Source organism: Amycolatopsis sp. GM8 (assembly GCF_021653975.1).
In the GTDB taxonomy this organism is placed as follows: domain Bacteria; phylum Actinomycetota; class Actinomycetes; order Mycobacteriales; family Pseudonocardiaceae; genus Amycolatopsis_E.
Genome location: NZ_JAJKFK010000013.1, coordinates 56226 through 112781 on the forward strand (window position 1 = coordinate 56226; position 56556 = coordinate 112781).

The 56556-nt window shown below is 69.9% G+C and carries 54 protein-coding genes (2 of these 54 running past the window's edge); 30 read left to right on the top strand and 24 right to left on the bottom strand.

What is annotated here, in order from left to right; translation table 11 throughout:
• The 7 genes from LOZ83_RS37935 to LOZ83_RS37965 all read right to left on the bottom strand — a co-directional run.
• On the bottom strand, nt 1-268 hold the 5' end (the start) of the coding sequence (locus LOZ83_RS37935; RefSeq protein ID WP_236796747.1) for a serine/threonine-protein kinase. Its footprint begins 701 nt before the window's first position; the window shows 268 of its 969 coding nt (coding positions 1-268); it begins with the start codon at nt 266-268; the stop codon falls past the left edge of the window.
• Nucleotides 269-332: 64 nt separating this feature from the next.
• On the bottom strand, nt 333-1817 hold the full coding sequence (locus tag LOZ83_RS37940; protein ID WP_236796748.1) for a serine/threonine-protein kinase: 1485 nt from the start codon (nt 1815-1817) through the stop codon (nt 333-335).
• A gap of 183 nt (nt 1818-2000) precedes the next feature.
• Nucleotides 2001-2843 (bottom strand): hypothetical protein, encoded by an 843-nt coding sequence (locus LOZ83_RS37945; protein ID WP_236796749.1) that lies wholly within the window; start codon nt 2841-2843, stop codon nt 2001-2003.
• A 172-nt stretch (nt 2844-3015) separates the two neighbouring features.
• Nucleotides 3016-4209, bottom strand: coding sequence for a hypothetical protein (locus LOZ83_RS37950; protein WP_236796750.1), 1194 nt, complete (start codon nt 4207-4209; stop codon nt 3016-3018).
• Nucleotides 4210-4478: 269 nt separating this feature from the next.
• The gene (locus LOZ83_RS37955; RefSeq protein WP_236796751.1) at nt 4479-4784 is read right to left on the bottom strand and encodes a hypothetical protein; all 306 of its coding nucleotides are present in this window, start codon (nt 4782-4784) and stop codon (nt 4479-4481) included.
• A gap of 57 nt (nt 4785-4841) precedes the next feature.
• Complete coding sequence (locus tag LOZ83_RS37960; RefSeq protein ID WP_308190399.1) at nt 4842-5147, bottom strand: chorismate mutase; 306 nt, start codon at nt 5145-5147, stop codon at nt 4842-4844.
• 165 nt (nt 5148-5312) lie between these two features.
• Nucleotides 5313-5696 carry a DUF1707 domain-containing protein gene (locus tag LOZ83_RS37965; protein ID WP_236796752.1) on the bottom strand — a complete coding sequence of 128 codons (384 nt, stop codon included), beginning with the start codon at nt 5694-5696 and terminating at the stop codon, nt 5313-5315.
• Between the two features lie 110 nt (nt 5697-5806).
• Here LOZ83_RS37965 and pcrA point away from each other — a divergent pair, with 110 nt between their 5' ends.
• Complete coding sequence (gene pcrA / locus LOZ83_RS37970) at nt 5807-8173, top strand: DNA helicase PcrA (RefSeq protein ID WP_236796753.1); 2367 nt, start codon at nt 5807-5809, stop codon at nt 8171-8173.
• A 216-nt stretch (nt 8174-8389) separates the two neighbouring features.
• On the opposite strand, the gene LOZ83_RS37975 is transcribed toward pcrA, so the two are convergent.
• Nucleotides 8390-9073 (bottom strand): M23 family metallopeptidase, encoded by a 684-nt coding sequence (locus tag LOZ83_RS37975; RefSeq protein ID WP_236796839.1) that lies wholly within the window; start codon nt 9071-9073, stop codon nt 8390-8392.
• Between the two features lie 473 nt (nt 9074-9546).
• Between LOZ83_RS37975 and LOZ83_RS37980 the strand changes: the two genes are divergently transcribed.
• The 7 genes from LOZ83_RS37980 to purH all read left to right on the top strand — a co-directional run bounded on the left by LOZ83_RS37980 (nt 9547) and on the right by purH (nt 18144).
• Complete coding sequence (locus tag LOZ83_RS37980; RefSeq protein ID WP_236796754.1) at nt 9547-11298, top strand: hypothetical protein; 1752 nt, start codon at nt 9547-9549, stop codon at nt 11296-11298.
• A 142-nt stretch (nt 11299-11440) separates the two neighbouring features.
• Nucleotides 11441-12610 carry an ADP-forming succinate--CoA ligase subunit beta gene (gene sucC, locus LOZ83_RS37985; RefSeq protein WP_236796755.1) on the top strand — a complete coding sequence of 390 codons (1170 nt, stop codon included), beginning with the start codon at nt 11441-11443 and terminating at the stop codon, nt 12608-12610.
• A 3-nt stretch (nt 12611-12613) separates the two neighbouring features.
• Nucleotides 12614-13504 carry a succinate--CoA ligase subunit alpha gene (sucD, locus tag LOZ83_RS37990; protein WP_236796756.1) on the top strand — a complete coding sequence of 297 codons (891 nt, stop codon included), beginning with the start codon at nt 12614-12616 and terminating at the stop codon, nt 13502-13504.
• A 202-nt stretch (nt 13505-13706) separates the two neighbouring features.
• Nucleotides 13707-14390 carry a DUF5336 domain-containing protein gene (locus LOZ83_RS37995; RefSeq protein ID WP_236796757.1) on the top strand — a complete coding sequence of 228 codons (684 nt, stop codon included), beginning with the start codon at nt 13707-13709 and terminating at the stop codon, nt 14388-14390.
• A gap of 153 nt (nt 14391-14543) precedes the next feature.
• On the top strand, nt 14544-15926 hold the full coding sequence (locus LOZ83_RS38000) for a DUF6350 family protein (protein WP_236796758.1): 1383 nt from the start codon (nt 14544-14546) through the stop codon (nt 15924-15926).
• Between the two features lie 50 nt (nt 15927-15976).
• The gene (gene purN / locus LOZ83_RS38005; RefSeq protein ID WP_236796840.1) at nt 15977-16594 is read left to right on the top strand and encodes a phosphoribosylglycinamide formyltransferase; all 618 of its coding nucleotides are present in this window, start codon (nt 15977-15979) and stop codon (nt 16592-16594) included.
• Complete coding sequence (gene purH / locus LOZ83_RS38010; protein WP_236796759.1) at nt 16558-18144, top strand: bifunctional phosphoribosylaminoimidazolecarboxamide formyltransferase/IMP cyclohydrolase; 1587 nt, start codon at nt 16558-16560, stop codon at nt 18142-18144. Before purN ends, purH begins: the two co-directional genes overlap by 37 nt.
• Here purH and LOZ83_RS38015 read toward each other — a convergent pair.
• Complete coding sequence (locus LOZ83_RS38015; protein WP_236796760.1) at nt 18134-19138, bottom strand: aldo/keto reductase; 1005 nt, start codon at nt 19136-19138, stop codon at nt 18134-18136. The genes purH and LOZ83_RS38015 overlap by 11 nt on opposite strands.
• A 92-nt stretch (nt 19139-19230) precedes the next feature.
• Between LOZ83_RS38015 and LOZ83_RS38020 the strand changes: the two genes are divergently transcribed.
• From LOZ83_RS38020 to LOZ83_RS38040, 5 genes are all read left to right on the top strand, one after another.
• Nucleotides 19231-19800 carry a TetR/AcrR family transcriptional regulator gene (locus tag LOZ83_RS38020; protein ID WP_236796761.1) on the top strand — a complete coding sequence of 190 codons (570 nt, stop codon included), beginning with the start codon at nt 19231-19233 and terminating at the stop codon, nt 19798-19800.
• Nucleotides 19801-20036: 236 nt separating this feature from the next.
• Complete coding sequence (locus LOZ83_RS38025) at nt 20037-20984, top strand: acetylserotonin O-methyltransferase (RefSeq protein WP_236796841.1); 948 nt, start codon at nt 20037-20039, stop codon at nt 20982-20984.
• 310 nt (nt 20985-21294) lie between these two features.
• Nucleotides 21295-22227: a hypothetical protein gene (locus tag LOZ83_RS38030; protein WP_236796762.1), complete on the top strand. Its 933-nt coding sequence runs from the start codon at nt 21295-21297 to the stop codon at nt 22225-22227.
• A complete protein-coding gene (locus tag LOZ83_RS38035) occupies nt 22224-23783 on the top strand; it encodes a DNA polymerase Y family protein (RefSeq protein WP_236796763.1) in 1560 nt (519 codons plus the stop codon). Before LOZ83_RS38030 ends, LOZ83_RS38035 begins: the two co-directional genes overlap by 4 nt.
• A 114-nt stretch (nt 23784-23897) precedes the next feature.
• Nucleotides 23898-27254, top strand: coding sequence for an error-prone DNA polymerase (locus LOZ83_RS38040; RefSeq protein ID WP_236796764.1), 3357 nt, complete (start codon nt 23898-23900; stop codon nt 27252-27254).
• 2 nt (nt 27255-27256) lie between these two features.
• On the opposite strand, the gene LOZ83_RS38045 is transcribed toward LOZ83_RS38040, so the two are convergent.
• A complete protein-coding gene (locus tag LOZ83_RS38045; RefSeq protein WP_236796765.1) occupies nt 27257-27940 on the bottom strand; it encodes a methyltransferase in 684 nt (227 codons plus the stop codon).
• 26 nt (nt 27941-27966) lie between these two features.
• Between LOZ83_RS38045 and LOZ83_RS38050 the strand changes: the two genes are divergently transcribed.
• Nucleotides 27967-28560, top strand: a complete 594-nt coding sequence (locus LOZ83_RS38050; RefSeq protein ID WP_236796766.1) for a pentapeptide repeat-containing protein — start codon at nt 27967-27969, stop codon at nt 28558-28560.
• A 49-nt stretch (nt 28561-28609) separates the two neighbouring features.
• On the opposite strand, the gene LOZ83_RS38055 is transcribed toward LOZ83_RS38050, so the two are convergent.
• Nucleotides 28610-30922, bottom strand: coding sequence for a TNT domain-containing protein (locus tag LOZ83_RS38055; protein ID WP_236796767.1), 2313 nt, complete (start codon nt 30920-30922; stop codon nt 28610-28612).
• A gap of 138 nt (nt 30923-31060) precedes the next feature.
• Here LOZ83_RS38055 and LOZ83_RS38060 point away from each other — a divergent pair, with 138 nt between their 5' ends.
• Both LOZ83_RS38060 and LOZ83_RS38065 read left to right on the top strand, forming a co-directional pair.
• Nucleotides 31061-31918, top strand: coding sequence for a bifunctional methylenetetrahydrofolate dehydrogenase/methenyltetrahydrofolate cyclohydrolase (locus tag LOZ83_RS38060; RefSeq protein ID WP_236796768.1), 858 nt, complete (start codon nt 31061-31063; stop codon nt 31916-31918).
• Complete coding sequence (locus LOZ83_RS38065) at nt 31878-32198, top strand: DUF3017 domain-containing protein (RefSeq protein WP_236796769.1); 321 nt, start codon at nt 31878-31880, stop codon at nt 32196-32198. Before LOZ83_RS38060 ends, LOZ83_RS38065 begins: the two co-directional genes overlap by 41 nt.
• A 1-nt stretch (nt 32199) precedes the next feature.
• On the opposite strand, the gene LOZ83_RS38070 is transcribed toward LOZ83_RS38065, so the two are convergent.
• The 5 genes from LOZ83_RS38070 to LOZ83_RS38090 form a co-directional block, all read right to left on the bottom strand.
• Entirely contained in the window at nt 32200-33372 is a 1173-nt protein-coding gene (locus LOZ83_RS38070; protein WP_236796770.1) for an MFS transporter, read from the bottom strand.
• A 490-nt stretch (nt 33373-33862) separates the two neighbouring features.
• Entirely contained in the window at nt 33863-34051 is a 189-nt protein-coding gene (locus tag LOZ83_RS38075; protein ID WP_236796771.1) for a DUF1918 domain-containing protein, read from the bottom strand.
• 124 nt (nt 34052-34175) lie between these two features.
• Nucleotides 34176-34751: an HhH-GPD-type base excision DNA repair protein gene (locus tag LOZ83_RS38080; RefSeq protein ID WP_236796772.1), complete on the bottom strand. Its 576-nt coding sequence runs from the start codon at nt 34749-34751 to the stop codon at nt 34176-34178.
• Nucleotides 34752-34795: 44 nt separating this feature from the next.
• Complete coding sequence (locus tag LOZ83_RS38085) at nt 34796-35164, bottom strand: YciI family protein (RefSeq protein ID WP_236796773.1); 369 nt, start codon at nt 35162-35164, stop codon at nt 34796-34798.
• Between the two features lie 87 nt (nt 35165-35251).
• Complete coding sequence (locus LOZ83_RS38090) at nt 35252-36091, bottom strand: TIGR03560 family F420-dependent LLM class oxidoreductase (protein WP_236796774.1); 840 nt, start codon at nt 36089-36091, stop codon at nt 35252-35254.
• A gap of 169 nt (nt 36092-36260) precedes the next feature.
• Between LOZ83_RS38090 and LOZ83_RS38095 the strand changes: the two genes are divergently transcribed.
• From LOZ83_RS38095 to LOZ83_RS38105, 3 genes are all read left to right on the top strand, one after another.
• Complete coding sequence (locus LOZ83_RS38095; RefSeq protein ID WP_236796775.1) at nt 36261-37484, top strand: NADP-dependent isocitrate dehydrogenase; 1224 nt, start codon at nt 36261-36263, stop codon at nt 37482-37484.
• A 180-nt stretch (nt 37485-37664) separates the two neighbouring features.
• Nucleotides 37665-37988 (top strand): SH3 domain-containing protein, encoded by a 324-nt coding sequence (locus LOZ83_RS38100; RefSeq protein ID WP_236796776.1) that lies wholly within the window; start codon nt 37665-37667, stop codon nt 37986-37988.
• Nucleotides 37989-38091: 103 nt separating this feature from the next.
• The gene (locus tag LOZ83_RS38105; protein ID WP_236796842.1) at nt 38092-38895 is read left to right on the top strand and encodes an exodeoxyribonuclease III; all 804 of its coding nucleotides are present in this window, start codon (nt 38092-38094) and stop codon (nt 38893-38895) included.
• On the opposite strand, the gene LOZ83_RS38110 is transcribed toward LOZ83_RS38105, so the two are convergent.
• The 4 genes from LOZ83_RS38110 to LOZ83_RS38125 are packed head-to-tail and all read right to left on the bottom strand — an operon-like array spanning nt 38886 to nt 41112.
• Nucleotides 38886-39341 carry a DUF4291 domain-containing protein gene (locus tag LOZ83_RS38110; protein ID WP_236796777.1) on the bottom strand — a complete coding sequence of 152 codons (456 nt, stop codon included), beginning with the start codon at nt 39339-39341 and terminating at the stop codon, nt 38886-38888. The two genes, LOZ83_RS38105 and LOZ83_RS38110, sit on opposite strands and share 10 nt — an antisense overlap.
• A 27-nt stretch (nt 39342-39368) precedes the next feature.
• Complete coding sequence (locus LOZ83_RS38115) at nt 39369-39833, bottom strand: NUDIX domain-containing protein (protein WP_236796778.1); 465 nt, start codon at nt 39831-39833, stop codon at nt 39369-39371.
• The gene (locus LOZ83_RS38120; RefSeq protein WP_236796779.1) at nt 39830-40522 is read right to left on the bottom strand and encodes an SRPBCC domain-containing protein; all 693 of its coding nucleotides are present in this window, start codon (nt 40520-40522) and stop codon (nt 39830-39832) included. Before LOZ83_RS38120 ends, LOZ83_RS38115 begins: the two co-directional genes overlap by 4 nt.
• Before the next feature lie 2 nt (nt 40523-40524).
• Nucleotides 40525-41112, bottom strand: coding sequence for a helix-turn-helix domain-containing protein (locus LOZ83_RS38125; protein ID WP_236796780.1), 588 nt, complete (start codon nt 41110-41112; stop codon nt 40525-40527).
• 227 nt (nt 41113-41339) lie between these two features.
• Here LOZ83_RS38125 and LOZ83_RS38130 point away from each other — a divergent pair, with 227 nt between their 5' ends.
• Nucleotides 41340-41651, top strand: coding sequence for a hypothetical protein (locus LOZ83_RS38130; RefSeq protein ID WP_236796781.1), 312 nt, complete (start codon nt 41340-41342; stop codon nt 41649-41651).
• Here the strand turns inward: LOZ83_RS38130 and LOZ83_RS38135 are convergent.
• On the bottom strand, nt 41623-42642 hold the full coding sequence (locus LOZ83_RS38135; protein WP_236796782.1) for a TDT family transporter: 1020 nt from the start codon (nt 42640-42642) through the stop codon (nt 41623-41625). The genes LOZ83_RS38130 and LOZ83_RS38135 overlap by 29 nt on opposite strands.
• 70 nt (nt 42643-42712) lie before the next feature.
• Here LOZ83_RS38135 and LOZ83_RS38140 point away from each other — a divergent pair, with 70 nt between their 5' ends.
• From LOZ83_RS38140 to yhjD, 8 genes are all read left to right on the top strand, one after another.
• Nucleotides 42713-43612 (top strand): LysR family transcriptional regulator, encoded by a 900-nt coding sequence (locus tag LOZ83_RS38140; RefSeq protein WP_236796783.1) that lies wholly within the window; start codon nt 42713-42715, stop codon nt 43610-43612.
• Between the two features lie 13 nt (nt 43613-43625).
• Nucleotides 43626-44657, top strand: a complete 1032-nt coding sequence (trpS, locus tag LOZ83_RS38145; RefSeq protein WP_236796784.1) for a tryptophan--tRNA ligase — start codon at nt 43626-43628, stop codon at nt 44655-44657.
• Between the two features lie 127 nt (nt 44658-44784).
• The gene (locus LOZ83_RS38150; protein WP_236796785.1) at nt 44785-46086 is read left to right on the top strand and encodes an efflux RND transporter periplasmic adaptor subunit; all 1302 of its coding nucleotides are present in this window, start codon (nt 44785-44787) and stop codon (nt 46084-46086) included.
• A 2-nt stretch (nt 46087-46088) separates the two neighbouring features.
• Complete coding sequence (locus LOZ83_RS38155; RefSeq protein ID WP_236796786.1) at nt 46089-46775, top strand: ABC transporter ATP-binding protein; 687 nt, start codon at nt 46089-46091, stop codon at nt 46773-46775.
• Nucleotides 46776-46845: 70 nt separating this feature from the next.
• Nucleotides 46846-48081, top strand: coding sequence for an ABC transporter permease (locus LOZ83_RS38160; protein ID WP_236796787.1), 1236 nt, complete (start codon nt 46846-46848; stop codon nt 48079-48081).
• Nucleotides 48082-48092: 11 nt separating this feature from the next.
• On the top strand, nt 48093-49064 hold the full coding sequence (locus LOZ83_RS38165; protein ID WP_236796788.1) for a DUF5666 domain-containing protein: 972 nt from the start codon (nt 48093-48095) through the stop codon (nt 49062-49064).
• Complete coding sequence (locus LOZ83_RS38170; protein WP_236796789.1) at nt 49057-50817, top strand: HlyD family efflux transporter periplasmic adaptor subunit; 1761 nt, start codon at nt 49057-49059, stop codon at nt 50815-50817. The genes LOZ83_RS38165 and LOZ83_RS38170 overlap by 8 nt, the downstream gene beginning before the upstream one ends.
• 52 nt (nt 50818-50869) lie before the next feature.
• Nucleotides 50870-51874 carry an inner membrane protein YhjD gene (yhjD, locus tag LOZ83_RS38175; RefSeq protein ID WP_236796790.1) on the top strand — a complete coding sequence of 335 codons (1005 nt, stop codon included), beginning with the start codon at nt 50870-50872 and terminating at the stop codon, nt 51872-51874.
• Nucleotide 51875: 1 nt separating this feature from the next.
• On the opposite strand, the gene LOZ83_RS38180 is transcribed toward yhjD, so the two are convergent.
• Nucleotides 51876-53066 (bottom strand): D-alanyl-D-alanine carboxypeptidase family protein, encoded by a 1191-nt coding sequence (locus LOZ83_RS38180; protein WP_236796791.1) that lies wholly within the window; start codon nt 53064-53066, stop codon nt 51876-51878.
• 72 nt (nt 53067-53138) lie between these two features.
• Here LOZ83_RS38180 and LOZ83_RS38185 point away from each other — a divergent pair, with 72 nt between their 5' ends.
• Both LOZ83_RS38185 and LOZ83_RS38190 read left to right on the top strand, forming a co-directional pair.
• A complete protein-coding gene (locus LOZ83_RS38185; RefSeq protein ID WP_236796792.1) occupies nt 53139-53393 on the top strand; it encodes an SCO4848 family membrane protein in 255 nt (84 codons plus the stop codon).
• An 87-nt stretch (nt 53394-53480) separates the two neighbouring features.
• On the top strand, nt 53481-54731 hold the full coding sequence (locus tag LOZ83_RS38190; RefSeq protein ID WP_236796793.1) for a glycoside hydrolase family 16 protein: 1251 nt from the start codon (nt 53481-53483) through the stop codon (nt 54729-54731).
• Between the two features lie 62 nt (nt 54732-54793).
• On the opposite strand, the gene LOZ83_RS38195 is transcribed toward LOZ83_RS38190, so the two are convergent.
• Nucleotides 54794-55570 (bottom strand): succinate dehydrogenase iron-sulfur subunit, encoded by a 777-nt coding sequence (locus LOZ83_RS38195; protein ID WP_236796794.1) that lies wholly within the window; start codon nt 55568-55570, stop codon nt 54794-54796.
• Nucleotides 55570-56556, bottom strand: the 3' portion of a protein-coding gene (sdhA, locus tag LOZ83_RS38200; RefSeq protein ID WP_236796795.1) for a succinate dehydrogenase flavoprotein subunit. Its footprint extends 801 nt past the window's final position; only the last 987 of its 1788 coding nucleotides appear in the window; the start codon falls outside the window, past its right edge; the stop codon is at nt 55570-55572. The genes LOZ83_RS38195 and sdhA overlap by 1 nt, the downstream gene beginning before the upstream one ends.

Genomic DNA, 56556 nt, shown 5'->3' on the forward strand with positions numbered 1-56556 from the left:
ACGCGTCGGACCCGTCACGCACGGCGTCGTAGACGGTGATCGCGCTGTTGTGCAGGACGCGGGTCGCGGCGCGGCCCTCCTGGAGCGCGGCGTTGATCAGGTGCTCGGTCCGCGCGGGGTCGAGCCCGGGCTGCACGTACATCCGCTTCCCGGCGACCGTGCGATGCAGCAGCGTGTCGTATCCCAGCCACACGATCCCGGCCCGGCCACGGCCGATCGGCTGGTCCAACCGGTACCGGCCGCCGACCACTGCGCCCTCAGTACCCAAAGCAACCTCTCGTCGCGACGACGGTCAACACTTACCGCCTAGCCTACTTATCCAGCCTGAGAACTCACGGAGCCGTGGACGACGAACTCGTCGGCGTGCTGGAGGACGTCGAACTGGGCGGCGCCGAACTCGACGAGGACCGCCTGGAGCTGCTCGTCGGTTCCTCCGAGCTCTGCTGCTCCTCCGAGCTGGTCCGCCGCGACGCGCTGGAGCTCCGGGTCACCCGCGTCGAGCTGGACGGAGTGCCGGTCAGCGTCGGGCTGTCCGTTGTCACGACCGGGGAACTGCTCGTCGCGGGCGGCGGCACGATCGGCTGCTGGTTGTCCGTGATGTTGCTGCCGCCCGGGTTCGAGCCGCCGAACAGCCAGATCCCGAGCGCGACCAGCCCGACCACGACGACGCCACCGATGATGGCGGGCACCTTCCACTTGCCGGGCCGCTCGTCGGCGTCCGCGTCGGTGACCGGGGTGTCCCCGTCGCCGTACTCCGAGTACCCGGCGGGGACGGCACGGGTGCGGCCGTCGTAGTCGTCGGTCGGGTACGCGGCCGTGGTGCCGTCGTAATTGTCGTAGTCGTCGTCGTAGTCGTCGTAAAAGTCGTTCGCCCGGTTGTTGCCGAGGTTGCCGCTGAACGCGCGGGTCGCGCCCGCACCCAGCGCGGCGGCGCCCAGCGCCCCGGCGGGGGAGGCGAGCTGCGTCGCGTCGGAAGACCCGCCCAGCGGGGTCTCGCCGCGGGCGACCGCGGACAGCAGCTCCTCCGCCTCCTCGGCGGTCGGCCGGTGGTCGACCTCGGGATGCAGCAGTACCGCGAGCACGCTGGCCAGCGGCCCGGACTGCCGGGGCGGGTTGATCTGGCCGGCGGCCACCGCGTGCAGCAGGCTCAGCGTGTTCTCGCTGAGCCCGAACGGCGGCTGGCCTTCACACGCCGCGTACAGCGTGGAGCCGAGCGAGAAGACGTCCGCCTCGGGGCCGGGGTCGCCACCGATCGCCACTTCGGGCGCGAGGTAGGCGGGGGTGCCGGCGATCATGCCGGTCTTGGTGACCGTGACGTCGTCCTTGGCGCGGGAGATGCCGAAGTCGGTGATCTTCACCAGGCCGTTGTCGCCGAGCAGGATGTTGCCGGGCTTGATGTCGCGGTGCACGATGCCGACCGCGTGCGCCTCCTTGAGCGCGGCCGCGATCTGCGCGCCGATCCGCGCCACGTCCTGGGGCGGCAGCGTCTTGCGCTCGCGCAGCATCTCGGCGAGGCTCGACGACTGCAGGTACTCCATCACCAGGCACGGCTGGCCGTTGTCGTCGGTGACGACGTCGAACACCGTGATCGCGTTGGGATGGTGCAGCCGGGCCGCGATCCGGCCCTCTCGCATGGTGCGCAGCTTGGCGTCCTCGGCCTCGTGCGCGTCGAGACCGGGCTGGAGCAGCAGCTCCTTGATCGCGACGGTGCGCGCGAGTACCTCGTCGTGCGCCTGCCAGACCGCGCCCATGGCACCGGTGCCGATTCGCCGCACCACTCGGTACCGGCCGGCGACCAGGCGACCCTCGTCGCTCACGCGACCTCCTTCGAGGCTCTAGCAGGGCGCGACACAATGCCGCACGCCCGGAGCGTATGCACATATCGCGGCCCGTAGGGCCAGTTCTACCGAGTCCAGCTCGTCACAGGCTAGGGCGCTCACTCTGCGCACATACACTCGGCACGCTTTGGGGCGCTTCGAGGTTGCCTGGTATGGCGGGGGCTACAACTGCTCGGCGGACAACAGGACGGCCCGTGAGATGGCCGTGCCTTTGTCCTCCGTCAGGCTGAGTACCTGGGTGACCCGGAGCCGGACGCCGTCGTGCTGGAGCATCGTGACCACCGCGCGCACCGTGCCGTCCGGCTGCACCTGGACGTCGTCCACGTCGACGTCGCTCATCGAGCTCCACGCGCGGACCAGGTCGCCGGGTTCGTCGCCGGCCAGGTCGGGGGTGAGCATGGCCAGCGCGTCCTCCGGGTGCGACGACACCATGCGCTGGTAGAACTGCTTGACCACGGCCACTTTCTGGGCGTCGGTGATCTCCGTCGTGGTGGCTGTGCTGGTGGTCTCGGGTGCCGAGGCGGTTTCGCCGGCGATGGGCTGCGTCTGCGCGACCGGCACCTGGGAGGTCGTCACGGCGCTGGGCGCCGATGCCCGCGGGTGGCTGTTCTTCGGGGGGAGCCCGACGGAGTCGGGCAGGAAGCCGCCGAGCGCGGCCGCGCCGGTGACCTGCGGGGCGGCGGGGTTCGGGTCGCGGGTCTCCGCGGGCCGCTGCCGGGTCAGCATCGAGGACGCCACCACGGCGCCGACCAGCAGCGACGCGGCGGTGGTCAGGCCGGCGAGCCTCGCCACCTTGGACACCTTGCTCTCCGGCTCGCGGGCGGGCGCGGCGACATGCTTCACCCGTGTCCGGGGTGGCGGCAGGAACCTGCGCTCGCTCGCGGCTTCGGTCGGGTAAGCGTCTTCGACCAGCGTCAAGTCGATCTCCTGTGCCGACAGGAGATCCTCGACGGTAAGGGCGTCCGGCGCCTGCCGGGAGCGCCGCCGATCGTGCTCGACTCTCATGACCTCTGTTCCGGGTGATCCACGTTCGTATGCTCGTTAATCAGCGAACCGTGGTCCGGCGTTACCGGCCACCCTCGATCGGTGGGGGGCCGCCACGGCACGACGAACGGCAGCCCGCGTCACTCGGCTGGAGCAGCGTAGCCGTGAGTTTGTGGTCAAAAGCGGCAGGTCGTCAGGAGCCGTCGCTGGCGATCTTGCCCTGCTGGAAGGTGAGGGTCCGCTGCTCGGTGGACTGGGCGCCGTTCTTGCGGACCATGTTGACGGTGCAGACCGTCTTGCCGTCGTACTGGTGCACCTGGACGTGCTCGACCTCGAAGTAGGCCACGTCGGCGTACTTCTGCTCGATGCCCTGGGTGCCCTCCTGCTGCAGCTCACCGGTGGTCATCGCGTACGCGGTCTGCGGGTTCTGGGTGACCGAGTCCAGGTAGGCCTGCGAATCCTGGGCCAGCGTCTGCGGATCGCCCTGCGAGGCCTGGAACCGCCACGGGTCCGCGGAGTACGACGCCGGGGTGGGCGGCGGCTTCCGCGGAACGGGCGTCGTCGTGGGCGCCGACCAGCTGCTGCTCGCGTCGTCGTCCGTGGTCGGGAAGGTCGTGCTGCCCGCGATGCTGTCCGCGGGGGTGTCGCCGGTGGGCGAACGGTAGGCGTCCGCGCTGGTCCGGCGGGTGGGATCGGCCGGCGTGCTGGATCCGGCAGAACTGGTGGTGCGCCGGTCCTTGGTGATCGAGTCGCTGGAGCCGCCGGCCGGGCCGGGCACGATGCGTTCGCCCTCGATGGTGGGCAGTCCACCGCCCAGCCCGGGGATCCACGCGTCGCCGGCCTGGTCCGGCGTGGGCTTGCCGACCAGCGCGGACCCGGCGAACAGCAGTGCGACGACGACCCCGCCGGAGGAGGCGGTGGCGAACCAGGCGGCCTTGCGCCAGCTGCGGGGCGGGGTGACCGACGCGGGCACGCTGCCGAGGTCGAACGAGCTCAGGCCCGTCTCCGGCGGCGCGGTGTACACCCGGACGTCGTCGTTCTCCTCCGGGGTGGCGGGCGGGGTGAGTGTGACCTTGGTGCGGCGGGGTTTCGCGCGCGGCGCGGGCTCCGGCGGCGGCAACGGCAACTCGCCGTGCGCTGCGGGAAAGTCCAGGAAGTCGCCGCGCGCGGCCGGGATGACCGGCCGCGCCGGGGCACCCTCTTCGAAGATCTGGGAGATGAGCGGAAGCGAACCGTGGCTGGGTGGGTCCACCGGTCCTGGTGCGAAGGAGGTGTGGCGCCCGCCGGCCGCGCGGGGCGGCACGCTGGGGGTCCAGGTGCCCGCACCACGCCGGTGCCGGCCTGTCGTCGGAGGAAGCTGCTGGGTCGTCTCGGCTCCGCCTGTCATGCTCGGTGGACGCCTCCTCCGGAGCCGGGTGACGCCATGAGGAGGGCGGTTAAGCCGAACGGAGCAACATGCACGTGTGAAGATGCACGCTCGTCTGCACGCGCACGGCGAGATGCCGAGCGAGCACGGTCAAGCGTGCGAAGGTCCATCCCTCAAGGGTAAAAGGCTTCGCTGGCAACGGGAGGGCGGGTTGCCAAGTTCACCCTGTAGGGGACAAGCCGCGATTGAGACTGCGACTTGCAGTGTGTAACCGCGCTGGATCGCGGTACTCAGCCTCCGCTGCGGTACTTCGCCTGGGTTGACTGCAGCGCCTTGAGCGCCACCGCTCCGCTACCCGCGGCGACGATGATGGCGAGGATGTCCATTCCGGTTCCCCCGGCGGTGAACAACCAGGCCAGCAACGAGGCCGCGGTGGTGCCGCCGGCGATCGCCCACCTGCTACGGACATACTGCGCGACCGGGGCACCCCCGGCGCGCTTGTTCGCCGCGTTGTTGAGCAACGCGAGATACCCGACATGGCCGAGCGCGGCGAGCACACTGGCTATCGCGACCACGACCGCGATGAAATTAATCATGTCTCCAGTGTGCCCGTCCGCCGCGTGCCCTGGGTCGGGGAAACACCCTGAAATTCGTTAACGCCCGAGCCGCCCGCGCCCCAGGTTGAGCAGCGCCATCGCGAGCTGCCTGCCGTCGGGACCGAGGTCGCGGTAGCGGGCGAGCACGTCCATCTCGCGGTTGTAGACGATCCGGGTGCCGCCGGCCGCCATCCGCGCGCGGCCGATCGTCTGGGACACCTCCACCCGGCGTTTGACCAGGCGGAGGATTTCCGCGTCCAGCCAGTCGATTTCCTTGCGCAGCTCGGTGATCTCCTCGGCCGAGGCGATCGGCTCCGCGGAGGAGACGCGGCCTTCTTCGGTTTCTGCGTTCTGTGTGTTCACTGGGACCTCCGGTCGGTTCGGACCCCCACTCGATCCCAGAGCCGACGAAAGCCCCGGGTCCGTGGACTCCGGGGCTTGGCGGTGATTGCGGTCGGACACTACGCGATCACGGGAGCCGGAGTCCGGGTCCCGTAAAAAAATCGGTACATGTCGTGCCGCATGGGGTCAGTATTGCACAACCGCCCGCCTGCGCCGCAGGCCCGCGTGCACCACCAGGCTCATGGTGAGCCAGAAAATCGGTGCGACGGGCCAGAAGAACGGCACGCCCGACGTCGCCCAGGCGACGATCAGCAGTGCCGAGAAGAACACCACGGCGGCGGCGTGCACCCGCAGCGGTGGCGGGAAACCCGGCCGCCGCGCCACGGGTTCGGCGGGCAGGTCGGCGACGAAGCCGGCCAGCTCGTCGACGTAGGTGGCGGCATAAACCTCACCCAGGCGCTGTTCTGTTTCAGCGAGGGTGAGACGGCCTTCGGAACTGGCTTTCTGGATACGGGTGGCGATCCGCTCGCGTTCGGCGTCCGAAGCGCGGATCCGGCTCGGTGTGGTCATAGTCCCGATGCTCCGCGCGGAACCGCCGCCCGGCATCGGTCCCGGGGCGACATTCCCGGCTACGTCCGGTGCGGTAGTCCGTCAGACCCCCCGAGTAGCGTGGATTCCCGATGAGCACCCTCTTTGATCTCCCTGCCGACAACAAGGCGTCCGCCCCCACCGGTCGCCATGCCGACCTGCTCGCGGACCTCAACCCGGCCCAGCGCGAAGCGGTGACCCACGCCGGTGTGCCGCTGCTCGTCGTCGCGGGCGCCGGCTCCGGCAAGACACGGGTGCTGACCAGGCGGATCGCCTGGCTGCTCGCCGAACGCGGCGCCCAGCCGGGGCAGATCATGGCGATCACGTTCACCAACAAGGCCGCGGCCGAGATGCGGGACCGGGTCAGCGAACTGGTGGGCCGGCGCGCCAACGCGATGTGGGTCTCGACGTTCCACTCGATGTGTGTGCGGCTGCTGCGCCGTGAGGCCAAAACCCTTGGCATGTCGTCGAACTTCTCGATCTACGACTCCGACGACACCCGCCGCCTCATCACGCTGGTGGCGCGGGATCTCGACATCGACCCCAAGCGCTACCCGGCGCGCACGCTCGCGGTGCACATCTCGAACCTGAAGAACGAGCTGATCGACGCCGAGACCGCGAAAGAGAAGGCCACCAACGACCTGGAGCGCCGGGTCGCCGAGGTGTACGTCGAGTACCAGCGGCGGTTGTCGCTGGCCAACGCGATGGACTTCGACGATCTGATCATGCGCACGGTCGAGCTGCTGCAGACCTTCCCGGACGTGGCCGAGCACTACCGGCGCCGCTTCCGGCACGTGCTGGTCGACGAGTACCAGGACACCAACCACGCGCAGTACACGCTGGTCCGCGAGCTGGTAGGAACTACGGTCACCGAATCCGATGTGGAGCCGGCGGAGCTGTGCGTGGTGGGTGACGCGGACCAGTCGATCTACGCGTTCCGCGGCGCGACGATCCGCAACATCGAGGAGTTCGAGCGGGACTTCCCGAACGCCCGCACCATCATGCTGGAGCAGAACTACCGCTCCACGCAGACGATCCTGTCCGCCGCGAACGCGGTCATCTCGCGCAACCCGAACCGGCGCGACAAGCGGCTGTGGACCGATTCCGGCGACGGCGAGCGGATCGGCGGGTACGTCGCGGACAACGAGCACGACGAGGCGGCCTTCGTGGCCGGCGAGATCGACGCGTTGTCGGACAAGGGCGAGGCCAAGTACTCGGACGTCGCGGTGTTCTACCGCACGAACAACCAGTCGCGGGTGTTCGAGGAGATCTTCATCCGGCTCGGCCTGCCGTACCGGGTGGTCGGCGGCGTCCGCTTCTACGAGCGGCGCGAAGTCCGGGACATGCTCGCGTACCTGCGGGTCATCGCCAACGCCGAGGACACGGTGAGCCTGCGCCGGATCCTGAACGTGCCCAAGCGCGGTATCGGGGACCGGGCCGAGGCGGTCATCGCGACGCATGCCGAGCGCGAGCGGATCTCGTTCTACGCGGCCCTGCGCGAGGCCGTCGACGGCAAGGTGACGCTGCTGAACCCGCGCTCTGCCAGGGCGATCACCGGTTTCATGGAGCTGCTGGACGGCCTGCGGGAACTGGCCGACGACGGCGTCGAGGTGGCGGACATCCTCGAGGCGGTGCTGGATCGCACCGGCTACCGCGCCGAGTTGGAGGAGTCCGACGACCCGCAGGACGCGTCGCGTGTCGAGAACCTGACGGAGCTCGTGACCGTAGCGCGGGAGTTCACCGAGGCGGCGGCCGAGCTGCCGCCGTCCGACGACGTCGACGCGGGCGCGCCCGAACCCGGGTCGCTGCCGGCGTTCCTGGAGCGGGTGTCCCTGGTGGCCGACGCCGACTCGATCCCGTCCCCGGAGGGCGAGGACGAGGAAGAGGACGCCGGCGTGGTCACGCTGATGACCGTGCACACGGCGAAGGGCCTGGAGTATCCGGTGGTGTTCTGTACCGGCTGGGAGGACGGCGTGTTCCCGCACATGCGGGCGCTCGGCGAGCCGGCGGAACTGGCCGAGGAGCGGCGCCTGGCGTATGTGGCGATCACCAGGGCGAGGGAGCGGCTGTACCTGTCGCGGGCGCTCGTCCGTTCGGCGTGGGGCCAGCCGATGACGAACCCGGCCTCACGGTTCTTCGACGAGATCCCGGCGGACCTGATCGACTGGCGCCGCGAGGAGCCGGTCGCGTCGTCGGGCTCCCCGCGCGCGGCGACCACCTGGGGCCGGCGCTCGTTCGGCGAGTCGCGTTCGCCGCGGCCCGCGCCGGCCAAGGGCTGGCAGAACACGGCGGCGATGAAGCTCGACGTGGGGGACCGGGTCAGCCACGACAAGTACGGCCTGGGCACGGTGGTCGAAGCGCAGGGCGAAGGCCCGCGGGCCACCGCGACGATCGACTTTGGCGCCACCGGCAAGGTGAAGCTGATGCTGATCGGCAGCGTGCCGATGGTGAAGCTGTAGCGACCGCGCGAAACGGCTGGTTTCACCCGACCGGGGCGATCGTTCGGGTCGAGTCGCGGCCGCGCCCCCGAAATTGTCGGACCCCTCCGCTATACCTGATCTCGAACACGAGTTCGAGCAGAGTGGAGGGGTCCTGTCATGTGGAACGTCGAAAAGTCCCGGGTACGACGCTGGTTCGCCGGTCTGGCGCGTGCGATGGCCGGCTGGCGAGATCGGCTAGAGAGACACGCCCCGCGCGGCCAGCCACGGGCGCGGGTCGATCTTCTTCGTGCCGTTGAGCCAGACCTCGAAGTGCAGGTGCGGCCCGGTCGCCTGGCCGCGGTCGCCGATCTCGGCGATCTTCTGCCCGCACTTGACCTTCTGGCCTTCGTGCACCGAGAAGGTGTTCATGTGCCCGTAGACCTGGATGGTCCCGTCGGCGAGCTGGATCCGCACCCACAAGCCGAATCCGCTGGCCGGGCCGGCGTCGATCACGGTGCCGTCGGAGGCCGCGTAGATCGGCGTGCCGATCGAGTTCGCGATGTCGATGCCGAAGTGGGTCACGCCCCACCGGGCGCCGAAGCCGGAGGTGAACGTCCCGCGCGCGGGCAGGCAGGTCTTCGGGCGGGCGGCCTCGTCGGCGGCGGCCTTCGCGGCCGCGGCGGCGCGCGCTTCGCGGTCCTGAGTTACCTGCAGGCTGGCGTTGAGCTTCTGCACCTCGGCGGACGCGTCGGTGTAGTGCACGGCCGGCACCAACTCGGGAGCGCCGGCGGGGGCGTCGCCGCCGAGGGCGAACGACGCGCTGGCGTCCGTGGCGTTGGCCAGTGGGGTCACGCCGTCGGAGTCGCTGTGGCCAAAGGACTGCAGGGTCTGCCCGGCCGCTGCGGCGGCGAAAGCGCCGGCCGCGACGGCGGCGACCACCACACGGCCACGCAGCGCCGAAGACGGCGCCTGGAGTCGGTGTCCACCCCGGACACGGACGGCCGCACCGTCAAGCGCGTCCTCGAAATCCGGGGAAGGGCCTTCGCCGCCGGGGGAGCGGTATCGAGCCAAGTCAGGACCTTCCGTCACTCGCGGGAGTCAGATCGCGGATCCGGGCGGGGGACCCGTGAGCCAACCTCGGGGGTGGTTGGCTCGATGTCCGCTTCGTGACCTGACCGTAATGGGGACCGGGGGACAGTAACGAAGGGAGGTCCATTTGGGCAAGACGCCACCGTTGTCTGGGCTGAACGTGTGAGCGGCGCGAGCCCGCTAGCAGCGACGATGACCGAACGTCGAACCAGGATTACACCATTGGTGTGATGTGGATTACGTTCATGTCGGAAATAGATCGACGACCGGCCGATCTGACTCGGTCACTGAACCGAGCCGGACCTTGCTAGCGTTCCGTGACAATGACCCGGACTCGCTGGACTGTCGCCGACCGGCTCACCCGAACCGGTCCGCGCTCGCCGGAAGACCTCGACGAGCCGTCGGCCACGACGCTGCTCGCCGCCCTCGCCCTCGGTGCTCTCGCGGCCTTGCTCCTCGTGCTGGGGGCCGTGATACCCGTGGTCACCGGTGCGGTCCGGGGGTATCCGAGCGCGCCCCTGCTGATCGTGCTCGCGGTGGCTCCCATCGCGCTGGCGGGTGCGTTCGCGCTGCGTGGCCGGCAGGCCGCCGCGGTGGGGGTGCTGGCCGGGGTCGCCGCGCTGGCCCCGGGGCGGGCCCTGCTCGACCTGGAGTTCCTGGCCGATCCGTCGGCGGCTTCGCGGCCCGAGTTGTACCGGCCCGTCGAGTTCGCGCTGCCCGGGCCGGGTGCAGGTCTGTGGCTGTTGCTGGCTGGGCACGTGGTGACGGTCGCCGCCGGGGTCGTCGCCGTGCGCGGCATCGGGCCGAGGCCCGAGCCGGGTTCGGCCGGGCGGGGGCTGCTGCCGATCGGGCTGGTCGCCGCCGGGGTCGCCGCCATCGGCGTGATGATGGCGCCGTTCTCGGGTGACGACGCGTTCCTGCCGGTGGGCAGTGCCTTCGAACGGCCGGCGCTGGTGCTGACCGGATGCCTGCTGCTGGCGTTCGCGCTGCCGGTCGCCGCCGGGCTCGCGATCAGTTCCCGTGCCGGGCTGGGCATGGGCGGGCTGCTGGGGCTCGGCATCGCCGCGGCGACGGTCGCGTTGCCCGAACTGGTGTCGGGCCTCGCCGTGACCGGGATCGGCCTGTCCGCCGGACCGATCGTGGTGCTGGTGGGGGCGCTGGGGTTCGTCGTCGTCGCTTTCCTGCCGAGTGAAGGCAAGCGTGCCGAGGTGCCGGACGACGAAGCCGGTGAGGTGAGCCTGCCCGGTTCGCCTGGGCTGCGGATGACCACGGGTGCGCTCGCCCTGGTGACCATGGTCGCGGCGATCCTGGGCACGTTCACCAGCCAGGTCATCGTGGCCGGGGGACTGCCCGGGCCGGACAGTCCGTCGCGGTGGCTGCTGCTGGTCGCCGGGCTGCTCGTCGGCGTCCTGGGCGTGGCGATGTTCGTTCCCGGCCTCGCACCGACGGTGCGTCCCGTGCTGTCGGTGGTCTGGGCGGGCGTGCCGCTCGCCGCGACCGCCGTGCTCACCCTCGCGATCACGGCCACGGAACTGGGCGCCGGGCTCTCGCCGGGGCCGGGCGTGCTGTGGACGGCGGTCGCGGTCGCCGGGGCGGTCGCGACGGCGTGTTTCTCGGTGATCGCGGGCATGGTCGAGCGCGACGACAGTGAAGACGTCGGTGACCTGCCGGGGCCGGGGATGATCACGCCCCTGGTCGCCGGTGGCATCCTCGCCATCGGCGGGTTCGGCACGCCGTCGATCCTCGCGCCGGACTACGTCGAGCCCGCGCTGTGGTCGAACTTCGGCACGCCGTCGTGGGGGCTGCTGCTGGCACTCGTCGTCGTGCTCGGCGCCTGCTTCCTCGCGCCGAGAAGCCGGCCCGCCCGCGCGACAGCGCTCCTCGCGGGCGCCACGTGCCTGGCCGCGCTGCGGGTGCTCGCGCTGCCGCTGACCGGAAACCAGATCGCCGGGGCGCACGCCGGTGCCGGGTGGTGGCTGGCGCTCGGCTGTGTCGTGGCCCTCGCGATCGCGACCGTCCTGGCGCCGCGTGGGCCGATTCACACGGCGAAAACACCCTCTGGATCCATACGGTGACCGAGTTCACCGGATGCGGCGCCCCGCGCTTCTCCGCAGGTCGCTAGGGTCGTCACGTCCGGCAGCATGGTTTGCATCATGCACGCCTCTGGGCTCTCCCCGCGCGGGTCACAGCGGCGTGTGTCGTCAGGAGACTGGAGTAGTGGACCTCTACGAATACCAGGCGAAGGATCTTTTCGCCGCTCATGGTGTGCCGGTGTTGCCCGGCGCTGTTGCGAGTTCCCCGGAAGAGGCGTTGGCCGCCGCCGAGCAGATCGGTGGGCAGGTTGTCGTCAAGGCCCAGGTGAAGGTTGGTGGTCGGGGTAAGGCTGGTGGTGTGAAGCTGGCGAAGGATCCGGTCGAGGCCAGGGAGAAGGCGGAAGCCATCCTGGGTTTGGATATCAAGGGTCATGTCACGCATCGGGTGTTGGTGACGGAGGCCTCGGATATCGCGGAGGAGTACTACTTCTCCTTCTTGCTGGACCGCACGAACCGCACGTTCCTGGCGATGGCGTCGGCTGAGGGTGGGATGGAGATCGAGCAGCTCGCCGTCGAGCGCCCGGATGCGTTGGCCCGGATTCCGGTGGACGCGATCGCCGGGGTCGACAAGGCCAAGGCCCTGGAGATCTTGACTGCGGGGAAGTTCCCGGAGGTGATCCTGGAGCAGGCCGCGGATGCGGTGGTGAAGTTGTGGGAGACCTTCGTCGCCGAAGACGCCACCTTGGTGGAGGTCAACCCCCTGGTGCGTGACCCGCAGGACCACATTGTGGCCTTGGATGGCAAGGTCACCCTGGATGAGAACGCCTCCTTCCGCCACCCTCAGCATGAGGAACTCGTGGACAAGGACGCGGAGGATCCGCTGGAGGCGAAGGCGAAGTCGAAGAATCTCAACTACGTCAAGCTCGATGGTGAGGTCGGCATCATCGGTAACGGCGCCGGCCTGGTCATGTCCACCCTGGATGTCGTGGCGTATGCCGGGGAGAACCACGGCGGGGTGAAGCCCGCGAACTTCCTCGACATCGGCGGTGGTGCCTCCGCCGAGGTGATGGCCGCCGGCCTGGACGTGATTTTGAACGACCCGGCGGTCAAGTCGGTGTTCGTGAACGTGTTCGGGGGGATCACCGCGTGTGACGCGGTCGCCAACGGCATCGTCGAAGCGCTGAAGATCCTGGGTGATGAGGCCTCCAAACCCCTCGTCGTCCGCCTCGACGGCAACAATGTCGAGGAAGGCCGCCGGATCTTGGATGAGGCGAATCACCCGTTGGTGACGCAGGTGGACACGATGGATAACGCGGCGGACAAGGCCGCCGAGCTCGCGGCGGCAGGAGCCTGAACCATGTCGATCTTCCTGAATGCAGACTCCAAGATCATTGTGCAGGGCATTACCGGGTCCGAGGGCACCAAACACGCGACCAAGATGCTCGCCGCCGGTTCGACCATTGTGGGTGGGGTGAACGCCCGCAAGGCCGGGCAGAAGGTCACTATCGGGGGGAAGGACCTCACCGTGTTCGGCACGGTGGAGGAGGCCATCAAGGACACCGGCGCCGACGTCAGTGTGATTTTTGTGCCGCCGAAGTTCGCGAAAGACGCGGTGATCGAGGCCATCGACGCGGAAATCCCGCTCGCGGTGGTGATCACCGAAGGCATCCCGGTGCACGACTCCGCCTACTTCTGGGCGCACGCCGTCGCCACCGGGAACAAGACGCGGATCATCGGCCCGAACTGCCCCGGCGTGATCTCCCCCGGCAAGTCCAACGCCGGCATCATCCCGGCGAACATCACCGGGCCGGGCAAAATCGGGCTCGTGTCGAAGTCGGGGACTCTCACGTATCAGATGATGTATGAGTTGCGGGATATCGGGTTCTCGACCGCGGTCGGGATCGGGGGTGACCCGATCATCGGCACCACCCACATCGACGCCCTGCAAGCCTTCCAGGCCGACCCCGACACCGAGGTCATCGTCATGATCGGCGAAATCGGCGGCGACGCCGAAGAACGCGCCGCCGCCTACATCCAAGCCAACGTCACCAAACCCGTCGTCGGCTACGTCGCCGGATTCACCGCACCCGAAGGCAAAACCATGGGCCACGCCGGCGCCATCGTCTCCGGCTCCGCCGGCACCGCCCAAGCCAAAAAAGAAGCCCTCGAAGCCGCTGGGGTCAAGGTCGGCAAGACGCCGTCCGAAACCGCCGCACTGGCCCGGGAGCTGTACGAGAAGTTGCACTGACCCACGGTTGTGTGCGAAAAACGGCCGGGCACCCGACAGGGTGCCCGGCCGTTGCACTACGTAAGGCGGGCAAAACGCCCGCGCTTCACAGGAAACTCAGCGCAACCGTTTGCAGTTGTCGTACGTCGGATAGCCGAAGGGGTGGCCAGGCTTCCGGCGCGCGGCTACCGACCTTTTCGGGCAACACGACAGGAGAACACGGATGACCTTCCCCACCGGTGGGCCCGGCTACCCCCAGCAGGGTGGCGGCGCACAACCCAACCCCCAGGCGCCGGCGTCCGGCGCCATCCCGCGCCCGCCGCAGCACGGCGGACCGAACCTGTCGTCCCTCAACCTGCCGACGGTGCTCACCCTGGTCATCGCGGTACTCGGCATCGTCAACTACTTCATCGGCTTCTCCGAGGAAGCGTCGGGCTCCGACCAGGCGCTGCTGTTCCTGCTGGTCGGCGGCCTGCTCGCGGGCCTGTCGCTGCTGCCACGCGGGCCGCGGGTCCGGCCGTTCGCGGTGCTGTTCAGCGTGCTCGGCGGGCTCTACGCGATCCTGTCGGTCGTGCGCGTGCCCTCGAACTCCGACACGCCCGGCATCATGACGGTCATCCTGATCCTGGGCATCCTGCAGCTGCTCGTCGCGGTCGCGGCGCTGCTGTTCGAGTACAACGTGCTGAAGCTGCCCACCCCGCGCCCGGCGTACCCGCCCTACGGCCAGCCCGGCCCGTACGGCCAGCCGCAGCAGGGCCCGGAGAAGCAGGGGCCGCAGGGCACCCAGTACGTGGCGCCGCAGTCGACGGTCTACGCCCCGCAGCACGGCCAGTTCTACCAGCCGCAGCACGAGGCCGGCCCCCAGCAGCCGGGCACCCCGCCGGGCGGGTCCGGCCAGCTGGGCTGACACGATCGAAGGCGAAGGGCACCACCCTCGGTGGCGGTGCCCTTCGCCGCTGTCTGGACACATACCTCCTCCGGGTGAGCTGTGCGCGGGCCCACGCGACGATGGCGGCGTGCCTCACCCGGTCAGAGCAGCGCGAATGCGAGGGTGCGAGGTATGCAGCTGCTCACCCCACGTTCCGTAGGAGAGAACGAGGTGAACGAGCTGCGCGAAACGGGTGAGTTGGGCGCGACGGCGCGGACGAAGATCGTCCTCGCGGCCGCGTTCGGGCCGTTGATCGCCGGCTACGCACTCGTCGCCGCGCTGTTCGCGCTGGTCACCGCTCTCGCCTCGATCTCACACTTCTCCGTCCCCGGTGTGCTGCGCGCCGCCGGGCCGGGCCTGCTCGCGGCTTACCAGGTACCGATCACGATCACCGGCAGCAGCCTGGGTGTGCTGCCGCTGCTCGGTACCGCCGTCGTCGGCGCGCTGGTCGCCGGGTCGGCCTCGCACGCCGCGGCCCGGCTGCACTACCGCGAACCCGGGCAGGCGGTGAACGTGGTCGCGCCCATCGCCGCCGCGCACGCGCTCGCCGGGATCGCCATCGCGCTCAGCCTCGACTCGGCGCGGGTCGGCGCCGAGCCACTCCCCGCGTTCCTGGTGCCCGGGTTCGTCGCCGGTCTGTGCGCGACCGCGGGGCTCGCCAACCGGTGCGGCATCATCGCGGCCGCCCGCGAGTACCTGGACCCCGTCGCACTGCGCGGGTTGCGGGCCGGGGCGCTCGGCATGGCCGGGCTGTTCGCTGTCGGGGCGCTCGTGTTCACGGTCGGCCTCGCCGTCTCCGTCGGCACCGCCGGGACGCTGTTCGGCACCAACGCACCCGGTTTCGGCAGTGGTGTCGGCATGCTGCTGCTGTCCATCGGTTACCTGCCCAACGCCGTCGTCGGCACCCTGTCGTTCGTCGCGGGACCGGGGTTCTCGCTCGGCTCGGTGTCGCTGACGCCGTTCAGCTATCGCGGCGGCAACGTGCCAGGCCTGCCGTTGCTCGCCGGGCTGCCCGAACACGCCGCGCACTGGTGGCCCGTGCTGATGCTGCTGCCCGCCGCCGTCGGCGTGCTCGTCGGCTGGTCGCTGCGCGACAGCGACGAGGACCCGCGGGCCAGGCTTCGCACGGTGGGGATCGCCGGTGCGCTGGTCGGGTTCGGCTGCGTCCTGCTCGGCACGCTCGCCGGCGGCAGGCTCGGCAGCGGTGCCTTCGACCCGGTCGCGATTCCGGTCGGGCTGCTTTCGGTGGCCGCGTTCGGCTGGATCGTCGTCCCCGGCGGGCTCGTGGCTTGGTTCGCCGGGCCACGCCGCGCTCCCGCACCGGCCGTCGTCGAGGAGCCCGAACCCGAGGACGAAGAGCCGGTCGACGAGGCCGAGGAACCGGAAGAGCCGGAAGACCCGGAAGAGCCCGAAGAACCCGGCGAGCCGGAAGAATCCGAAGAACCCGAACAGGACGAGGACAGCGAAGCGGACGAGCCGCTGCCCACCGGGGAGAACCCCGAACAGCCCGGCTAACCTGGACGTACTTGCTCGCGGGTGAAGGAGAGGCGTTGGAGTCCAGTCGGTTGGACCTGCCCACGCCGGTGCGGGTGGTCGTGCTCGCCTCGGGTTCGGGCACGCTCATGCACGCGCTCATCGACGCCACCCAGCGGCCGGGATATCCCGCCGTGGTGGTCGCCGCCGGTACGGACCGGGCCGGCGCCGAGGCGCTGACGAAGGCGGAGCTGGCGGGCGTGCCGCATTTCACCGTGCGCCTCGCCGACCATCCCGATCGCGCCGCGTGGGACAAGGCACTCGCCGAGGCGGTCGCCGCCTACCGGCCCGATCTCGTCGTGTCCGCGGGCTTCATGAAGCTCCTGGGCCCGAACTTCCTCGCCCGCTTCGAGAACCGGGTGATCAACACGCATCCCGCGCTGCTGCCCTCGTTCCCGGGCATGCACGCGGTGGCCGATGCGCTGGCCATGGGGGTCAAGGTGAGTGGGTCCACGGTGCACTTCGTGGACGCGGGGATGGACACCGGCCCGATCATCGCGCAGGAGGCCGTCGTGGTCGAGACCGATGACGACGAGGCCTTGCTGCACGAGCGGATCAAGGTGGTCGAGCGGCGGCTGCTCGTCGAGGTGGTCGAGCGGCTGGGCCGGGGTGGATGCACTGTGGACGGACGAAAGGTGATTTTCCGGTGAGTGGACGGCGGGCGGTCAAGCGGGCGCTGATCGGTGTTTCGGACAAGGCGGGCCTGCTGGAGCTCGGCACCGGCCTGCACGCCGCGGGGGTGGAGATCGTGTCCACCGGCGGCACGGCCAGGACGCTGGCCGACGCCGGGGTGCCGGTCACCCCGGTCGAACAGGTCACCGGGTTCCCGGAGTCCTTCGACGGCCGGGTGAAGACGCTGCACCCGCGTGTGCACGCCGGCCTGCTGGCCGACCGGAACCGGCCCGAGCACGTCGCGCAGCTGCGCGAGCTGGACATCGCGCCGTTCGACCTGCTGGTCGTGAACCTGTACCCGTTCCGGGAGACGGTGGCGTCCGGCGCGAGCCCCGAGGACTGCGTCGAGAACATCGACATCGGCGGCCCGGCGATGGTCCGGGCCGCGGCGAAGAACCACGGCAGCGTCGCGGTCGTCGTGGATCCGAAGCGGTACGACTGGGTGCTGGAGCGCGTCCGGGAGGGCGGGTTCGAGTTCGAGGACCGCAAACGCCTTGCCGCGCAAGCCTTCGCGCACACCGCGGCGTACGACATGGCGGTGTCGGCGTGGTTCGCCAACGCCTACGCGCCCGCGGACGACTCCGGGTTCCCGGATGTCACCGGCGCGACCTGGGAGCGCGGCGAGATCCTGCGCTACGGCGAGAACCCGCACCAGCAGGCCGCGGTGTACAAGCACTGGCGGGACGGGCTGGCGCATGCCGAGCAGCTGCACGGCAAGGCCATGTCCTACAACAACTACGTCGACACCGACGCCGCGCGCCGGGCCGCGGCGGACTTCGCCGGGCCCGCGGTCGCGATCATCAAGCACGCCAACCCGTGCGGAATCGCGGTCGGTGTCGATGTCGCCGAGGCACACCGGAAGGCGCACGCGTGCGACCCGGTTTCCGCCTACGGCGGGGTGATCGCCAGCAATCGGCCCGTCACGCTCGCGGCCGCGGAGCAGATCGCCGAGGTGTTCACCGAGGTCGTGCTCGCCCCGTCGTTCGACGACGACGCGCTGGAAGTGTTGCGCCAGAAGAAGAACATCCGTCTGCTGCGGCTGCCGGAATTGCGCAACGCGGACCCGATCGAGTTCCGCCCGATCTCCGGCGGCATGCTCGTGCAGACGGTCGACCGGATCGACGCGCCCGGCGACGACCCGGCGAACTGGACGCTGGCGACCGGCGAGGCGGCGGACGAGGAGACGCTCGCCGACCTCGAGTTCGCCTGGCGGGCGCTGCGCGCGGTGAAGTCGAACGCGATCCTGCTGGCCAACGGCGGCGCGACGGTCGGCGTCGGGATGGGGCAGGTGAACCGCGTCGACTCGTCGAGGCTGGCGGTGCAGCGCGCCGGTGAGCGGGCGAAGGGCGCGGTGGCCGCTTCGGACGCGTTCTTCCCGTTCCCCGACGGGCTCGAGGTGCTGCTCGAAGCCGGGGTGCGGGCGGTCGTGCAGCCCGGCGGCTCGATCCGGGACGCCGAGGTCATCGCGGCGGCCGAGGAGGCCGGCGTGACCCTGTACCTCACCGGGACGCGCCACTTCACGCACTGACGCCGCGGCGGCGCAGGTCCGGGTTCTCCAGGGCCGGGGTTCGGTAGGTCTGGTCGAGGGTGCCGATGTCGGTGCCGGGCGGGACGATCTCGTCGATGCGGTCGAGGACGTCGCCGCTGAGGGTGACGTCCACGCCGGCGAGCAGGTCGTCGAGGTGGTCCATGGTGCGCGCGCCGAGCAGTGCGCTGGTGACGCCGGGGTGCGCGGTGGTGAAGGCCATCGCGAGATGGGTCATGGGCAGGCCCGCCCCGGCGGCGAGCGGGATGAGCTCTTCGACCACGTCGAGTCGCCGCTCGTCGTCGAGATGCCGGACCAGGCCGGCGCGCTTGAGGGTGTTGTCCTGGTTCTTGCGCACGCGGCCGGTGAGCAGTCCCTGGCCGAGTGGGCCCCACACCACGGTGCCCATGCCGAAGCGCTGGGTGGTGGGCAGGAGTTCGCGTTCGATGCCGCGGTTGAGGATGGAGTAGACCGGCTGCTCGGTGTGGAACCGTGCGAGCCCGCGCCGCTCGGCGACCCACTGGGCCTCGACGATGCCGGAGGCGGGGGTGTGCGAGGCGCCGATCGCGCGGACCTTGCCGCTGTGGATCAGGTCCGTCAGCGCGGACAGGGTTTCCTCGATGCCGGTGCTGGGATCGGGCCAGTGCAGTTGGTACAGGTCGATGTAGTCGGTCCGCAGGCGTCTGAGCGAGTTCTCCACGGCGGTGACGATCCAGCGCCGCGAGGCGCCCTGGTGGTTGCGGTCCCCGGCTGGGCGGCCGAACTTGGTGGCGAGCACGACGTCGTCCCGGCGCCCTGCCAGTGCCTTGCCGACGACCTCCTCGGAGTCCTCGTAACGATCGGCGGTGTCGATCAGGTTGATGCCGGCGTCCAGTGCCTTGTGGATGATGCGGGCCGAGTCCTCCGGCGCGTTGCCCATGGAGGTGGCGAACATCAGTGCGCCCAGTGCGTAGGGGCTGACCTGGATGCCGGTCCGGCCGAGAGTGCGGTACTGCATGGGTTTCTCCCTGGGTGGCGTACGCTGTGCTAAGCGGAAAGCTATTCCGAAACTATACGGAAAACTTTTCCGGTTAAGCAAGGGGAGGCGATGTGGTGCACCCGGACACGACACGGCGCCCGCGCCGCGCCGACGCGCGACGCAACGTCGACGCGCTGATCGAGGCCGCGAAGACCGTGTTCGCCACCTCGGGTGTGGACGCGCCGGCGAAGGAGATCACCGACCTGGCCGGGGTGGGCGTCGGCACGTTGTACCGGCACTTCCCGCAGCGCGCCGACCTGGTCAAAGCCGTCGTGGAAAGCGGGATCGACGCCGTCGCCGACGCGGGCCCGGCGCTGAGCGGCGCGCACGAGCCGGCGGAAGCTCTCGCCGAATGGATACGCCGGTTCACTGAGCTGCTCGGGACCAAACGCGGGCTCGCCTCGGCGCTGCACTCGGGTGACCCGGCGTTCTCGGGGCTGCCCGGCTACTTCCTGGAGCGGCTCGGCCCTGTCGTCGCGACGCTGCTCGGCGCCGCGGTGGCCGACGGAACGGTTCGCGACGACATCAGCGCCGAGGATCTCCTGCACGCCATCACCCAGCTGTCCCAACCCGTCCCCGGCCGGGAACTCGCGCACAACCAGCGTGTCGTCGGGGTCTTCGTGGACGGGCTGCGCCGGTAGTTCCCGGCTCCGCTTGTGTGACTGACCACGCCATCTGTCACCAGATGACCACGATTGTTGTCACCAGAGCTCCGTGTGCGACCACAAATCTGCTGGTCGACGGCGGCCGACCGGACGTCGAGGTGGCTCCGGTGACAGAAGGGACCAATTGTCGGTTGACCGGTGTGCCACTGTTGAGCTTCGTGAAGGATCAGAACGTCGCCGCGATCCGAAACTTGGCTGGGCTGGCCACACCGATGGCTCTTCGGGTCGCGGTAACCCTAGGGCTGCCGGACCTGCTGCGTGGTGACGGGGCCGGCGTCGACCAAGTTGCGGCCGAGCTCAACGTGTCACCGGTCGCGCTCGAACTACTGCTGGGTCACCTTGCGACACTCGGCATCGTCGAGCACGCGCCCACTGGTTACCGAACTACCGAGTACGGAACGACTCTGTGCACCGACGCCGACAATGGCTTGACCAACTTCCTGCATCTGGGCATGGCGGGCGGCCGCGCCGAAATCGCGTTCGTCGAACTGATGCACAGCGTCACTACCGGCCGTGGTGCCTACTCCCGCCGCTACGGGCAGGATTTCTGGGCCGACCTCGCCCAATTTGGTCATCTGCGTGTGTCATTCGACCAGCAAATGACGCATCGATTTCGCGACCAGATCCCACAGCTCGTAGCCGGCTACGACTGGGCTCGCTTCCCCATGATCGTCGACGTCGGCGGCGGCCATGGCACTCTCCTCGCCGCGATTCTGGCCGCCCATCCTCAGATGCGCGGCCACCTGCTCGACCTCGAACCCACCGCGGCCGGGGCGAGCCGAACCTTCCGCACACACGATGTCGCGGATCGCGCCCAGGTGGCTGCGGGCAGCTTCTTCGATCCCCTTCCCGAAGGGGGCGATGCCTACCTGTTGTGCGACATCCTGCATGACTGGGACGACGAACACGCACACCAGATTCTCAGCCGCTGTGCTGAAGCGGCTCACCCAACGGGCCGCGTTGTGGTCATCGAACCGGTCGGCGGACGACGCGCCAACACTGAGTTCGACCTGGCGATGCTCGTGATCTTCGGCGGTCGCGAACGTCGCATCGAAGAGTTCCGCACGCTCGCCCGGGCTCACGGACTGGCCCTCGACGCCGTCACCGACCTGACCGATCAGCGCTGCCTTCTGGAGTTCCGCCTCGCCGCCACCAGGTGACGCATTCCTCCCCGAGAACAATCCATCTGCACGCGCCGCGACACGGCACCCGCTGATCAGAGGTTCATCCACTTCGCCCACCGCACCATGCACCAGCTCATGCAAGGCCCCATCAAGCCCGATAACCGAGGCCACCACCTGAACGCGCTCGCGTCCTACCAAGACGTGGTCAGCCACAGCTTGACAGTGGGGCAGGGGCATTGCAGACTGAACGAGTCGAACACCAGTTCGACTCACCGCCTTCCCCGCGGTGACTGTCTTCCACTCTGCCCGACGGAGTGGAAGGGCGTCGAGGGGGAGGTGGAGTGCGATGCCGGCTGCGTTGCCCGAGGTGAGCGAACCGGTCGCGGAGTTCGCGGACCGGAACGCTGATGCCGCGAGCGTTGCCGCGGAATCGCCGGGCCGGGTGGTCGCGTTGCCGACCGTCACCGAGCTGGCGGGCCTGCCGGGGGTCAGTACGGCCGGCAAGGTGGCGCGCGCCCGGGCGAGGGCGCGGTGGACGGAACACTCCCTCCCGCAGGGGACGGAGCGCATCCTGCCCGTGCGGCGGGAACTGCGGGCCCTGCTGCCGGACGGTGGCCTGCGGCGGGGCAGCACGGTGTCGGTGCGCGGTTCGACTTCGCTGCTGTTCGCACTGCTGGCGGAGGCCACCGCGACCGGTTCGTGGGCGGCCGCGGTGGGGATGCCGAACCTCGGCCTCGCGGCGGCGGGAGAGTTCGGGGTCGAGGTCGGTCGGCTGGCGCTGGTGCCCCGGCCCGGGGCGGATGTCGTCCCGGTGACCGCAGCGCTGCTCGACGGCATGGACCTCGTCGCGGTCGGTTCCGGCGGCCTGGCTCCCTCGGTGGCGCGGCGGCTTTCCGCGCGGGCGCGCTACCGGGGGGCCGTGCTGTTGTCGCTGGGTCCGTGGCCGGGCGCCGAGGTGGAGCTCGAATACGAGGCCGGGCCGTGGACGGGCCTCGCCGCGGGGTCGGGATACCTGCGGGCCCGCCAGGCCGGGATCCACGTCACCCGCCGGGGAACCCCGGGCCGGCTCGTCGGCCTCGGCTGGGAAGCCGCGGCGGCCGATCTCGGTCAGGAGGCCGTCCCCGCGCGGGAAAGCTGGGAAGACGCACCTCCGCCCGCGGTCCGCGGCTGGGCGGACTCGGCCGCCGACCGCGATTGGGGGGACTCGGCCCAAAGCGTCGTGCCGCGAGCCCACGGCTGGGAAGCCGATCCCGCCTGGGCCGAGGAGGGCGTCGGATGAGTGTGCCCAAGCGGTTGCTCGTCGTGTGGTGCCCGGACTGGCCGGTGATCGCCGCGGGGCTCGCGGACGGGGTGCCGGCGCATCTGCCGGCCGCGGTGTTCGCCGCGAACCGGGCCGTCGCCTGTTCCGCCATCGCCAGGGCGGCCGGGATCCGGCCCGGCATGCGGCGCCGGGAAGCCCAGGCCCGCTGCCCCGGGCTGACGGTCTTCACCGCCGACGAGGGGCGGGACGCGCGACTGTTCGAGCCGGTCGCGGCCGCCGTCGAGGAGCTGGTCGTCGGCGTCGAGGTGGTGCGGCCCGGCCTGGTGGCGGTGCCGGTCGACGGGGCGGCCGGCTACTTCGGCGGCGAGCAGGCCCTCGCCGAGCTGCTGCTGGACCAAGTGTCCGCCCGCACCGGCGTCGAGTGCCAGATCGGCATCGCCGACGGGCTCTTCGGGGCGACGCTCGCCGCGCACCGGGCGGTGATCGTCGACCCGGGGTCCACAAAGGACTTCCTGGCCCCGTTGGGTGTCACCGTGCTCGACCAGCCCGGCGCCGACCGCGCGGAGCTGGTGGACCTGTTGCGCCGCTTGGGTTTGCGCACCCTCGGCGCGTTCGCCGCACTCACCGGGCGCGACGTGGTCTCGCGTTTCGGCACCGCGGGGCTGCTCGCGCACCGCCTCGCCAACGGCCTGTCCGAACGCCCGCCGTTCCGCCGCCGCCCGCCGCCGGAACTGTCCGTGCCCCAGGAGTTCGACCCGCCGCTGGACCGGGTGGACGTCGCCGTGTTCATGGCCAAGAACCTCGCCGGGCGCTTCCACGCCGGGCTCGCCGCGCACGGGCTGGCCTGCACCCGCCTCGGCATCTACGCCGCCACCGAACGCGGTGAGGAGCTGAGCCGGGTCTGGCGTTGCGCGGAACCCCTGACCGCGCAAGGGATCGCCGACCGGGTCCGCTGGCAGTTCGAAGGCTGGCTGACCGCGGGCAACCGGCCGACCGGGGGCGTCGTCCGGCTCCGGCTCGAGCCGGAGGAGATCGTCGAGGGCGCGTCCCTGCAGCTCGGCCTCTGGCGCGGCGGGGCCAGCGAGCAGGACGAGCACGCGGGCCGGGCGCTCGTCCGGGTGCAGAGCATGCTGGGTCCGGAAAGCGCTTTCACCGCCGTGCTCGACGGTGGCCGCGGTCCTGCCGAACGGGTCCGGCTGGTGCCGTGGGGTGACCGCCGCGAGCTGACGAGTCCGCCGGAAATGGCCTGGCCAGGCCGGTTGCCGGCGCCGTCCCCGGCGACGGTGTTCGCCGAGCCGGTGCCGGTGCAGGTCATCGACGCCGCGGGCCAGGCCGTTTCGCTCACCCGCCGCCGTGACTTCGCCGCCCCGCCGTCCGTGGTGGCCCTTCCCCACACCACACCGCGGCAGGTTCTGGATTGGGCGGGCCCATGGCTGGTGGAGCCCCGCTGGGGCGAGACCGGCGGCCGGGTCCGGATCCAGGTGCTGCTGGCGGGCGAGCCCGCGCTGGCCGTGCTGCTGACCGGCAGCTATCAGGAAAGTCCGAAGTGGACAGTTGAGGGAGTGTACGACTGATGGAAGACGAGTTCCTTCGCGACATCCGGCAGTGGCTGTTGGAACGGGGCGTGGACCAGGCGCTGGACCCGGAAGAACCCTGGATCCCGATGCCCAGGGTCCCACTGGACTGACATGGGCTGGAACAACCCGGCCGTCCCGTGGGAGCAGCTTCGGCGGACGCTCAACGGCGACCCCGTCCAGCCCGGCGACGACATCCCGGTAAGCCGCAAACGGGAGGGCTATCACCGGCCATCGGACTTCCCGCCGCTGCGCGCGGACGACCGCGGCGGCGGGCACAACCGGGTGCCGTACGCCGAGCTGCACTGCCATTCCAACTTCAGTTTCCTCGACGGGGCAAGCGATCCCGAGGAACTGGTGGAGGAAGCGGCGCGGCTGGGGCTGGACGCGATCGCGCTCACCGACCACGACGGCATGTACGGCGTCGCCCGGTTCGCCGAAGCGGCGAAAGAACTCGGGGTCGCCACGGTTATCGGCACCGAGCTGAGCTTCGGGCTTTCCGAGCCACAGAACGGGATCGCCGACCCGGAGGGCGAGCACCTGCTGCTGCTCGCCCAGGAGGAAACCGGGTATGCCGCGCTGTGCCGGGCGATCACCGCGGGCCAGCTGCGCGGGTACGGCGCCGAGCTGCCCGGGAAAGACCAGGCGGAGAAGGGCCGCCCGGTGTACGACCTGGAGGCCGTGGTGTCGGAGGTACACGGCAAAGCCGTGGCGCTCACCGGCTGCCGCAAGGGCACGGTGCGCCGTGCGTTGCAGCGAGGCGGCCCGGCCGCCGCCGCCAGGGAAGTGCGCAGGCTGATGGACCTGTTCGGGCGCGAGCGGGTGTACGTCGAGCTGATCGACCACGGGCACCCGGGGGACAGCGCGCACAACGACACCCTCGCCGCGATCGCGGAACGGCTGAGTGTGCCTACGGTGGCCACCAACAACGTGCACTACGCGACCCCCGACCGCGCCCGGCTCGCCGGCGCGATGGCGGCGATCCGGGCGCGGCGCGGGCTCGATGAGATGGAGGGCTGGCTGCCCGGCGGCGGCAAGGCTTTCCTGCACTCGGGCGAGGAGATGGTGCGGCGGTTCGCACGCTACCCGGGTGCGGTGCAGCGAGCCGCGCTGCTGGGCCGGCGTTGCGCGTTCGACCTGACGCTGATGTCACCGCACCTGCCGCCGTTCGACGTGCCTGGCGGCGGCACCGAGGCGGAGTACCTGCGGCATCTGGTGGGCGAAGGGGCGAGCGAGAAGTACGGCACGCGAGAGCAGAACCCTGACGCGTACCGGCAGTTGGATCACGAGATGCAGATCATCGAGAAGCAGAACTTCCCCGGCTACTTCCTCATCGTCTGGGACATCGCGAACTTCTGCCACAGAGAAGGAATCCTGTGCCAGGGCCGGGGTTCCGCGGCGAACTCGGCGGTCTGCTACGCGCTCGGCATCACGAAGGTCGACGCGGTGAAATGGAAGCTGTTGTTCGAGCGGTTCCTCGCCCCGGACCGCGACGGTTATCCCGATATCGACCTGGACATCGAGTCCGATCGTCGCGAAGAGGTCATCCAGTACGTCTACGAAAAGCACGGTCGGCTGCGTGCGGCCCAGGTGGCGAATGTGATCACTTACCGGGCCAAGTCCGCGATCCGGGATGCCGCCCGTGCGCTCGGTTTTTCGCCCGGCCAGCAGGATGCGTGGAGCAAGCAGATCGACCGCTGGGGCCCGTTGCGGGAAACCCAGAACGACCATGATCACGACATCCCGGAATCCGTGCTGGGATTGGCCGCGGCGCTGGAGAACTTTCCCCGGCACCTCGGCATCCACTCCGGCGGCATGGTGATCAGCGACCGGCCGGTGAGCGAGGTGTGCCCGGTCGAATGGGCGCGGATGGAGAACCGCAGCGTGCTGCAGTGGGAAAAGGACGACTGCGCGTCCGTGAAACTGGTCAAGTTCGATCTGCTCGGGCTCGGCATGCTGTCCGCGCTGCGGTACATGATCGAGCTGGTGCGCGAGCACAAGGGCGAGGAGGTCGATCTCGGCAAGCTGGAGTTGGACGACGAAAACATCTACGAGATGCTCCAGCGGGCCGACGCGATCGGCGTTTTCCAGGTGGAGAGCCGCGCGCAGCTGGCGACTCTGCCCCGGCTCAAACCCGAGGAATTCTACGACCTCGCGGTCGAGGTCGCACTCATCCGGCCCGGGCCCATTCAGGGCGGTTCGGTACATCCCTATATCCAGCGCAAGAAAGAAAAGAAGAGAACGGGGAAAGAAAGGGAGGAGTGGTACGATCATCGGCTGCTCCGCAACGCGCTCAGCAAGACGCTGGGTGTGCCGCTGTTCCAGGAACAAATGATGCAGATCGCGTTGGACGTCGCGGATTTCACGGCCACGGAGGCGGACGAGCTGCGGCATGCCATGGGCTCCAAGCGGTCGGAGAAGAAAATGGAACGGCTGCGCCGGCGGTTCTACGAAGGTGCCGCGGAGCACGATATCGACGAGGAACTCGCCGGGCGTATCTTCGAAAAGCTGAAGGCGTTCGCGAACTTCGGTTTTCCCGAAAGTCACGCGCTGAGTTTCGCGTACCTGGTGTTCGCGTCCGCGCATTTCAAGTACTACCACCCGGACGCGTTCTGCGCGGGATTGCTGCGGGCGCAGCCGATGGGGTTCTACTCACCGCAGTCCCTGGTCGCCGACGCGCGGCGGCACGGGGTGACCGTGCGCGGCCCGGACATCAACGCCAGCCTCTCGTACGCGACCCTCGAACCCGACGGGAAGTACCACGCGGTGCGCGTCGGGCTCGGGGCCGTGCGGCTGATCGGCGACGACCTCGCCGAAACCCTTGTGGAGGAAAGGAAAACCGCCGGACCGTACGCGAGCATGGCGGACGTGGCGCGGCGGGTGCGGCTGACCAGGCCGCAGGTCGAGGCGCTCGCGACCGCGGGCGCGTTCGGCTGCTTCCCGGACATCAGCGGTGACCGGCGGCGCGCGCTGTGGGCGGCCGGCGCGGTCGCGGAGGAGCGGCCGGAAAAGCTGCCCGGCACCGGTGTCGGCACGAGCGCGCCGATGTTGCCCGGGATGGACGAGCTCGACGCCGCGGCCGCCGACGTCTGGGCCACCGGCATTTCCCCGGACAGCTTCCCCACCCAGTTCATCCGCGACCGGCTCGACGCGCTCGGCGTGGTGCCCGCCGCGAAACTGGGCGACGTCGAGGAGGGCAAGCGGGTGCTCATCGGCGGCGCGGTCACCCACCGGCAGCGCCCGGCGACGGCCGGCGGCATCACGTTCCTCAACATCGAGGACGAGACCGGCATGGTGAACGTCGTCTGCACCGCCGGGTTGTGGGCCCGCTACCACCGGATCGCCCGGGGCAGCTCGGCGATGCTGGTCCGCGGGGTGGTGGAGCGCGCCGACGGCGTGGTGAGCCTGCTCGCCGACCGGCTGCAGGACCTGCCGATGCGGATCCCCTCGAAATCGCGGGATTTCCGGTGAGGTCAGGACATCCGGAACGTGAAGTACTCGACCCGCCAGCCGTCGCGGGTCAGGTCCTGGCGGCCCAAGACTTCGCTGGCGAACCCCGCGTCCGCGGCCAGCCGCCGCAGGTACGGCAGGTCACCGCTGGTGCCGAAGAAGATCAGCATCCGGCCGCGTGCCGTGAGATGCGCGCGGGCGTCGCGGAAGAACGCCTGCAGCGCCCGGTAATCCTCGTCGGTGATCGCGGCTTCGAACAGGTCACGCGGGGCGAACCAGCGGAACGGCGGGTCGAACACGATCAGGTCGAACCGGCCTTCGACGGCGCCGAAGACATCGCTGTGCAGCACCGTGATCCGGTCACCGACGCCGTTGCGCTCGGCGTTGTCGCGCGCCGCCTCCAGCGCGTGCGGGTTGATGTCGACGGCCACCACGTCCCGCGACTTCGAGGCGGCAAGGATCGCGTTGACGCCGCTGCCGGTGCCCATGTCCAGCACCCGGTCGTCCTCGCGGACCTCTTCGAGCACGGCCTCGCCCAGCAGCGCCGAGGTCCCCGAGATCGGCATGACCTGCGGCGGCACGACGATCTTGTGCCCCAGGTAGGAAAACGTCCGCACGCTCTCGTCGCGGATCCCCTTCGCGGCTTCCTCGTGCCAGCGGTGGATCCGGTCGACGTCCTCCGGGGACAGCAGCGGCTCGTGGCCCATGCGACCCAGTGTGGCAGGCTCCGCCCATGGACGAAGCCGAAGTCGGAGAGGATTACCGGGACGCGGTGCTGCCGGGCGCGCGCTGGGAGAAACGGCAGTTCGTGCGGTGCGACTTCACCGAAGCCGACCTGCGCGGCCTGGCCACCCAGGGCTGCACCTTCGACGAGTGCGACTTCACCCGCGCCGACCTGGGGGAGTCGAAGCACGAGTCGTCCGCGTTCCGCTCCTGCACCTTCGACCGCACCGTGCTCGCGCAGGTGTCCTGGCGCGGCTGCTCGCTCCTCGGATCGTCCTTTGTGGACTGCCGGCTGCGCACGATCACCGTGCGGGACACGGATTTCACGCTCGTCAGCATCGGCCGGGCGGATCTGCGCAAGCTCGACCTGTCCGGGCTGCGCTTCCGCGAGGCGAACCTCGTCGAGTCGAACCTGACCGAGGTCACCCTGCGGGACGCGGACCTGCGCGGCGCCCGGCTGCTCGGCGCGAACCTGACCGGCGCCGACCTGCGCGGCGCGAAGCTCGACGCGAACGGCCTGGCGCAGGCGAAGCTGACCGGCGCGCGCATCGATGTGGACACCGCGATCGCGTTCGCCGCGGCACACGGCCTCGTCGTGTCCTGAGCACGGAAAAACCGGCCTCCCGCAGGGAAAGCCGGCCTTTTCGCGTGGCTCATTCGATGGGCGGTTCGCCCGGGTCGAGTTCGATCAGGTCACCCTCGGCCAGCAGCTCCTCGACCGAACCCGGCAGCAGGTACGCGGCGCCGCCGCCGGGCTGGTTGAACCACGGGATCGCCACCCCGGCCAATGCGTCGATCGGCCGCTGCACCCGGTAGACGTGGTACGGCCTGCTGACCCACTCCGGCACCAGCGACCGCTCCTCGAACGGCGTGCCCGCCGCGTAGAGCAGGTTGCCGTTCGGGCCGCCGAACCGGTCGAGCTCGCTCCCGGCCGGCAGTTCCCGCATCTCCTTGCCACGGAACAAGGTCAGCGGCGGCTCACCGGACATCGGCTGGATCGGCCACTGCGAGCCCGCGCCGTTCTGGGCCGCGCCGGAGCGGGCCGGTTCACGCCGCTGCGGCTGCTGCTGGGGCGGTTGCTGTGGCGGCTCCCGGCGCGGCGGGGGCGACACCGGCGCGGCCAACATGGTCGGCGGCGCGTCGAGCATCGTCTCCTCCAGTCGCGGCTCCCCGGCGGGCGGTGACGGCGGCTCGGTGCGCACCGGCGGTTCCGGCCTGGCCTGCAGGTCCGCGCGCGACGGCAACTCGGCGTGCGACGGCACATCCGCCCGCGACGGCAGGTCGGCGCGCGGCTCGGCGCGGGACGGCAGGTCGGCGCGGGACGGCAGTTCCGTGTGCAGATCGACGCGGGCGGGCAGCTCCGGCGGGGCCTGCTCCTCGTGGCGTTCGAGGCTCTCCCGGTGCCGGTCGGCGCTCGGACCGCCGTTCACCGGCGCGGTGTCGTCCATCTCGACCGGCGGGACCGGTGGCACGGGCGGCATGGGTGGCACGGCTGGGACCGGCGGTACGGGCGGGGTGGGCGCCGCCTCGCGGCCCCGCGGGTCGAGCATCAGCTTGCCGAGCATGAACGCCGCGGCGTCCTCCGGGTCGCCGAACACCGCCGGGTTGGACAGCTCCTCGTCGTACCAGCCGACGCGCCAGCCGGACTCGACCTGCTCCATGCTCCAGCCGTGCTCGATCGGCTCGCCGATGCGATACGCCGAGTCCGGCACACCCAGGTCCTTCAGCCGGTCGCGCAACCCGTCCAGCGCCGGCGGCGGCGCGGGCCGTGGTTCGGGCCGCGGTTCGGGCGGGGCAGGCGGCGCGACCGGCGGCACGAACATGGTGGGCGGCGGACCGGGTTCGTGCTGCGGCGGCTGCGGCGGTTCGGCCATCCGCTCGGCCATCCGTTCCGGCAGCCGCTCCGGTTCCGGCTCTGGCTCCGGGGCGGGCGGGAGCGGCGACTGGACCATCGTGGGCGGGCCGTCGTCCAGGTCCGGCATCGGCGTGAACGTCGTGGCGTGCTCGACCGGCGGCTCTGGCGGCGCCTCGACCTTCTCCTCGAAGACGGTCTCCGGCTCCGGCACGGGCTGTGGCTCCGTCGCCTGTGGAGCTTGCGGCGGCGCGGGCTGCTCCGCCGGACGAGGCGGCCGCGGCGGTGGCTGGTTGCCGCGGGTCAGGTGCGCGTTCGCGGCCTGCAGTGTCTGCTCCGGCACCTCCGCCAGCCGGAACCCGGTCTGCTGGATGTGCGCGACCAGCTCACCCTCCGGGGCGATGCCGTATTCCTGCAGGTAGTAGTTGATCGCGGCGGGCCAGATCCAGACGCCGTCGCTGTGGAAGGCGACGGGCACCTTCGGCGTCGGCGGCACGGCCAGCCGGTCGAGGTCGAGCCCGCGTTCGGACAGCACGACCGGCGCGGTGCTCAAGTACTCGTACAGCCGGTCCAGCTCCTCGGCGTCCAGCTCGGGCCGGTTGAGCACGGGGCGGCCGTCGGGACCCTGGCCGTCGAAGATCCGGGCGATCCGGAACCGGGGGCCGGGCTGCTCGGGGCCGAGGCCGGACATCCGGCGCATCAGCCAGTCCGGCACGTTCTCCTCCGAGCGGGGGAACGTGCGCAGCTCGTCGGCGTACGCCTGGGGCGGCGGCTGTAGATCCCAGCGCGGCTCTTCCCGGTCGTACTCGAGGTTGTAACTCGATGGGTGGTCGAGCTGGTACCGGGCGTTGAACCAGGTGCCGCGGCCCTCGCGGTACATACCGCCCCGCAGGCGGCCGAACAGCGTGGCGATGTCGTGCGTGGCCATCCACTCGCCGACGCTGCCGTCCTCCTTCAGGACCTCCCCGGTCAGTTCGTGGTACCGGCCAACGGCCCGGTACTGGGCGGACACGCGCCGCCAGTCGCGTGGTGCGGCCCGGAGCAGGGCGAGTCCGATCTGCTTGACCAGAGTGTCCTGCTCGGTCGCGTTCAGCTGCGTCGTCGGTTGAGCCACCAGCTCATTTTGACGGGTGGGCCGAGTGAATGCACAACACCCGCACCCAAACCACTACTGACCTGTGTCTATACCACAAATGTGGTACGGAGCGTCTAACTGGAACTACGCAAAGTGTCCTCTGCCAGAATGGGTGCCGTGACGGCGAAGGTTCTCGACGGCAAAGCGACCAAGGACGCCATCTACGCGGAGCTGAAGCCGCGGGTGGCGGTGCTCGCGGCGCGGGGTGTTGTCCCCGGGCTCGGCACCGTGCTGGTCGGCGACGACCCCGGCTCCCACGCGTACGTGAAGATGAAGCACGCGGACAGCGCCAAGGTGGGGATCAACTCGATCCGCCGGGACCTGCCCGCCGACATCAGCCAGGACAAGCTCGAAGCGGTCATCGACGAGCTCAACGCCGACCCGGCCTGCCACGGCTACATCGTGCAGCTGCCGCTGCCGAAGCACCTGGACACCGGCCGCGTGCTGGAACGGATCGACCCGGCGAAGGACGCCGACGGGCTCGCGCCGGTCAGCCTCGGCCGGCTGGTGCTCAACCAGCCGGGCCCGCTGCCGTGCACCCCATACGGCATCCTCCAGCTGCTGCGCCGCTACGAGGTGCCGATCGACGGGGCGAACGTGACCGTCGTCGGCCGCGGGATCACCGTCGGCCGCTCGCTCGGCCTGCTGCTGACCCGCCGCACGGAGAACGCGACCGTGACGCTGTGCCACACCGGCACCCGTGACCTGGCCGCCGAGGTGCGGCGGGCGGACATCGTGATCGCCGCGGCCGGGGTGCCCGGGATCATCACCCCGGACCTGGTCAAGCCCGGCGCGGCCGTGCTGGACGTGGGCGTCTCGCACGTCGACGGCAAGCTCACCGGGGATGTCGCGCCCGGGGTCGAGGAGGTCGCCGGGTGGCTGTCGCCGAACCCCGGCGGCGTCGGTCCGATGACCCGCGCGATGCTCGTGACCAATGTGGTGGAGGCTGCCGAACGTGTCGTCGCCTCGCGGTAACCGCCGTCCCGCGGTCCTGGAACACGTGCCGTTCGGCATCGTGCTCGCACTGGTCGCCGTCGCCGCGGTGCGGATCCTGCAGTACCACTGGCGGCAGGGCGCCGTCATCATCGGCGGCGCCCTGCTCGTGGCGGCCGTGTTCCGGGCGCTGCTGCCCGACATCCGCGCGGGCCTGCTGGCGATCCGCGGCCGCCCGGTGGACGTGCTGACCTACACGGGCCTCGGCGCGTTGCTGCTGTTCCTGGCGTTCACCATCACGAACGGCCCGTTCGGCAGCTGAGTCACACCTCGGCGAGCGCCGGGGCCGGGGTCTCCCGCCGGTCGAGCGCGCCCGAGACCGCGGCGATGGACAGGCCCAGCACCGACAGGACCGCGCCGACCAGGTTGGGCGCGACCAGGCCGAGCCCGCCCGCGATCACCAGGCCGCCGAGGTACGCGCCGATCGAGTTGGCGATGTTGAACGCCGACTGCACCGCGGCCGAGACCAGCGACGGGGTGCCACCGGCCTTCTGCATGATCCGGGTCTGCATCATCGGGCCGATCATGAACCCGGCGACGCCGACCGCGAAGATCGTCACCGCCGCACCGATCTTGCTGTGCGCGGTGAGCGTGAAGATCGCCAGCACCGCGGCGAGCGCGAACAGCGCGACGTACAGGCTCGGCATCAGCGCGCGGTCGGCCAGCCGCCCGCCCAGCAGGTTGCCGATCGTCATGCCGACGCCGGCGAGCGCGAGCAGCAGCGTCACGTTGCGCGGCGCGTAGCCCGCCACGTCCGTGAGCATCGGCGTCACGTACGACAGCGACGCGAACACGCCGCCCATCCCGACGGTGACGATGGCGAGCGCGAACCACACCTGCGGGCGCCGGAACGCGCCGAGTTCGCCGCGCAGCGACGCCTCGGCCGGACGACCCTGGTGCGGTACGAGTCTGGCGATCGCGACGAGCGCGAGCACCCCGATCGCCGCGACCACGCCGAACGTCGCGCGCCAGCCGACCTGCTGGCCGAGCAGGGTGCCGAGCGGCACGCCCACCACGTTGGCCAGGGTGAGCCCGAGGAACATCATCGACACGGCCTTGGCCCGGTTGCCCGGCTCGACCAGGCTGGACGCGACCACGGCCCCGGCCCCGAAGAACGCGCCGTGCGGCAGCCCGGCGATGAAGCGGAAGAGCACGCCGAACTCCTGGTTCGGCGAGAGCGAGAACAGCACGTTGCCGAGCGTGAACAGGGCCATCATCAACAGCAACATGGTCTTGCGCGGCAACCGGACGGCGACCGCGGTGAGCAGGGGCGCGCCGACGACGACGCCGAGCGCGTAACCCGTGATCAGGTAGCCGGCCGAGGGAATCGACACCCCGAAGTCGGCGGCCGCCTGCGGGAGCACACCCATCATGACGAACTCGGTGGTGCCGATTCCGAAGGCACCGATGGCCAGCGCGATGAGCGCGACGGGCACGGGTCTCCTTTCTGTGGCTTCTCTGTGCTGCATCGATACAGAGTGGTGGCATGAAAGAAGGACAGCCTGTGCGCGTCACGGCGCGTGGACTGTCCCGCCGTTCAGTGTGAACGGCGGGGGAGGGGGTTGTCATCCCTTGGCGGGCGTGACGATTGTTACGTAACGCCGCTGGTCGGAGGTGGGTTGGGGAGTGACGCGCCTTGGGGTGACGGGGTTCCGTGCGGGGGCGCCTTGGGGTGGCGGGTCCGGCGTTGGGGGGTGTCTTTGGGGGTGACGGGTGCCGTGCGGTGCCGGTTGTCGTGCGTGCCGGCGGTCGCGCCAACCGCCCCGATCGCGCGAGGGTCTAACGGTCGCCATACCGCGTCAAGGCGGGAAAGCGTGCCTTGACCCGGCATGGCGACCGTTAGGGCGCTGGGGATCGGGGTGGTGGCTCCGGAGTGGGCGGTCGCTGGTTCCGGGGCGTTGCCGGGTGGCGGCTTGGTGGCGTGTGTCAGTCTGTTTGTGTGTCGATTTCGCAGTCGGAGCCTGGGTAGAAGAGGGACTCGTGGCCGTCGGCGAAGCGCACTAGGTAGGGCGGTTCGCCGTTTTGGCCTCGTACCTCGACGATTTCACCTTGTTGTTCGCCGGAGCCTACGGTCCGGCCGTGCACGAGTATGCGGTCTCCGACGGTTGCGCGCATGTGACACCTCCGCTTTGCATCAGCGTAATGCCGCTCGCCTGCCGCGTCGACTTTTCGTGGATCGCTGAAATCGCAACAAAAAACCGATCATGAAACGACCGGCGAACGTCCACACCGGACAGTGCTACTGCGCCTTGGCGGCGGCCTTCGCGGCCTTCTTGAACGCGCGCACCTCGGCCAGCGTCTGGGCGCTCGTGACGTCCGCGATGGACCGCCGTGAGCCCTCGTCGCCGTACGCGCCGGCGGCCTCACGCCACCCCGCGGGCTTGACGCCGCGCTGTTTTCCCAACAGTGCAAGGAAGATCCGCGCCTTCTGCTCGCCGTAGCCGGGCAGTGCCTTGAGTCGCTTGAGGACTTCCTTGCCGTCCGGCTTACCGTCGGTCCAGATCGCGTCGGTCTGCCCGTCGTAGTGCTCGACGATGTAGCGCGCGAGCGCGTGCACCCGGCGGCCCATCGACCCGCCGTAGCGGTGGATCGCCGGCTTCTCCACGCACAGCTCGACGAACTCGTCCTCGTCGGCTTCGGCGATCCTGGTGACGCTGAAGCCGCCCATCCGGTCGGCGATCTTCCTCGGCCCGGCGAAGGCGATCTCCATCGCCACCTGCTGATCGAGCAGCATGCCCGTGAGCAGCGCAAACGGGTCTTCGCTCAGCAGCATGTCGGCCTCGGCGTCGCCGGTCAGGTGCAGCGTCTTGGGCATGACGCCATCTTCGCACGTGACCGGACGGGCGGCTCCGCTTCACCTCAGGCGGGTTCGGGCAACTCGTCGAACTCGACGACCTGCCGCACCTCGACCTCGACGTTCTCGAACAGGTCCGCGTACTGCCCCGCCAGTTCGACCGCTTCGGCCCGGTCCTTGGCGTTGATCAGGCCGAACCCGCCGATGACCTCCTTGGCCTCGGTGAACGGCCCGTCGGTCGCCTTGATCCCGGCGCCCTTGGTCTTGCGGACCCGCGCACCCTTCTCGGACGGGTGCACACCCTCGGCGGTGATGAGGATGCCGCGTTCGCTCCAGTCCTGGATGAACGCGCCCATCTTCTCGATGAACTCCTGGCTGGGGTTCCAGTTGACGGGGTCGCTCTCGGCGAGCCGGTGCATCATGAGAAACCGCATCGCTTGCTCCTTATGTCTCGGTTCGATCAGCCGACACTCCCGCGTCGAACGAGCACACCCCGTTTCGACAAACGCTCCGGCGATTTTCTACGCGAGCGGAGTGAGCGCCTCCGCCAGCGGTTCCAAGATGCCGGGCTTCGCGCGGAGCGGCGGGATCACCACGATCATGTCGACGCCCGCCTCCTTGTACTCGGCCACCTTCTCCACCGCGGGCCCGATCCCGGTCTCCGGGTCGATCGCCACGTTCACCGAGCACACGATGTCCGCCGGGTTGCGGCCGACCTCGTCGCACCGCACGAGCAGCGTCTCCTTGAGCGCCTTCCAGTCCGCCGGGCTCTGCACGATCGCGTTCCAGTGCTGCGCCCACAACGCGACCGCGCGCAGCGTCCGGCGCGGGCCGCGGCCGCCGATGACGATCGGCGGGTGCGGGCGCTGCACGGGCTTCGGCTCGCAGCGGGCCTCCGTCAGCTTGAAATACTTGCCGTCGAAATTCGCTACCTCCTTCGACAGCAGCTCGATGATCACCTGCACGCCCTCGTCGAACAGGTCGAACCGCTGGCGCAGCGGCGGCAGTTCGATGCCGTAGGCGTCGCACTCCTGCTGGTTCCAGCCCGCGCCGACGCCGAGCTCCAGCCGTCCTTCGGAGATGACGTCGATCGTCGCGGCCATGTTCGCCAGCACCGCCGGGTGCCGGTAGATCATGCCGCTGACCTGGCAGCCGAGCCGGATCCGGCGGGTCACCGACGCCATCGCGGCGAGCATCGACCAGCCCTCGTAGTTCGGCCCGGCCGGATCACCGGTCAACGGGTAGAAGTGGTCCCAGTTCCAGGCCGATTCGAACAGTTCGATGTCGTCCGCGGCGACCCAGACGTCCCGCATCTGGGCCCAGGTGGTGTGTTCGGGCCTGGTCTTGATACCGAATCGCATGGGGCAAACCTATGCCGAACCCGGTGACCGCGGCCACGCGCGGGCACTGCGAGACTGGGCCTTCGTCACCACTTGCGGCGCCGCGCTGTTGCTAGCAGTACGCTTGTACCGCATACCACAGCTTCGAAGAACGAAACCGCGAGGACCCGCGAGAGGAGCACCGCCGCTCATGGCCAAGATCAAGGTCGAGGGCACCGTCGTCGAGCTCGACGGCGACGAGATGACCCGCATCATCTGGCAGTTCATCAAGGACAAGCTCATCCATCCGTATCTGGATGTCAACCTGGCCTACTACGATCTTGGCATCGAGGAGCGGGACCGCACCGACGACCAGATCACCATCGACGCGGCGAACGCGATCAAGGAGCACGGGGTCGGCGTCAAGTGCGCCACCATCACTCCCGACGAGGCGCGCGTCGAGGAGTTCGGCCTGAAGAAGATGTGGCGGAGCCCGAACGGCACCATCCGCAACATCCTCGGCGGCGTCGTATTCCGCGAGCCGATCATCATCCAGAACATCCCGCGGCTGGTCCCGGGCTGGAACAAGCCGATCATCATCGGCCGGCACGCGCACGGCGACCAGTACAAGGCCACCGACTTCAAGGTCCCCGGCCCCGGCACGGTCACCATCACGTACACGCCCGAGGACGGCTCCGAGCCGATGGAGTTCGAGGTCGCGAAGTTCCCCGAGGGCGGCGGCGTCGCGATGGGCATGTACAACTTCCGCAAGTCGATCGAGGACTTCGCGCGCGCGTCGCTGCAGTACGGCCTCGACCGCGGCTTCCCGGTCTACCTGTCGACGAAGAACACGATCCTCAAGGCCTACGACGGCATGTTCAAGGACGTGTTCGCCGAGGTCTTCGAGGCCGAGTTCAAGGCGGACTTCGACGCCAAGGGCCTGACCTACGAGCACCGGCTGATCGACGACATGGTCGCCGCCTCGCTCAAGTGGGAGGGCGGCTACCTCTGGGCCACCAAGAACTACGACGGTGACGTCCAGTCCGACACCGTGGCGCAGGGCTTCGGCTCGCTCGGCCTGATGACGTCGGTGCTGCGCACCCCGGACGGCAAGACCGTCGAGGCCGAGGCCGCGCACGGCACCGTGACCCGGCACTACCGCCAGCACCAGCAGGGCAAGCCGACCTCGACGAACCCGATCGCGTCGATCTTCGCCTGGACCCGGGGCCTGGAGCACCGCGGCAAGCTGGACGGCAACTCGGAGCTGATCGGCTTCGCGAACAAGCTGGAGCAGGTCGTCATCGAGACCGTCGAGAGCGGCAAGATGACCAAGGACCTCGCGCTGCTGGTCGGCAAGGACCAGCCGTTCCAGACCACCGAGGAGTTCCTCGGGACGCTGGACGAGAACCTGGCCAAGAAGATCAGCCAGGGCTGACGTTTGCCGCGAAAGGGCGCGCACCGGTTCGCCGGGCGCGCCCTTTCGTCACTTGATGTGACGGCCTGGTCACCGGGTTGCGGCCACCGGGTGGTTTCGCCCCCTTGACCTGTTGCCGGCCAACTTTGTGTGGCTACCCTTACTCGCGAGCGCGTGCGGAGATCGTCGAGGAGAGCCCCCATGATCCTGGGAATTCCGAAGAAGGCCCTGATCATTCTCGCCGTGCTGGCCGGGGTCGGGATCATCTACGTGATGGGCGTCGACAAGCAGGCGTCCGAGGGCGCGACCGGCGGCGGGTCGACCGGCTGCAAGATGTCGGTCACCGCGGATGTGCTGAACGTGCGGGCCGCGCCCGACGCGAACGCCCAGATCGTCGGCAAGTTCAACCAGAACGCGCAGACCGGCGCGGAGCCGGTGGTGCAGAACGGTTTCCGCAAGCTGGCCGACAACAAGTGGGCGAAGACCGACTTCCTCAAGGCGATCGACGGCACGAACTGCGGCTGATCTCCAGGCCGCGCGTCGAAGACCGCGCGCCAGCTCGGCGACGGAAACCGAGCGATCACTGCCGGTCGCGTCGCGGGAGGAATTGTCGGGGGGCGCCGGTAACCTGCGGGATGTGCTGACCATCTCCACCGTGAACGTCAACGGCATGCGTGCCGCCGCCAAGAAGGGCTTCGTCGACTGGCTCGCCGCGAGCGGGTCGGACGTGGTCGCCTGCCAGGAGGTGCGGGCCGAGGCGAGTCAGCTGCCCGAGGAGGTCGTGGCGCCGCTGGGCTGGCATGCGCACCACGCCGCGGCCGCGGTCAAGGGGCGCAACGGGGTGTCGGTGTACAGCAGGGTCCAGCCGGAGGAGGTGCGCACGGGCTTCGGTGAGCCGGAGTTCGAGGACAGCGGGCGCTACCTCCAGGTGCATTTGCCGGGTCTGGTCGCGGCGAGCCTGTACCTGCCGAGCGGTGATGTGGGCACGCCGCGGCAGGAGGAGAAGGAACGGTTCATGGCCGCGTTCCTGCCGTACCTGGTCGAGTTGCGGGCGAAGGCCGAGGCGGCGGGCTCGGAGGTGGTGGTGCTGGGGGACTGGAACATCGCACACCGCGAGGCCGATCTGAAGGCCTGGAAGACGAATCAGAAGAACTCGGGCTTCCTGCCGGAGGAGCGGGCGTGGCTGAGCCGGGTGTACGACGAGGCCGGGTATGTGGACGTGCAGCGCAAGCTCGCCCCGGAGGGCCCGGGCCCGTACACGTGGTGGTCCTACCGCGGCAAGGCCTTCGACAACGACGCCGGCTGGCGGATCGACCTGCAGGTCGCGACCCCGGGCCTGGCCGCGCGAGCGGTGTCGGCGACCGTGGAGCGCGCCCCCACCTACGCCGAACGGTGGTCGGACCACGCCCCGCTGACGGTGGTCTACGAGTAGTCGCGCTCCACCGGCAGCAGGGCGCGTGCCGCGGCGCGGTCGCCTTTTTCGACGAGGGCGTGGATTTCGTGCGCCAGCGCCGTGCGGTCGGTCAGGCCCACGATCCACTCCCGTGTGTACCGCCGGGCGGCCTCACCGCCGAGGCCGATCTGGATGGCGCGTTCGGGCTGTGGCTTCAGGTCCAGGTCCTTGTCCGGGTCCCACTGGATCCGCACCGGCGACGCGGCCAGCTGCCGCCGCCAGTCCTCCTCGTCCCGGTACTCCGCCGGGTCGAACGCCGACAGGCACGAATTACTCAACGCCCAGTCGAAACCCGAGCGCGTCATCTCGACCGCCAGCACCCGCTCCTGTCCCGGCTTCGTCGCCCAGCCGCAGCGGTACATCATCCACAGGAACGACGGCTTGATCCACGTCATCCGGTCCGGCTTGAACGGCGGCACGAACATGCCCGCGAGCGCGGATTCACTTGCTCATCAACCCACCAGCGCCAGCAGTCGCTCCAGGAACGGCAGTTGGCCCTTCAGCAGCTTCTCCTGGGCCTCCGTCAGGGAAAACCACGCGAAGCGGTCCATCTCCGGGAACTCCTGCAGGCGGCCGGACCCCTTCGGCCACTCCATTTCGAACGTGCCCGGTACCGCGAGAGCCGGGTCGAGGTCGCCTTCCAACGCCCACGCCGTCACGACCTTGCCGCCGGACTGCCGGACCGAACCGAGTTCCGACAGGGGACCGGACGGCACCGGGAGCCCCAGTTCTTCGGTGAATTCGCGGCGGGCGGCCGCTTCCGGTGCCTCGTCCGGCTCGTACTCGCCTTTCGGCAGCGACCACCCGCCCGCGTCCTTCCGCGCCCAGAACGGCCCGCCCATGTGTCCCAAAAGGACTTCGGCCTCACCGTTCACCTTGCGGTACAACAGGATTCCCGCACTCTGCCGGGGACTCACGCAGCGAACACTCCGTTCAGATACGCACTCAACGCCTGCTCCGTCCGATCCTTGTCCGCATTCTCCCCGAACAGGTGCGCCGACGCGTCGACGGTGCCGCCGAAGTTGTTGCGGCCGAAGATCCGGTAAAGCGCGTCCGGCGTGCGAAGGCCGATGAAATACGGGTTCAGATAGTCCACCACCGCATCGGCCGGCGCCAGCCCGGGCAGCTCCAGCCGCACCGGATCACCGACCGCGGAAACGCCGAGCGATTTCCGTACCGCGTCCAGCGCCGCCGGATCGGACGACGCCGGCGGACCGCCGACCTCCGCGTACACCGCCGACTTCCCCCCGAAATAGCGCAGGTACTGGCCGAGCGTGTGGTGATAGAAGTCGGTGTGCTTGCTGGCACCGTCGTACTGGTTGTCCCAGTCGTCGGTGAGGATTCCACTGTGGACATACCGCAGCGCCGCGGTGCCGCCGTCACGGGCGGAGATGATGAAGTCGAGCGCGTTGAACCAGCCGTCCTCACCATCCTGCCGGACGGTGAACCGGTTCGGCGGCTCCCAGTTCTTGACGATCGGGTCGCCGGGCTCCGGCGCGGGCGTCGGGAACATCCAGTTCGCGGTGCCCGTGGTGACCGCGGCGAAGACCTCCTCCGGTGTGGCCGGCAGCACGACTTCCCGCTCGATCGCGAATTCCTTGCTCATCTTCATTTCTCCTTCTTGAGACTGGGGTGCAGGGCGACGACGAGACGGTGCTTGCGCCCGCCCGCCGCGTTTTCGTCGTGGTATTTCCCGACGAGGTTCTTCACTGACGCGCCGAGTTCCTCGGCGAACGCCGCCCGGTCCGCCGCGCTGGCGAACCGGATCTCCGCGTCGATCGCATAGGTCGCCAGGCGCTGCCGGGCCGCGGTGGCGCCGGCGATCAGCTCCCCGAGCTCCCGCACCAGCCGGGCGGCCAGCGCGAGCAGCCACCGGGCCGAAAGCTGGTCCGGTGCGCGGTCGGGATCCGGCGCGACGTCGGCCATCGCGCTCGGGGAGATGACGTAGGACGCCGCGGTGGCCCGCATGACCCGCTCGGTCACGTTGCCCTTGCGACGTTCTTCGACCAGCTCGATCAGCCCGTGCCGTTCGAGGGCCCGCAGGTGGTAGTTGACCTTCTGCCGGGCCAGCCCGACCTGTGCCGCGAGCGTGGTGGCCGAGCCGGGTTCGGCGAGGGCGGCCAGCAGCTTCCCGCGGACGGGGTCGAGCGAGACCTCGGCGGCGGCCGGATCGTCGATCACTGCGACTTCGAGCATGAGAAAACCCTCTCACCGACAAATAAGTTTGTCAAGACAAGTCGAGTCGTCGGTGGTGAACCTGTGGGGGTGGGTCATGCGTCCACTCGGATGGGGGCTAAGGTCTGGCCCCGAGTTGATCGAAAACGACCGAGCTTGACACGCTCGGTAGTTTTCATCGAGGCAACATCAGCCCAATAGGGTGACGGCGTTTTCCAGTACGGCATCTCGTCGCGGGAGGCACCCCGGTGCGCACTCAGGTCAGGCGTTTCACCATCCACACCCTGCGCCTTGGCACGATCCTGCTGGCCCTCCTGGCCACCGGGACGGGCGTGGCGAACGCGGCCGACAACCAGGTCGCGCCGGCCACGGAGACGATGTCCTTCGGCGTGCTCGGCCCGGTCGGCCTGGCCGCGGTCGCCCTCGGCATCGTCGGCATGGCGCTCGGCGTGATCCGGCAGCGCCGCAAGGCGGCCCAGGCCCCGGCCGAACCCGCCGCCGAGGTGGCCGAGGACGGCACCCGGCCGACCCTCACGCCCTACCGGCGACCGACACTCTGACCGTCCGCACCGCGACCGTCAGCCACAACGCCGCGAGCAGCACGTACAAACCCACGGCGGTGACGGCGAACAGGTCGGCGTGCGTGGCCGCGGCGAGCGCGCTGGTGCCGGTGACGCAGGTGCCGAGCGGGAACGTGAAACTCCACCAGCTCAGCGAAAATCCCGCCCGCGCGCGGATCACCAGCGCCGCGGCGAGTACCAGCCACAGCATCGCGAACCCCCACGTCGGCACCCCGTAGATGATCCCGGCGAGCCGCCCGGTGGGCCCCTGCACCGCGCCCAGCAGGTTCGCCGCAGTGATCGACTGCCCGAGCGGGCCGAGCACGATCCACACCGTCGGCGCCAGCCCGGGACCGCCGCGCACGAGCCGGTGCCAGATCAGCGGCAGCAACGCGAGCGTCGCGAACAGGCTCACCCCGAACAGCGCGTAACACCCGAGCAGCATGGTCAACCGGGCCTGTCCCGCGGGCAGGTGCGGGATCAGCGCGGCGCCCGTCGCGGCGGAGACCATCGGTGGCACGACGGGCATCAGCCACCCGGCGAACACCTCGCCGTCGCCGACCTGGCCCGTGCTCATCCGGTACGGCAGGCCGACGGCGGTCACCAGCCCCAGCACTGTGCCGACCGTCCACAGTGTCCACGCGACGGCGAGCGCCGGACCGAGCCCGATCCACTCCTGGCCCAGCGTCAGCGTGCCGGCGCCGACGGTCAGCAGCGCCATCGGCGGCGCGCCCCAGAAATGTGCCAGCACCGGGTCGCGCAGGTGGGCCAGCTGGCCGGACGGGTCGCGCCGGAGCTCCCGCCCGAACGACACGCACAGGACCACCAGCCACAACGCCGCGCCGGCCCAGACAACCGTTGCCACGGAACGGAGTCCGGGCACGTGCCCGGGCAGCGTCGGCACCGCGTTGGCGACGATGCCGGTACCCATCACCGACGCGAACCAGTTCGGGGTGGTGCCGGCACGCGGCAGTGAGGAAGTCGTGAACACCTCTACACGTTCGGGCTATATCGCGGCGAAAGGTAGCCCGAGAACACCGATAGGCTCATAGCCTTGGGTTATGCCGTTGCCCGCACGTGTCGCTGAGCTGGCTGGTTTCGACCTGCTGCTGTCGGTGGCCAGACTCGGCGGGATCGGCGCGGCGGCCCGCGCGCACGGCATCTCCCAGCCCGCGGCCAGCGCCCGGATCCAGCAGCTGGAGGCCCGCGTCGGCGTCGCGCTCGTCGAACGGTCCCCGCGCGGCTCGCGGCTGAGCAAGGCGGGTGCGCTGGTCGCCGACTGGGCGCGGCCGGCCGTCGAAGCGGCCGCGGATCTCGAGGCGGGGATCGCCGCGCTGTGGAGCGAGCGGGTCGGTCACCTGCGTGTCGCGGCCAGCCTCACCGTCGCCGAATACCTGCTGCCGAAATGGCTTGCCGCGCTGCGGACGCTGAACCCGTCCACAGCCGTCGCCCTGACGTCCGGCAACTCCGGCGAGGTCGCGCACCGGGTGCTGACCGGGCAGGCGGATCTCGGGTTCATCGAGGGGCCGGAGCTGCCCAGCGGCCTGCACGCGGAAACCGTGGGCACGGACGAACTGAAGCTGGTGGTCGCGCCCGGCCACGCGTGGGCGCGGCGCCGCCACGTCCGTCCCGACCAGCTCGCCTCCGCACCGTTGATCAGCCGGGAGCCGGGCTCGGGCACCCGGCGGGCGCTGGAGCTGGCGCTCGCCCCGCACGAACTCGCCGAGCCGATGCTCGAGTTCTCCTCGACCACCGCGATCAAAGCCGCCGTCATGGAGGGCATCGCGCCCGCTGTGCTGGGCGCGCACACCGTCGCCACCGAGCTGGCGGCCGGCACCCTCGTCGCGCTCGAAGTCGCGGGTGCGGACCTGCGCCGCGCGCTGCGGGTGGTGTGGCCCACCGGGCAGTCGCTGCGCGGGCCCGCCGCCGACCTCGCCGCCATCGCGGCCCGCGGGGCCTGAAAGAATCGAAGACGTGTCCAGCGCTGACGAAACCACCCAGGAAACCCCGGCCCGGCTGCGCGTGCTGTCCGGCATCCAGCCGACCGCGGACTCGTTCCACCTCGGCAACTATCTCGGCGCCGTGCGCCAGTGGGTGTTGCTGCAGGAAACCTGCGAGACCTACTACATGGTCGTCGACCTGCACGCCATCACGGTCGAACAGGATCCGAAGGTGCTGCGCCAGCGCACCCGCGTCTCGGCGGCCCAGCTGCTCGCGCTCGGCGTCGATCCCGGGCGCAGCGCGCTGTTCGTGCAGAGTCAGGTGCCCGAACACGCACAGCTTTCCTGGGTGCTGGAGTGCCAGACGGGGTTCGGCGAGGCCGGCCGGATGACGCAGTTCAAGGACAAGGCGGCGAAGCAGGGCACCGACCACGCGAGCGTCGGCCTGTTCACGTACCCGATCCTGCAGGCCGCGGACATCCTGATCTACCAGGCGAACGCGGTGCCGGTCGGCGAGGACCAGCGTCAGCACCTGGAGCTGTCCCGCAACCTCGCGCAGCGGTTCAACCGCCGCTACGGCAAGACGTTCACCATGCCCGAGCCCTACATCGTCAAGGACACGGCCAAGATCTACGACCTGCAGGACCCGACGGCGAAGATGAGCAAGTCGGCGTCCTCGCCGAACGGCCTGATCGAACTGCTCGACGACCCGAAGCGGTCGGCGAAGAAGATCCGGTCCGCGGTTACGGACACCGGTCGCGAGATCGTCTTCGACCCGGAGGGTAAGGCGGGGGTGTCGAACCTGCTGACCATCCATTCGGCGCTGTCCGGCCAGAGCGTTCCGGAGCTGGAAACCGCGTACGAGGGCAAGGGTTACGGCGACCTGAAGAAAGACGTCGCCGAAGTGCTCGTCGAGTTCGTGACTCCTTTCCAGGAACGCGTGCGGTCGTATCTGGACGACATCGCGGAACTGGACAAGATCCTCGCGGGCGGCGCGGAACGCGCCCGAAATGTCGCCTCGGAAACGCTTTCCGCCGTGTATGACCGGATCGGTTTTCTGCGCTAGTTCGGTAAAGCACCTTTTACACAACTGATTCACAGCCAAGCGGGCCTGTTTTCTCAGATGCTTTTCAGATAGACCGGCGAAGCTTTCGCCGCTGGTTCTTCTGGGGCACGCGAGAGAGAAGGATGCCGTGCTGGGCAGGCTTCGCAAGAAAAGACGGTGGGTCTACGTCACCGTCGCGGTGGTCGTCCTGGTGGCGGCCGGGGTCACGGTCTGGGTGGTCACCCGGCCCGCGGACGCCCCGGCGTACCGGCTCGTCGCGGCGAGCACGACGACTCTGAAACAGACCGTTTCGTCGTCGGGCACGATCCAACCGGCTCAGCAGAGCGATCTCAACTTCGGTGTGGCCGGCCAGGTGACCGCGGTCAACGTGACGGTGGGGCAGCAGGTCACGGCGGGGCAGCCGCTCGCGACAGTGCAGTCGGCGACGCTCTCGGCGAGCGTCGCGCAGGCGAACTCGTCGCTGGCCTCGGACCAGTCGAAGCTCGCGTCCGATCAGTCGAATGGCGCCTCCTCCGTGCAGATTTCCGCGGACCAGGCGTCGATCACCGCCGCGCAGAACCAGCTCGACAACGCGCAGACGGCGTTGTCCGAGGCGACGATGACCTCGCCCATCGCGGGCACCGTCGCGACGGTGAACCTGACTGTGGGACAACAGGTTTCGGCCGGCGGATCGGGGAGCGGGAACAGCTCCTCGTCGTCAGGTTCCGGTGCGGGCAACGGCGCCGGCGGCCAGGGCGGCGGACAGGGCAACGGGCAGAGCAGCAGTTCGTCCTCGTCGTCTTCCTCGTCCTCGTCGAGTTCGAGCACGGCGCAGATCGTCGTCATCTCCACCGGTTCCTATGTGGTCAACGCGAGCGTGGACGACACCGAGATCGGCCAGATCAAGACCGGCGAGCAGGCGGTCATCACCCCCAACGGCTCGACGGACCCGGTCTACGGCACGGTGACCACGGTCGCGGTGATGGCCAGCGGGTCGTCCTCGGTGCCCAGCTACCCGGTCACCATCGGGGTCACCGGCAGCCCGGCGGGGTTGTTCCCCGGGGCGAGCGCCACGGTCGCCATCGTCGTGAAGCAGCTGACCGACGTGCTCGCGATCCCCGCGGCCGCCGTGCACTACACCGGCAGCCAGGCGACCGTCGACGAAATGGTGGCAGGTAAGCAGACCGCCAAACCCGTCCAGCTCGGGCAGTCGTCGAACGGCATGGTGCAGGTCCTCAGTGGACTGTCCGAAGGGGACCAGGTGATGGTCGCCACGCCCGCCGGCACCGGTGGCGGTACCGGGCGCACCGGCGGAACCGGTGGCGCGGGTGGCCGCACCGGCGGATTCGGCGGCGGTGGCTTCGGCGGGAACGGCGGTGGGCTCGGTGGGAACGGCGGCGGCCGCGCCGGTGGGCTCGGCGGCGGTGCTCGCGGCGGGTTCGGAGGCTGAACATGCCTGTCATCGATGTCCGGAACGTGCGCAAGGTCTACTCGACCGGCGTGGTGGAAGTCGAGGCGCTGCGGGGGGTTTCCCTGCGGGTCGAGGAAGGCGAGTACGTCGCCATCATGGGCCCGTCGGGCTCCGGCAAGTCCACGCTGATGCACATCCTCGGTTGCCTCGACCTGCTCAGCACCGGAAGTTACGCGCTGGCCGGTGAAGACGTCAGCCGACTGTCCGAATTGGACCTGGCGGTGATCCGCAACCGGCGGATCGGCTTCGTGTTCCAGCAGTTCAACCTGCTGCCGGGGCTGTCGGCGTGGCGCAACGTCGAACTTCCGCTCACCTACGCCGGGGTCAAGCGCGCCGAACGCAAGGCACGCGCGATCGAGCTGCTGCAACGGGTCGGCCTCGGCGACCGCATCGAGCACCGGCCGAACGAGCTGTCCGGCGGTCAGCAGTCGCGGGTCGCGCTCGCTCGGGCGCTGGTGAACCGGCCGTCGATGGTGCTCGCCGACGAACCGACCGGTGCGCTCGACTCGACCGCCACGGCCGACGTGCTGTCGGTGTTCCGTGAGCTCAACAACGTCGGGAACACGATTGTGCTGATCACGCACGAGGAAGAGGTCGCCGAACACGCCGACCGCGTCGTGCGGCTGCGGGACGGGCTCATCGAATCCGACACGGGAGTTTTCGTATGAGCGAGCTTGCGAGCGAATCATCCAACACTGCGCCGGCGAATGCCGCACCGAGCGCCAGCGAGGTGGGCGCATGAGCTGGCTCGAAACGCTGCGCACCAGCCTGGACGCGATCCGGTCGCACCGGATGCGGTCGGGGCTGACGATGCTGGGCATCCTGATCGGCATCGCCGCGGTGATCCTGACCGTCGGGCTCGGCGAGGGCGCGCAGGCGCAGGTCGCGTCGGCGATCAACTCGCTGGGCACGAACCTGCTCGTCGTGTCGCCGGGCAGCACCACGAGCAGCACGACCGGCGTCCGCGGCGGCAGCGGTTCGGCGACCACGCTGACCGTGCACGACGCGAACGCGCTCGCCGCGCCCGGCGTCGCCCCGGATATCGCGGCCGTCGCGCCGACCACGAGCCGTAGCACCTCGCTCGCGGCCGGTTCGACGACGTGGACGACCTCGGTCGTCGGCACCACGCCGGGCTGGCTGAGCGTGCGGGCGCGCACCCTGTCGGAGGGCCGTTTCCTTACGGACGCGGACGAAACGGGTGAAGCCGCGGTCACCGTGCTGGGCCCGAGCACCGCGCAGGAACTGTTCGGCACCACCAACGCGGTCGGCCGCACGGTGACGATCGGCAGCACGCCGTTCGAGGTCATCGGTGTGCTCGCCTCGGCGGGCACGTCGTCCGCGCAGAACCAGGACGATCAGGCCGTGGTGCCGATCAGCACGGCGGCGGACCGGCTCATCGGTGGCAGCACGCGCACCTCGGTGCAGTCGATCTATCTGGAAGCGTCCACTTCGGACACTCTGTCCGCGGCTTACCAAGAGGCGAACCAGGAACTGCTGGCGCTGCACCACATCACGAACGAGACGGCGGCCGACTTCACCATCGCGAGCCAGGAGTCGTTGCTGACCACGGCCAGCTCGGTGAGCCAGACGCTCACCCTGCTGCTCGGCGGTGTCGCGGCGATTTCCTTGCTGGTGGGCGGAATCGGGGTCATGAACATCATGCTGGTGTCGGTCACCGAACGGATCCGCGAGATCGGCCTGCGCAAGGCGGTCGGTGCGAGCCCGACGGTGATCCGCCGCCAGTTCATGGTCGAGGCCTCGGTACTCGGACTCGCCGGCGGCCTGCTCGGCGCGTTGCTGGGCATCATCGGCGCACTGGTGCTGCCCCATCTGATCGGCATCCAGATCGCCATTTCCCCGTGGGCCACCGTGGTCGCCATCCTCACTGCGATCGCGATCGGACTCGTCTTCGGCGTCTACCCGGCGAGCCGCGCCGCCCGGCTCGCCCCGATCGACGCGTTGCGCAGCGAATGAAGGGAACGACCATGATCCGACGAACCGTGCTTGCCGCGGCCGGTGCCGCGCTCGCGCTGACGCTGGCCGCGTGCGGGTCTTCGAGTGGTGGCACTCCGGCGGCGCCCGCGTCGCAGGCGCCCGCCTCCGGGGCCGCCGGTGCTCGCGGGCCGGCGGCGTCCGGCACGATCGCGGCCGTCGCGCCGGCCAGCATCGAGGTGCAGAACCCGAGCAACGGCCAGGTGACGGTGAACTACTCCAGCAGCACCACGTTCACCGACCGGGTTTCCGGCGCGCTGTCCGATGTCGCGGTCGGCACGTGCGTCGCGGTCACCGGCACCGGCACTCCGGTGGCGGCGAAGTCCGTGGAGATCAGCGCGGCCGACAACGGCACGTGCGCGATCGGCGGTGGCGGGCCGGGCCAGCGACCGCAGAACGGCGGCGGCAGCGGGACGGCACGCCCGTCGCGCCCGTCGGGTGCGCCGAGGCCGTCCGGTGCCAATGACGCGCGGGGCACGTTCGGCAAGGTGACCGCTGTGAGCGGCACCGGTTTCACCGTCGAACAGGACAATCGGCAGACCGGCGCGACCACCAGCGTCCAGGTGACCGTCGATCCGACGACCACGTACCAGAAGACCGAGTCCGCGAACTCGAGCGCGCTCAAGGTGGGCGAGTGCGCGGTCGCGACCGGGCAGGCCGACGACACCGGCGCGGTGACCGCGAAGACGATCTCGCTGAGCCAGGCCGGGCCGAACGGCTGCCAGGGCTTCGGCGGCCGCGGACGCAACGGCGCCGGCGGCGGGAATGGCGCCGGGAATGGTGGCGGCGGGAACGGCACCGGTGGCGCGAACGGCGGCGGCGGCGGGAACAGCGGCGGCGCGAGCAGCGGCGGGAACAGCGGAGGCGCGAGCGCCGGCGGCGCGAATAGCAGCGGCGGGACTGGGGCCGGCGGGACTGCCGCCGGGAATGGTGGCAGTGGCGTGAATGGTGGCGGGAATGGCTAAGCGCACCAGGCAGATCGTCACGGTCACCGGCGCGGTCGTGGTGGTCGCGGCCGGTGCGGTGGTGTGGGCGACGTCGGCGTCCTCGTCGCCGGGCTACCGCACCGCGACCGCCGGTCCCGCGTCCGTCACCGCGACGCTCGACACGACGGGCACCATCGAACCGGTCGCCAACGCGACGCTTTCCTTCCCCACCAGCGGACAGGTGGCGTCGCTGCCGGTGCAGGCCGGGCAGCAGGTGGCCGCGGGGCAGACGCTCGCGCAGCTGGACACGACGTCGCTCGCCAGCCAGGTCGCGTCCGCACAGTCGACTTTGGCCACCGCGCAAGCGAAGCTGGCCGCGGACCAGTCGGGGCAGGCGTCTTCGGCATCGGCCGGGCGCGCGACACCGGCGCTGAACCTGACGGCGCCGTCGGCTGGGCGCGCGACGCCGGCGTTGTACCTGACGGCGTCGTCGGCGCCGTCGGATCTTCAGGCGCAGCAGAAGGCTGTGACCTCGGCGCAGCATCAGGTGGATCTGGACCTGACCGCCGCGTCGGCAGCCGTTGCCGCGCAACAGAAGGCGTGCCAGACGATCGTCTCACCGGACACCAAGCCGGACACGACGTCGAGCACGAAGTCGAGCACGGCGTCGGGCACGAAGTCGGGCGCGACGAACCAGCCGCCGAGCCAGGACGACGTCGACGCGTGCACGACGGCCATCCAGGAGGCGCAGGACGCCCAGCACACGACGGCCACCGACGAGCAGAAGCTGGCCGACGCCGAGAACGCGCTTTCCGTGACGCTGGCCAAGAACGCGGCGGCGCAGACCACCGAGCCGCCGGCCACGACGCCTCCCGCCGGCAAGACACCTTCCGGCGAGACGCCTTCGGGCCAGAGTCCATCAGGCAAGAGTCCCTCGGGCGAAAGTCTTCCGGGCAAGAGTTCGTCGGGGCAGAGTTCCACGGGTAAGGGTTCGTCCGGCAAGAGTTCTTCAGGTCAGAGTTCCTCGGGGCAGAGTTCCTCGGGCAAGAGTCTGGCGGGCGGCGGGAGTGGCAAGACGAGCCAGCCCGCGTCGGCCGAACAGCTCGCTGCGGACCAGGCGTCGATCGACGCGGCGGATGCGCAAGTCGCCGTCGCGCAGCAAAATCTCGCCGCCGCGACGCTGGTCAGCCCGATCGCCGGCACCGTCGGCGAGGTCGGCTTCACCCAGGGCCAGACGGCGTCCACCCAGCAGCACATCGTGGTGTTCGGGCCGGGGACGAACCAGGTGACCACCGCGGTCAGCGACACCCAGGCCGGGCAGATCAAGCCGGGCCAGCAGGCGACCGTCACTCCCGACGGCAGCGGAAAGCCACTCACCGGCCAGGTCGTGTCGATCGGGCTGCTCGCCAGCACGACTTCGTCCGGCTCGCCGAGCTACCCCGTGACGATCTCCCTCCCCGCGGGCGGCGATCTGTTCCCCGGCGCGACGTCCGCGGTCTCGATCATCACGAGCACCGCGAACGCGGCGGTGACCGTGCCCACCTCGGCTGTCCACCTGGTCGGCGGAAACGCTTTCGTGACAACACTTTCCGGCGGCAACACGCAGACGGCACGGGTCACCGTCGGGGTCGTCGGCGCCTCCGTCACGGAGATCAAGTCCGGTCTCGACGCGGGTGCGCAGGTCGTGCTGGCGGACCTGAGCACACCACTGCCGACGAGCGACACCACCGGTGCGCGTGGCCTCGTGGGAGGAGGCGGTGGCGGCGGGCCGCAGCGGCGCGCCGGCGGATGATCCACTGTGGACTCGGCATGCGAGCCGCCCCGGTGCTGGCTAGTGTCGGTCTGTGGCGGATGAAAAAGAGAAGCTGATTCCGAGGCTGCGCCGGCAGCGTCCGTGGCTCGATCACCTGTTCCGGGCCAACGAGTCGTTCGGCGACCACTACGGGAACCACTACGCCGCCGCGATCACGTACTTCAGCGTGCTGTCGCTGTTCCCGCTGCTGATGATCGGGTTCTCGGTCGCCGGGTTCGTGCTGGCCGGCAACGAGGCGGCGCTGAACGAGCTGCGCGACAGCATCCTGCGCTCGGCGCCGCAAGGTCTCGGGGACCTGTTCTCGACGCTGGTCAACGCGGCGCTGGCCGCGCGCGGTGGGGTCGGCATCCTCGGCCTCCTCCTCGCGCTGTACTCCGGGATCGGCTGGATGACTAACCTGCGCGACGCGCTCACCGCGCAGTGGGGGCAGGAGAAGAAGAAGCTCCCGCTCGTCTCCACCACGCTCAAGGACCTCGCGTCCCTCGCCGGGCTCGGGCTCGCGCTCGTGGTGTCGTTCGGGCTCACCGCCGTCGGCGGAGGGGTCGGCAACTGGCTGCTGCGCCGCGCCGGCCTGGCCGACCAGGGCTGGGCGTCGACCGCGCTGACCGTGCTGACGATCGTGCTGTCGCTGCTGGCGAACATGCTGGTGTTCCTGTGGGTGCTCTCGCGCCTGCCGCGGGAGAGCGTCAGCGTGCGCAGTGCGCTGAAGGGCGCCGCCGTCGCCGCGGTCGGGTTCGAGATCCTCAAGCAGGCCGCCACCATCTACCTGGCCAGCGTGACCAGCTCGCCCGCAGGCGCGGTCTTCGGGCCGATCATCGGGTTGCTGGTGTTCGCGAACCTCGTCTCGCGGTTCCTGCTCTACGTCACCGCTTGGACGGCGACGGCCAGGGAGAACATCGTCACGGTGGTCCACGAGCCGCCGCCCGCCGTCATCCGGCCGGCGGTGACCATCCGCCGCGGGGCCGGTGCGGGCGCCGTCGCCGGGGCGTTCAGCGCGGGCGCGATGCTGGCCTGGCTGGGCCGGCGCCGCCGCTGAGCTACCGCGCCCGGCGGCGCCAGGGCTTGAGCAGGACGAAGCCCGCCACGATGATCAGCGCCACGACGAGGGTGACGATCCAGCCCGTGGTGCCGAACGCGTCCCGCTGCGTCGCGGCCGTGGACGCGTTCACCTTGCTCGGCGCGGCGTCGGTGGGCGCGGCCGAGGTCTGCTCCGGAGCGGGCCGCACGAGTTCCCCCACGGTGGCCGTTTTCGGCTGTGCGAAGCCATAGTCGAGCAGCTGGCCGGCCTGCTGGACGACCAGCGTCGGCCGTTGCTCGGCGCGCATCATGACCACCGCGAGCCGCCTGCCGTCGCGGGCCGCGCCGCCGACGTACGTGTGCCGGGCGTCGTCGGTGAAACCCGTTTTGCCGCCGAGGAAACCGGGGTAGTAGCCCAGCAGCTTGTTGTCGTTGACGATGCCGAACGCCGGTTTTCCGGGCTGTGCCGGCATCTGGTAGCCCTTCGTCGACACGGCCGCGGCGAACTCGGGCTGCTGCATGGCGGCGTGGAAGACGAGGCTCAGGTCGTACGCCGAGGTCGACATACCGGGGCCGTCGAGACCCGACGGGGTCGCGGTGCGGGTGTCCTTCGCGCCGAGCGCCGCCGCCTTCGCGTTCATCTTCTGCACGGCCGTGGGCACGCCGCCGAGCGCCGTGGCGAACGCGTGCGCGACGTCGTTGCCCGAGTGCATCAGCAGCCCGTGTAGCAGCTGGTCGACGGTGTACGAACCGCCGGCGACGAGGCCGACACAGGTGCACTCCTGCGTGGTGTCCTCGGGTGTGGGGTGGATGACGTCGTCCGGCTTGAGCTCGTCGATGACCACGAGCGCCAGCAACGTCTTGATCAGCGAGGCCGGCCGCTCGCGGGCGTGCGGGTTCTTCGCGGCGACCACCGCGCCCGTGTCGAGGTCCTGCACCACCCACGAGGCCGCGGTCGTTTCCGGTGGTGCGGGCGCGCCCGCCGGGGCCACCACGCCGCATTCACCCATGCGCGGGCCACCGACCGGTTCCGCCGGGACCGGCAGCGGGGCGGGCACGTCCTGGCCGGGCGCCGGGCGCTCGGAGGTGTCCACGGGCGGTGGCGGGGCCTGCTGGTCCGGGCAGCCCGGTGCCGCCGACGCCGGACCGGCGCCGTACACCAAGCCGGACAAAAGGATCAGCACAACACCCAGCAACCCACCACTTCGCACCGGTCGAGACTAGTGGACGAAGCTGCGGGGATCCGGTGAAGAACGGCCAACCGATCGGGGGATACTCGGCTCATGTCTCGACGTGTAGCGCTGTTCCTGCTGGTCTTCGGCGTGTGGTCCTGGGTCATCTGGATCACCTTCGTGAAGAACCTGTGGGCGAGCGACAATTCCTGGGCGCCGGACGGCTCGGCCACCGCGTTCTTCGTGGTGCATTTGGTGCTCGCCATCGTTTCGTTCGTACTGGGCACGATCATCGGCGTGCTCGGCTGGCGCGGTCTGCGGACCGCTCGGCGCACGGCCGACCGGGAGTCGACGCCGGCCCCTTGACGCACGGTATGGCCGCCATCACACTTTAGGTCCAGACCAATTGGACCAGACCATTTTTGCGGTGTACGCGAAAGGGTGGTGGCGGTGGTGCGGTTGCGAAGATTCCTTGGTGCGTTCGGCTTGTTCGCCTGTGCGGTGGTCGTCGCGGCGCTCGGGCCGGGGGTGACGGCGTCCGGTTCGGGTGCGGTGTCGGCAGCGCTGACGCCGACCTGGTCCGACGACTTCGACGGCCCGGCGGGCTCGGCCCCGGACGCGGGCCGCTGGGGTTACGACATCGGCGGTGGTGGCTGGGGCAACAACGAGCGCGAGTACTACACGAACAGCACCGCCAACGCGGCGCTGGACGGGCAGGGCCACCTGGTGATCACGGCGCGCAAGGACAACGCGTCGCAGTTCCAGTGCTGGTACGGCACCTGCCAGTACACCTCGGCGCGGCTGCTGACCGCGCACACGTTCACGCAGAAGTACGGCCATTTCGAGGCGCGCGTGAAGATGCCGCCGGGGCAGGGGATGTGGCCGGCGTTCTGGATGCAGGGCGACGGCGGCGCGCAATGGCCGAACAACGGCGAGATCGACATCATGGAGACCGTCGGGTTCGACATGGGCACGAACCACGGCAGCCTGCACGGCCCCGGCTACTCCGGCGGCAACCCGCTGACCGGCACATACACCCTGCCCGGCGGCGCGCAGCTGTCCAGTGACTACCACACCTATGCGGTCGACTGGGGTCCAGGCGGCGTCGTCTGGTCGCTCGACGGGATGGCTGTGGAGAACCACTTGCGCTCCGACGCGGGCGGTAACACATGGGTGTTCGACCACCCGTTCTTCATGATCCTGAACCTCGCGGTCGGCGGGAACTGGCCGGGCGACCCGAACTCTTCGACCGTGTTCCCCGCGACGATGTCGGTGGACTACATCCATGTCTCCAGTGGTGCCCCGGCTCAGCCGGCGGGCCGGATCACCGGGCTGGCCGGGAAGTGCGTCGACGACTACGCGGCGTTGACGGGCAACACCAACCCGATCACGCTCTACGACTGCAACGGGACCTCGGCGCAGACCTGGACCCGGCCCGGGGACGGGACGATGCGGGTGCTGGGCAAATGCCTCGACGTCACCGGCGGTGGCACGGGCGACGGCACGAAGGTCCAGTTGTACGACTGCAACGGCAGCGGTGCGCAGCAGTGGGTGGTCACGGCGGCGAACGACATCGTCAACCCGCAGGCGAACAAGTGCCTGGACGTGACGGGCAACAACTCGGCCAACGGGAACCAGCTGCAGATCTGGACCTGCGCCGGGACCGCGAACCAGAAGTGGACGTACACGACGCCGGGTGCTTGAGACGCATGGCATAAAATGGGCCCGGCGGGATCAGAAATCCGCCGGGCCCATTCACGCGAGAATCACACGCGCTTGAACAGCAGCGCGCGCTTGACCTCCTGGATCGCCTTCGTCACCTGGATGCCGCGCGGGCAGGCGTCGGTGCAGTTGAAGGTTGTGCGGCAGCGCCACACACCCTCGGCATCGTTCAGGATGTCCAGCCGCTCCTCCGCCCCCTCGTCACGCGAGTCGAAGATGAAGCGGTGCGCGTTGACGATCGCGGCGGGACCGAAGTACGAGCCGTCGTTCCAGTAGACCGGGCACGACGACGTGCAGGCGGCGCACAGGATGCACTTCGTGGTGTCGTCGAAGCGCTCGCGGTCGGCGGCCGACTGGATGCGCTCGCGCGTCGGCTCGTTGCCGTACGCGATGAGGTACGGCTTGACCGCGCGGTAGGCCTCGAAGAAGGGCTCCATGTCGACGTAGAGGTCCTTCATCGTGGGCAGGCCCTTGATCGGCGCGATCGACACCGTGGTCTGCTTGCCCTCCTTCTCCAGGAGGTCCTTCACCAGCACCTTGCAGGCCAGCCGGTTGATCCCGTTGATCTGCATGGCATCCGAGCCGCAGATGCCGTGCGCGCACGAACGCCGGAACGACAGCGTGCCGTCCACGTAGTTCTTGATGCTCATCAGCACGTTCAGCACGCGGTCCGTCGGCAGCGCCGGGACGTCGTAGGACTCCCAGTGCGGCTCCGAGTCGACCTCCGGGTTGAACCGCAGGATCTTCATCGTGATCGTGACCGAGCCCTCCGGCGCGGGCACCTGGGACGTGTCGTGAGTCGGTTCTGCTACGGCGGTCATCAGTACTTCCGCTCCATCGGCTCGTACCGGGTGAAGTTCACCGGCTTGTAGTCCAGCCGGATGTCGGACTGGAAACCCGTCAGGCCCAGCGGCGCGTCGGGGTCCTGCTTCTCCGGCAGCATCTTGTACGACATCGAGTGCCGCATGTAGTTGACGTCGTCGCGGTTCGGGTAGTCCTCGCGGGCGTGCCCGCCGCGGGATTCCTTGCGCGCCAGCGCCGCGTTGACCAGTGCCTCGGCCAGGTCCAGCAGGAAGCCCAGCTCGATCGCCTCGAGCAAGTCGGTGTTGTACCGCTTTCCCTTGTCCTGCACCGAGATCCGGCCGTACCGCTCCTTGAGCCGCTGCACGTCGGTCAGCGCCGTCTTCAGCGTGTCCTCGGTGCGGTACACCGCCGCGTTGGTGTCCATGGTCTGCTGCAGCTCGGTGCGGATGTCCGCGACCCGCTCGCCACCGTGCGCGGTGCGCAGGTGGTCGACCATGCCTTCGACCAGTGTCGCCGGGCTCTCCGGCAGGTCCACGTGCTCACGGCCCTGCGCGTACTCGGCGGCGGCGATCCCCGCGCGCCGGCCGAACACGTTGATGTCCAGCAGCGAGTTGGTGCCCAGGCGGTTCGCGCCGTGCACCGACACGCACGCGACCTCACCGGCCGCGTACAGCCCCGGGATGGTCTTGTCGTTGTCCTGCAAGGCTTCCCCGTGCACGTTGGTGGGGATGCCACCCATCGCGTAGTGCGCGGTCGGGTACACCGGCACCGGCTCCTTGACCGGGTCCACGCCGAGGTACGTGCGGGCGAACTCGGTGATGTCCGGCAGCTTGGTCTCCAGCACCTCGGCGCCCAGGTGGGTGCAGTCGAGGTACACGTAGTCCTTGTGCGGACCCGCGCCGCGGCCTTCCAGCACCTCCAGCACCATCGACCGGGCGACGATGTCGCGCGGCGCCAGGTCCTTGATGGTGGGGGCGTAGCGCTCCATGAACCGCTCGCCGTC

What these genes read in the sequence shown, in the direction of transcription:
- LOZ83_RS37945 (WP_236796749.1), bottom strand. Translation starts at nt 2,843, where the DNA reads ATGAGAGTCGAGCACGATCGGCGGCGCTCCCGGCAGGCGCCGGACGCC.
- LOZ83_RS38110 (WP_236796777.1), bottom strand. Translation starts at nt 39,341, where the DNA reads ATGTTCGTGCCGCCGTTCAAGCCGGACCGGATGACGTGGATCAAGCCG.
- LOZ83_RS37955 (WP_236796751.1), bottom strand. Translation starts at nt 4,784, where the DNA reads ATGATTAATTTCATCGCGGTCGTGGTCGCGATAGCCAGTGTGCTCGCC.
- pcrA (WP_236796753.1), top strand. Translation starts at nt 5,807, where the DNA reads ATGAGCACCCTCTTTGATCTCCCTGCCGACAACAAGGCGTCCGCCCCC.
- LOZ83_RS38095 (WP_236796775.1), top strand. Translation starts at nt 36,261, where the DNA reads ATGGCCAAGATCAAGGTCGAGGGCACCGTCGTCGAGCTCGACGGCGAC.
- LOZ83_RS38075 (WP_236796771.1), bottom strand. Translation starts at nt 34,051, where the DNA reads ATGCGCGCAACCGTCGGAGACCGCATACTCGTGCACGGCCGGACCGTA.
- LOZ83_RS38185 (WP_236796792.1), top strand. Translation starts at nt 53,139, where the DNA reads ATGTCTCGACGTGTAGCGCTGTTCCTGCTGGTCTTCGGCGTGTGGTCC.
- LOZ83_RS38025 (WP_236796841.1), top strand. Translation starts at nt 20,037, where the DNA reads ATGGCTCTTCGGGTCGCGGTAACCCTAGGGCTGCCGGACCTGCTGCGT.
- LOZ83_RS38035 (WP_236796763.1), top strand. Translation starts at nt 22,224, where the DNA reads ATGAGTGTGCCCAAGCGGTTGCTCGTCGTGTGGTGCCCGGACTGGCCG.
- LOZ83_RS38000 (WP_236796758.1), top strand. Translation starts at nt 14,544, where the DNA reads ATGCAGCTGCTCACCCCACGTTCCGTAGGAGAGAACGAGGTGAACGAG.
- LOZ83_RS38140 (WP_236796783.1), top strand. Translation starts at nt 42,713, where the DNA reads ATGCCGTTGCCCGCACGTGTCGCTGAGCTGGCTGGTTTCGACCTGCTG.
- LOZ83_RS38100 (WP_236796776.1), top strand. Translation starts at nt 37,665, where the DNA reads ATGATCCTGGGAATTCCGAAGAAGGCCCTGATCATTCTCGCCGTGCTG.
- LOZ83_RS38165 (WP_236796788.1), top strand. Translation starts at nt 48,093, where the DNA reads ATGATCCGACGAACCGTGCTTGCCGCGGCCGGTGCCGCGCTCGCGCTG.
- LOZ83_RS38195 (WP_236796794.1), bottom strand. Translation starts at nt 55,570, where the DNA reads ATGACCGCCGTAGCAGAACCGACTCACGACACGTCCCAGGTGCCCGCG.
- LOZ83_RS38170 (WP_236796789.1), top strand. Translation starts at nt 49,057, where the DNA reads ATGGCTAAGCGCACCAGGCAGATCGTCACGGTCACCGGCGCGGTCGTG.
- LOZ83_RS38125 (WP_236796780.1), bottom strand. Translation starts at nt 41,112, where the DNA reads ATGCTCGAAGTCGCAGTGATCGACGATCCGGCCGCCGCCGAGGTCTCG.
- LOZ83_RS38040 (WP_236796764.1), top strand. Translation starts at nt 23,898, where the DNA reads ATGGGCTGGAACAACCCGGCCGTCCCGTGGGAGCAGCTTCGGCGGACG.
- LOZ83_RS38085 (WP_236796773.1), bottom strand. Translation starts at nt 35,164, where the DNA reads ATGCGGTTTCTCATGATGCACCGGCTCGCCGAGAGCGACCCCGTCAAC.
- LOZ83_RS37995 (WP_236796757.1), top strand. Translation starts at nt 13,707, where the DNA reads ATGACCTTCCCCACCGGTGGGCCCGGCTACCCCCAGCAGGGTGGCGGC.
- LOZ83_RS37980 (WP_236796754.1), top strand. Translation starts at nt 9,547, where the DNA reads ATGACCCGGACTCGCTGGACTGTCGCCGACCGGCTCACCCGAACCGGT.
- LOZ83_RS37965 (WP_236796752.1), bottom strand. Translation starts at nt 5,696, where the DNA reads ATGACCACACCGAGCCGGATCCGCGCTTCGGACGCCGAACGCGAGCGG.
- LOZ83_RS38160 (WP_236796787.1), top strand. Translation starts at nt 46,846, where the DNA reads ATGAGCTGGCTCGAAACGCTGCGCACCAGCCTGGACGCGATCCGGTCG.
- LOZ83_RS38030 (WP_236796762.1), top strand. Translation starts at nt 21,295, where the DNA reads ATGCCGGCTGCGTTGCCCGAGGTGAGCGAACCGGTCGCGGAGTTCGCG.
- LOZ83_RS38015 (WP_236796760.1), bottom strand. Translation starts at nt 19,138, where the DNA reads ATGCAGTACCGCACTCTCGGCCGGACCGGCATCCAGGTCAGCCCCTAC.
- LOZ83_RS37950 (WP_236796750.1), bottom strand. Translation starts at nt 4,209, where the DNA reads ATGACAGGCGGAGCCGAGACGACCCAGCAGCTTCCTCCGACGACAGGC.
- LOZ83_RS38155 (WP_236796786.1), top strand. Translation starts at nt 46,089, where the DNA reads ATGCCTGTCATCGATGTCCGGAACGTGCGCAAGGTCTACTCGACCGGC.
- LOZ83_RS38120 (WP_236796779.1), bottom strand. Translation starts at nt 40,522, where the DNA reads ATGAGCAAGGAATTCGCGATCGAGCGGGAAGTCGTGCTGCCGGCCACA.
- sucD (WP_236796756.1), top strand. Translation starts at nt 12,614, where the DNA reads ATGTCGATCTTCCTGAATGCAGACTCCAAGATCATTGTGCAGGGCATT.
- purH (WP_236796759.1), top strand. Translation starts at nt 16,558, where the DNA reads ATGCACTGTGGACGGACGAAAGGTGATTTTCCGGTGAGTGGACGGCGG.
- LOZ83_RS38080 (WP_236796772.1), bottom strand. Translation starts at nt 34,751, where the DNA reads ATGCCCAAGACGCTGCACCTGACCGGCGACGCCGAGGCCGACATGCTG.
- LOZ83_RS38045 (WP_236796765.1), bottom strand. Translation starts at nt 27,940, where the DNA reads ATGGGCCACGAGCCGCTGCTGTCCCCGGAGGACGTCGACCGGATCCAC.
- LOZ83_RS38050 (WP_236796766.1), top strand. Translation starts at nt 27,967, where the DNA reads ATGGACGAAGCCGAAGTCGGAGAGGATTACCGGGACGCGGTGCTGCCG.
- LOZ83_RS38090 (WP_236796774.1), bottom strand. Translation starts at nt 36,091, where the DNA reads ATGCGATTCGGTATCAAGACCAGGCCCGAACACACCACCTGGGCCCAG.
- LOZ83_RS38065 (WP_236796769.1), top strand. Translation starts at nt 31,878, where the DNA reads ATGTGGTGGAGGCTGCCGAACGTGTCGTCGCCTCGCGGTAACCGCCGT.